Origin of the sequence: Pelagibius sp. (assembly GCF_028281305.1) — a bacterium.
Taxonomy (GTDB): domain Bacteria; phylum Pseudomonadota; class Alphaproteobacteria; order Kiloniellales; family Kiloniellaceae; genus Pelagibius.
Window position 1 is genome coordinate 1 of the sequence record NZ_JANQKD010000086.1, and the last position, 45,449, is coordinate 45,449.

Annotated in this window: 42 protein-coding genes and 2 pseudogenes; 21 read left to right on the forward strand and 23 right to left on the reverse strand. The window is 64.4% G+C overall.

The genetic code is table 11. The annotated features are described in order from the left end of the window. From Q0982_RS16570 to Q0982_RS16600, 7 genes are all read left to right on the forward strand, one after another. A partial coding sequence (locus tag Q0982_RS16570; protein ID WP_299397355.1) for a 4Fe-4S dicluster domain-containing protein occupies positions 1-394 on the forward strand: 394 nt, incomplete at its 5' end. A 209-nt stretch (positions 395-603) separates the two neighbouring features. Next, positions 604-795, forward strand: a complete 192-nt coding sequence (locus Q0982_RS16575; protein ID WP_299397356.1) for a hypothetical protein — start codon at positions 604-606, stop codon at positions 793-795. Between the two features lie 141 nt (positions 796-936). Beyond that, positions 937-2,052: a formate dehydrogenase subunit gamma gene (locus Q0982_RS16580; RefSeq protein WP_299397358.1), complete on the forward strand. Its 1,116-nt coding sequence runs from the start codon at positions 937-939 to the stop codon at positions 2,050-2,052. 50 nt (positions 2,053-2,102) lie between these two features. Next, on the forward strand, positions 2,103-2,462 hold the full coding sequence (locus Q0982_RS16585; RefSeq protein WP_299397359.1) for a hypothetical protein: 360 nt from the start codon (positions 2,103-2,105) through the stop codon (positions 2,460-2,462). Between the two features lie 253 nt (positions 2,463-2,715). Then, complete coding sequence (locus tag Q0982_RS16590; RefSeq protein WP_299397360.1) at positions 2,716-3,411, forward strand: hypothetical protein; 696 nt, start codon at positions 2,716-2,718, stop codon at positions 3,409-3,411. A 79-nt stretch (positions 3,412-3,490) separates the two neighbouring features. After that, entirely contained in the window at positions 3,491-4,852 is a 1,362-nt protein-coding gene (locus tag Q0982_RS16595; RefSeq protein WP_299397362.1) for a c-type cytochrome, read from the forward strand. Between the two features lie 88 nt (positions 4,853-4,940). Continuing rightward, positions 4,941-5,063 carry a hypothetical protein gene (locus Q0982_RS16600; RefSeq protein WP_299397363.1) on the forward strand — a complete coding sequence of 41 codons (123 nt, stop codon included), beginning with the start codon at positions 4,941-4,943 and terminating at the stop codon, positions 5,061-5,063. Between the two features lie 64 nt (positions 5,064-5,127). On the opposite strand, the gene Q0982_RS16605 is transcribed toward Q0982_RS16600, so the two are convergent. Next, on the reverse strand, positions 5,128-5,745 hold the full coding sequence (locus tag Q0982_RS16605) for an RNA polymerase sigma factor (protein ID WP_299397365.1): 618 nt from the start codon (positions 5,743-5,745) through the stop codon (positions 5,128-5,130). Positions 5,746-6,381: 636 nt separating this feature from the next. Here Q0982_RS16605 and Q0982_RS23860 point away from each other — a divergent pair. Further along, positions 6,382-6,642, forward strand: a pseudogene (locus Q0982_RS23860) (Crp/Fnr family transcriptional regulator); the annotation flags it as partial. Between the two features lie 54 nt (positions 6,643-6,696). Continuing rightward, positions 6,697-6,990 (forward strand): Crp/Fnr family transcriptional regulator, encoded by a 294-nt coding sequence (locus Q0982_RS16615; protein ID WP_299397368.1) that lies wholly within the window; start codon positions 6,697-6,699, stop codon positions 6,988-6,990. 45 nt (positions 6,991-7,035) lie between these two features. Here Q0982_RS16615 and Q0982_RS16620 read toward each other — a convergent pair whose 3' ends face one another. Together Q0982_RS16620 and Q0982_RS16625 are read right to left on the reverse strand one after the other, a co-directional pair. Next, the gene (locus Q0982_RS16620; protein ID WP_299397370.1) at positions 7,036-8,256 is read right to left on the reverse strand and encodes an ankyrin repeat domain-containing protein; all 1,221 of its coding nucleotides are present in this window, start codon (positions 8,254-8,256) and stop codon (positions 7,036-7,038) included. After that, positions 8,249-8,428 carry a DUF3553 domain-containing protein gene (locus tag Q0982_RS16625; RefSeq protein WP_299397372.1) on the reverse strand — a complete coding sequence of 60 codons (180 nt, stop codon included), beginning with the start codon at positions 8,426-8,428 and terminating at the stop codon, positions 8,249-8,251. The genes Q0982_RS16620 and Q0982_RS16625 overlap by 8 nt, the downstream gene beginning before the upstream one ends. Before the next feature lie 88 nt (positions 8,429-8,516). Between Q0982_RS16625 and Q0982_RS16630 the strand changes: the two genes are divergently transcribed. Beyond that, complete coding sequence (locus Q0982_RS16630) at positions 8,517-9,149, forward strand: histidine phosphotransferase family protein (protein WP_299397374.1); 633 nt, start codon at positions 8,517-8,519, stop codon at positions 9,147-9,149. A gap of 50 nt (positions 9,150-9,199) precedes the next feature. On the opposite strand, the gene Q0982_RS16635 is transcribed toward Q0982_RS16630, so the two are convergent. The 3 genes from Q0982_RS16635 to Q0982_RS16645 form a co-directional block, all read right to left on the reverse strand. Next, entirely contained in the window at positions 9,200-10,894 is a 1,695-nt protein-coding gene (locus tag Q0982_RS16635) for a methyl-accepting chemotaxis protein (RefSeq protein WP_299397375.1), read from the reverse strand. A gap of 69 nt (positions 10,895-10,963) precedes the next feature. Further along, the gene (locus tag Q0982_RS16640) at positions 10,964-11,551 is read right to left on the reverse strand and encodes a hypothetical protein (RefSeq protein ID WP_299397377.1); all 588 of its coding nucleotides are present in this window, start codon (positions 11,549-11,551) and stop codon (positions 10,964-10,966) included. Positions 11,552-11,622: 71 nt separating this feature from the next. Next, positions 11,623-11,817 carry a hypothetical protein gene (locus Q0982_RS16645; protein WP_299397378.1) on the reverse strand — a complete coding sequence of 65 codons (195 nt, stop codon included), beginning with the start codon at positions 11,815-11,817 and terminating at the stop codon, positions 11,623-11,625. 76 nt (positions 11,818-11,893) lie between these two features. Here Q0982_RS16645 and Q0982_RS16650 point away from each other — a divergent pair, with 76 nt between their 5' ends. Further along, positions 11,894-12,925 (forward strand): Fe(3+) ABC transporter substrate-binding protein, encoded by a 1,032-nt coding sequence (locus tag Q0982_RS16650; RefSeq protein WP_299397379.1) that lies wholly within the window; start codon positions 11,894-11,896, stop codon positions 12,923-12,925. Positions 12,926-13,237: 312 nt separating this feature from the next. Here the strand turns inward: Q0982_RS16650 and Q0982_RS16655 are convergent, their stop codons facing one another. Then, positions 13,238-14,896 carry an iron ABC transporter permease gene (locus Q0982_RS16655; RefSeq protein ID WP_299397380.1) on the reverse strand — a complete coding sequence of 553 codons (1,659 nt, stop codon included), beginning with the start codon at positions 14,894-14,896 and terminating at the stop codon, positions 13,238-13,240. A gap of 611 nt (positions 14,897-15,507) precedes the next feature. Between Q0982_RS16655 and Q0982_RS16660 the strand changes: the two genes are divergently transcribed. From Q0982_RS16660 to Q0982_RS16680, 5 genes are all read left to right on the forward strand, one after another. Beyond that, complete coding sequence (locus Q0982_RS16660) at positions 15,508-18,465, forward strand: chemotaxis protein CheW (RefSeq protein WP_299397381.1); 2,958 nt, start codon at positions 15,508-15,510, stop codon at positions 18,463-18,465. Continuing rightward, positions 18,462-18,959, forward strand: coding sequence for a chemotaxis protein CheW (locus Q0982_RS16665; protein WP_299397382.1), 498 nt, complete (start codon positions 18,462-18,464; stop codon positions 18,957-18,959). Before Q0982_RS16660 ends, Q0982_RS16665 begins: the two co-directional genes overlap by 4 nt. Before the next feature lie 90 nt (positions 18,960-19,049). Further along, positions 19,050-19,415 carry a PleD family two-component system response regulator gene (locus Q0982_RS16670; protein WP_299397383.1) on the forward strand — a complete coding sequence of 122 codons (366 nt, stop codon included), beginning with the start codon at positions 19,050-19,052 and terminating at the stop codon, positions 19,413-19,415. After that, positions 19,415-20,572, forward strand: a complete 1,158-nt coding sequence (locus Q0982_RS16675; protein ID WP_299397384.1) for a chemotaxis response regulator protein-glutamate methylesterase — start codon at positions 19,415-19,417, stop codon at positions 20,570-20,572. Before Q0982_RS16670 ends, Q0982_RS16675 begins: the two co-directional genes overlap by 1 nt. Beyond that, complete coding sequence (locus Q0982_RS16680) at positions 20,569-21,411, forward strand: protein-glutamate O-methyltransferase CheR (RefSeq protein ID WP_299397385.1); 843 nt, start codon at positions 20,569-20,571, stop codon at positions 21,409-21,411. The genes Q0982_RS16675 and Q0982_RS16680 overlap by 4 nt, the downstream gene beginning before the upstream one ends. A gap of 175 nt (positions 21,412-21,586) precedes the next feature. Here the strand turns inward: Q0982_RS16680 and ctrA are convergent, their stop codons facing one another. Further along, positions 21,587-22,306: a response regulator transcription factor CtrA gene (ctrA, locus tag Q0982_RS16685; RefSeq protein ID WP_299397386.1), complete on the reverse strand. Its 720-nt coding sequence runs from the start codon at positions 22,304-22,306 to the stop codon at positions 21,587-21,589. A gap of 239 nt (positions 22,307-22,545) precedes the next feature. Between ctrA and fliI the strand changes: the two are divergent. After that, a pseudogene (gene fliI / locus Q0982_RS16690) lies at positions 22,546-23,859 on the forward strand (flagellar protein export ATPase FliI); the annotation flags it as partial. Positions 23,860-24,268: 409 nt separating this feature from the next. Beyond that, the gene (locus tag Q0982_RS16695) at positions 24,269-24,703 is read left to right on the forward strand and encodes a flagellar FliJ family protein (protein WP_299397387.1); all 435 of its coding nucleotides are present in this window, start codon (positions 24,269-24,271) and stop codon (positions 24,701-24,703) included. A gap of 54 nt (positions 24,704-24,757) precedes the next feature. Here the strand turns inward: Q0982_RS16695 and Q0982_RS16700 are convergent, their stop codons facing one another. The 15 genes from Q0982_RS16700 to fliS form a co-directional block, all read right to left on the reverse strand. Continuing rightward, complete coding sequence (locus Q0982_RS16700) at positions 24,758-26,611, reverse strand: hypothetical protein (protein ID WP_299397389.1); 1,854 nt, start codon at positions 26,609-26,611, stop codon at positions 24,758-24,760. A gap of 13 nt (positions 26,612-26,624) precedes the next feature. Next, positions 26,625-27,413 carry a MinD/ParA family protein gene (locus Q0982_RS16705; protein ID WP_299397391.1) on the reverse strand — a complete coding sequence of 263 codons (789 nt, stop codon included), beginning with the start codon at positions 27,411-27,413 and terminating at the stop codon, positions 26,625-26,627. A gap of 4 nt (positions 27,414-27,417) precedes the next feature. Then, positions 27,418-28,386: a hypothetical protein gene (locus Q0982_RS16710; protein WP_299397392.1), complete on the reverse strand. Its 969-nt coding sequence runs from the start codon at positions 28,384-28,386 to the stop codon at positions 27,418-27,420. Next, positions 28,386-30,428, reverse strand: a complete 2,043-nt coding sequence (flhA, locus tag Q0982_RS16715; protein ID WP_299397414.1) for a flagellar biosynthesis protein FlhA — start codon at positions 30,426-30,428, stop codon at positions 28,386-28,388. Before flhA ends, Q0982_RS16710 begins: the two co-directional genes overlap by 1 nt. 110 nt (positions 30,429-30,538) lie before the next feature. Next, positions 30,539-31,927 (reverse strand): sigma-54-dependent Fis family transcriptional regulator, encoded by a 1,389-nt coding sequence (locus tag Q0982_RS16720; RefSeq protein WP_299397394.1) that lies wholly within the window; start codon positions 31,925-31,927, stop codon positions 30,539-30,541. Between the two features lie 42 nt (positions 31,928-31,969). After that, the gene (locus tag Q0982_RS16725) at positions 31,970-32,812 is read right to left on the reverse strand and encodes a motility protein A (RefSeq protein WP_299397396.1); all 843 of its coding nucleotides are present in this window, start codon (positions 32,810-32,812) and stop codon (positions 31,970-31,972) included. Between the two features lie 28 nt (positions 32,813-32,840). Next, a complete protein-coding gene (gene fliN / locus Q0982_RS16730; protein WP_299397397.1) occupies positions 32,841-33,203 on the reverse strand; it encodes a flagellar motor switch protein FliN in 363 nt (120 codons plus the stop codon). A 27-nt stretch (positions 33,204-33,230) separates the two neighbouring features. Next, complete coding sequence (locus Q0982_RS16735) at positions 33,231-33,974, reverse strand: FliH/SctL family protein (RefSeq protein WP_299397399.1); 744 nt, start codon at positions 33,972-33,974, stop codon at positions 33,231-33,233. Positions 33,975-33,992: 18 nt separating this feature from the next. After that, the gene (fliG, locus tag Q0982_RS16740; RefSeq protein ID WP_299397400.1) at positions 33,993-35,006 is read right to left on the reverse strand and encodes a flagellar motor switch protein FliG; all 1,014 of its coding nucleotides are present in this window, start codon (positions 35,004-35,006) and stop codon (positions 33,993-33,995) included. Between the two features lie 15 nt (positions 35,007-35,021). Continuing rightward, positions 35,022-36,725 (reverse strand): flagellar basal-body MS-ring/collar protein FliF, encoded by a 1,704-nt coding sequence (gene fliF, locus Q0982_RS16745; RefSeq protein WP_299397402.1) that lies wholly within the window; start codon positions 36,723-36,725, stop codon positions 35,022-35,024. Between the two features lie 360 nt (positions 36,726-37,085). Continuing rightward, positions 37,086-37,415, reverse strand: a complete 330-nt coding sequence (locus Q0982_RS16750) for a DUF1153 domain-containing protein (protein ID WP_299397416.1) — start codon at positions 37,413-37,415, stop codon at positions 37,086-37,088. Positions 37,416-37,593: 178 nt separating this feature from the next. Then, on the reverse strand, positions 37,594-38,862 hold the full coding sequence (flgE, locus tag Q0982_RS16755) for a flagellar hook protein FlgE (RefSeq protein WP_299397403.1): 1,269 nt from the start codon (positions 38,860-38,862) through the stop codon (positions 37,594-37,596). A 111-nt stretch (positions 38,863-38,973) separates the two neighbouring features. Continuing rightward, entirely contained in the window at positions 38,974-39,765 is a 792-nt protein-coding gene (locus tag Q0982_RS16760) for a flagellar hook assembly protein FlgD (RefSeq protein ID WP_299397405.1), read from the reverse strand. A gap of 18 nt (positions 39,766-39,783) precedes the next feature. Next, positions 39,784-41,478: a flagellar hook-length control protein FliK gene (locus Q0982_RS16765; protein WP_299397406.1), complete on the reverse strand. Its 1,695-nt coding sequence runs from the start codon at positions 41,476-41,478 to the stop codon at positions 39,784-39,786. 55 nt (positions 41,479-41,533) lie between these two features. After that, positions 41,534-41,989, reverse strand: a complete 456-nt coding sequence (gene fliS / locus Q0982_RS16770; RefSeq protein ID WP_299397408.1) for a flagellar export chaperone FliS — start codon at positions 41,987-41,989, stop codon at positions 41,534-41,536. Between the two features lie 658 nt (positions 41,990-42,647). Here fliS and Q0982_RS16775 point away from each other — a divergent pair. From Q0982_RS16775 to Q0982_RS16785, 3 genes are all read left to right on the forward strand, one after another. Further along, positions 42,648-43,490, forward strand: a complete 843-nt coding sequence (locus Q0982_RS16775) for a flagellin (RefSeq protein WP_299397409.1) — start codon at positions 42,648-42,650, stop codon at positions 43,488-43,490. A 382-nt stretch (positions 43,491-43,872) separates the two neighbouring features. Beyond that, positions 43,873-44,709 carry a flagellin gene (locus Q0982_RS16780; RefSeq protein WP_299397411.1) on the forward strand — a complete coding sequence of 279 codons (837 nt, stop codon included), beginning with the start codon at positions 43,873-43,875 and terminating at the stop codon, positions 44,707-44,709. 461 nt (positions 44,710-45,170) lie between these two features. Beyond that, positions 45,171-45,449 (forward strand): flagellin (locus tag Q0982_RS16785; protein WP_299397412.1); only part of this gene is annotated, 279 nt, incomplete at its 3' end.

The window sequence follows — 45,449 nt, forward strand, 5'->3', positions numbered from 1 at the left end:
GGTGGATTGCTTCTACGAGACCGAGGACGGTGTCGTGCTGCACTCCAAGGACCTCTGCATCGGCTGCGGCTACTGCTTCTATGCCTGCCCCTTCGGGGCACCGCAGTATCCGCAGGCGGGCAACTTCGGCAGCCGCGGCAAGATGGACAAGTGCACCTTCTGTGCCGGCGGGCCGGAAGAGGACATGTCCGCAGCGGAGTTCTCGGCTTACGGGCGCAACCGCCTGGCCGAGGGCAAGCTGCCGCTCTGTGCGGAAATGTGCGCGACCAAGGCCCTGCTCGCCGGCGACGGCGACATGGTGTCGGACATCTACCGCGAGCGCGTCGTCGCCCGCGGCTTCGGGTCCGGCGCCTGGGGCTGGGGTACCGCCTACGACCAGAAGTCCGGATCCTGATCCGGCTTCCGGGAGTCATTCGAAGTGCCTGAACGGGTAACTTCGTGATGAGGGGGGCGGCGTCTCTGCGCCGCCCCTTCCCATCCCGGCGGACCGCGTGGAACGACATGAAGCGGTGGCGAGGGGCGACAGGCCCATCGTCTCCATAAGCAGAGAGTTAACCATAACCGTTTGTGCTGCTTGCCTCGATCGGAGGAGTGAGAGTCGTTATGGCGCTGAAATCCTTGATTCCCTTATCTCTTGGTGCGGTCCTGATGCTTGGCCTTGCGGCCTGCGACGAGGACGAACAGGGGCGCATGCTGTTCTACGAGAAGGGAACCTACCTGGGGCCGGCAGACACAGAGATTTCCGAAGAGACCCGCGAAATCCTGCGGTCCCGCACGTCGCTGCAGGGCGACTAGCCCGGTGCGGCCAAAGGTGCGGACCCCGGCTGTTGCTAAGGGTGGCCCGGCCGATCGCGTGGAACCCTTCACCGAACCCATGGAACAACCCGCTGAACGAAGAGTTTTGTGATGCGAAGCCTTGCTGACAAAAGACATGCAATGCCGGCCGCCGCAGCCCGCGCCGACCGCGTTTTCAGCCTTCTGCCGTTTGCCGTCGTGCTGCTGGCCGCGGTCCTCTTCGCCTTCGGCGGCCTGACCTCCGCGGCCTGGGGGCAGCAGTCGAGCACGCCGGTGGCCGAGGAAAGCCCGACCGGCGGAGAGGTGCCCGGCAACGTGCTGGGCAGCGAGGCCGATAGCGAAATGTGGCGCGCCGTGCGCGGCGGCGTCGCGGGGACGGTCTCGATTCCGGACCCGCAGGCGGCCTTTCTCATCCAGTCGGAAGGCGACAACTGGCGCGCCTGGCGCAACGGGCCGGTCACGGTCTACGGCGCCTGGACCATGCTCGGGATCATCATCGTCGTCGCGCTGTTCTTTGTCTTGCGCGGGCGCATCAAGATCGACGCCGGTCCCAGCGGAACGACGGTGGAGCGCTTCAACCTCATCGAGCGGACGGCTCACTGGCTGACCGCCGTCTCCTTCATCGTTCTGGCCCTGACCGGGCTGAACATGCTCTACGGGCGCCATGTGCTGCTGCCGGTCCTCGGGCCGGAGATCTTCACCGCCATCAGCATCGGCGGGAAGTACGCGCATAACTTCCTCTCCTTCGCCTTCATGGTCGGCGTCGTGATGATGTTCGTGCTCTGGGTGCGCCACAACATTCCCAACAAGATGGACCTGCAATGGCTGGCCAAGGGCGGCGGGCTCTTCTCCAAGGGTGTGCATCCGCCGGCTGCGAAGTTCAATGCCGGGCAGAAGTTCATCTTCTGGGCCGTGATTCTCGGCGGTGGCTCCGTCAGCGTCTCGGGGATCGCCCTGATGTTCCCCTTCGAGTTCGCCTTCTTCGGCAAGACCTTCGAGTTCCTGAACATCTTCGGCCTCAGCCTGCCGACGCAGCTGACGATGCTCCAGGAGATGCAGCTCTCGCAGGTCTGGCACGCCATCGTCTCGCTGGTGCTGATCGCCATTGTGATCGGTCACATCTACATCGGCTCCGTCGGCATGGAAGGCGCCTTCGATGCCATGGGCAGCGGACAGGTGGACTCCAACTGGGCGCGCGAGCACCATTCGGTCTGGGCAGCCCAGGTGACCGGCAACCGCTCGCAACCCGCCGAGTAGGCCGGCCGGAAGGCTTCCGGCAAGAGCCGGCAAGAAAGGAGGTCGACCCGATGGTGTGCCCTAAGCCGCTTCGCAGCCTGTGCCTTGGCATCATCGCCACGGTCGCCGTGATCGCGGTCCCTCTGATGCTGTCCTCGCCGGCAACCGCGGCGGTGACCAAGGAAGCAGCGGCCGAGCGCATCGCCGAAGAGTTCGGCGTCGAGGTGTTGCGCGTGCGCCCTGGCGAACGCGACGGCCGCGCGATCTGGCTGCTGACCGTGATGCAGCCCGAAGGCTCGAGCAACGCAACCTTCCAGGTGCACATTCTGGCGATCGACCAGGAGAGCGGCGATCTGCTGCCGTCGTTCCGCCACCGCAACAGCGGCTACGATCTTCCGCCGCCGGCGGCCGGCGGCGGGCGCCCTTTCTGAGGGCGTCGGAGATGAAAGGCGCTGCGCGGAACCGCCTTGTCGGCATGACCCAAGGAGGTTTCTTGACTTCACCCGGTTGCCAGCGTTTGTCATGAGCGAGCTCTGTCGAACGCCGGCCGACTGCCGTGGAGGCGCTATGCGTGGAGATGCCCTGGGGAGCGCACTGGGCCTGGGGAGCGCACTGGGCCTGAGGAGCGCACTGGGCCTGAGGAGCGCACTGGGCCTGAGGAGCGCACTGGGCCTGGGGAACACATTGGCCAGAACCATGAGGGTCTCGGTCGCGTCGCTTGCCGCGGGGATCGGTATCGTCGTTTCTGCGCTGGTCGCGGGGCCGGACCTCGCCGCTGCGACCGACGTTCAGTTGGCCCAGGCTGACGGGGCCGGCGGACCGCAGGCACCGGGCATGATCACCAGCCAGGCCTTCAAGGACTTCTCCGCGGCCGCACCGATCACCGTCACGCCCTATGACGACAACGATCTCAATCTGCAGCTCAAGGCCGAGTTCGAGACGGAGCTGCAGGCCAATGAACGCAAAGTCGCAGAGGCCGAGACCGGTCTGCTGCTGCTGTTTGAGTCGAAGATCATTCCGGTCGAACAGGCCCCGCGGCGCCCGAGCCTCGGCAGTGTCTCCGCCCGCTCGGGAAGAGGGGACGATCCGTCCCGCCAGGACGGGAGCGACGACGTGGAGGTCGACGTGAACGTGAATGTCTGGTCGAACACGCAAGACAGCGTTCTGGGTGGGCGCCAGGAAGCCCAGAGCGTCGGCACCAGCGTTTTCCACATCAACGCCGTGTTGCGCGATCAGGCCAACGGCGAGGTGCTGTGGCAGGGCGATGCCTACTACGAACTGCAGTCCCCGGATGCGGAGCGGGTGGCGCGCGCCATGGTGCCGCCCTTGGTCGATAACCTCGGCAAATCGACGGCCAATGAACCCTTCGAAGCACGCTGATCCGCTGCGCGCCTTTTCCGTGGCGCTCGCGATGTTGCGCGGCTGCTGCCGCGCCACGCTTCTTAGGCTTCCCCTGATTGTGCTTCCCCTGATTGTGGCGGGCACCGCCGCACAAGCCGAGCTGCGCGGCCACGGCGGGTTCGTCAAGGGCGTCGCGGTGCTGCCCGACGGATCGCGCGCCGTCACGGCCAGCTTCGACTACAGCCTGATCGTCTGGGACCTGGCAAGTCAGCGCGCCCTGCAGGTTCTCAACGATCATGAGGGGGCGGTGAATGCCGTCGCCCTGGCGGGTGAGGGGCGCCAGGCTCTGTCGGCCAGCGACGATGGCACGCTGCGGCTTTGGGACCTCCAGAGCGGCAGGCTGGAGCATGTCTTCGAAGGCCACCAGGGCAAGGTCGCAGCAGTTGCCGTCGCGCCGGACGGGCGCCTCGCCGCCTCGGCCGGCTGGGACCAGACCGTGCGCCTTTGGGACCTGACCCGCCGGCAGGCCACCCATGTCCTCGACGAGCATCGCAGCAACGTCAACTCGGTCGCTTTCTCTCGCGACGGCCGCTATCTCCTGACCGGCAGCTATGATTCGTCGATCCGCCTCTGGTCCCTGTCAGCCGATGGCCAGCGCCCGGAACTGCTGCGGGTCATGGAGGGGCATGACTTCGGGGTCAATGCCCTGTCTTTCCTGCCGGGCGACCAGTACGCGCTTTCCGCTTCGGTGGACGAAACGGTGCGCCTTTGGGATCTGGCGACCGGCGACCAGCTTGCGGTTCTGCGCGGTCATGACGGGCCGGTCTTTGCGGTTTCGGTCTCGCCGGATGGGCGCTTTGCCGCTTCCGCGGGGGTCGATGGCACCGTCAATCTTTGGAACATCGAGGGGCGCCGCATCGTGACCTCGCTCACCGGTCATCGCCAACCGGTCTGGGCCCTGGCCTTTACGCCCGACGGGCGGCAGCTGCTTTCAGCAGGCGCCGACTCGGTCACGCGACTTTGGGACCTGGAGGCGCGCAGCGAAATCGGCCCAAGCGATGCCGGGGAGGGCGCGGCCGAAGGGGAGCCGGCGGTTGCCGCCGCCTCCGGGGCGGTGGAGCACAGCAGCCGCGGTGCCAAGCTGTTCCGGACCTGTGTCGCCTGCCACACCACGACAGCAGACGGCGCCAACCGTGCGGGGCCGACCTTGTTCGGTGTTTTCGGGCGGCGTGCCGGCACGGTGGAGGGCTACAACTATTCCGCAGCGCTGCGCGGAAGCTCGATCATCTGGAGCGCAGAGACCATCGACCGGCTGTTCGACGAGGGGCCCGACCGCTACACGCCCGGCAGCAAGATGCCGCTTCAGCGCATGCCTTCGGCCGAAGACCGTGCGGAACTGATCGCCTATCTCAAGCAGGTGACCGGCCCCGCACAACCAACCACAGGTGCCGAGCCAGTACAGGAAAGGCTCGGCCAATGACCCGACCGCCTCCTGCGTCCTGCACCCACCGCGCCATGCGACGGTGAGGTTCGGACTGGAGCTTTATCTTGCGAGGAATCTAGGACCCATGAAATCAGTTGTCATCGGAAGCGTCGTCGCCATCCTGATTGCGGTTTTGAGCGCCGTCATTCTGAGCTTCTACGGCGTCAGCTCGGCAGACCTCTTCTCGACCTCCAACGTGCGTCTGTAATCCGCTGTCGGGAAAAGCCGTCAAGACCGCTGCATCCGGATGCAGCGGGAGCCTTGATCGCATTTCACGGGTTCGTCTCGCGTAGGGTTGCGAGCGCACCCGACAGGATCGATCTAACCCGGGACATTCGGCTCTTTACCGTACCGACGGGGCAGGCGACGATCTCGGCAATCTCGCCATAGCTCAGGTCCTCGAAGAACGCCAGGTGGACCAGCGCGCGTTGCTCGGGGGACAGATCCCCCATCGCCTTGGCGACGGCCTGCGACACCTCCTCGGAGAACACCGCAGACACGGCGTCCGGTCCGTCGTCTTGGAGACTGTCCGGCACCAACTCGATCGTCTCGACGGTTTTTCGCTTTCTCAGGCGGTCCACCGCCTTGAAGTATGCGATGCCGAAGACCCAGGTAGAAATCCGCGATCGCCCTTCGAAGCTGCCGGCGCTCTTCCAGACTTCCCACATCACATCGTTGACCACTTCTTGGGCTTCGTTGCTGTCCTTCAGACGATTGAGCACGAAGGCGAATACCCTCTTCTGATAGAGAGCATAGAAGCGGTTCATGGCGCGCTGATCACCGGCGGCGATCTGGTTCAGGAGCGCGCGCTCTTCGCATTCCTTCGGCCCTGTACCGGGTCCGGTCACGACCGACTTTCCGCCGCCCTGCACTGGCGGCGGCTCCAGCATTCTCCAACCATTGGGGGTAACGGGCGCAAAAGACCCCCGTACCGAGAATCACGTGACATGACTCCAAGCTTTCTGCGGCGACGGTGAGAGTGATCGAAGGTCCTTGACCGACAGTGCGGTCAGCATCCAGGTGGTCGGACAGGTCTCCTGTTGTTCACGCGAAGGCTCCCGGCAGATCGTTTAAGCGATCCGGTTTCTGGGAATGGCTGCAGCGGTCTGCGGGCGTTGGCGGGTATCGACGCCTGCGCGCTCATGTCTTCCTGCAGGCATTGCCTGCGACCGGCGGTCTGTAACGGTGTTTCATTCACTCAATCCCATACTCAAATCCCCCGGAGGGTGACTCAGCACAAGCGCTCGGGACCGCGAGCACCTGGGCGAACGCTCCCGTTCCGCGGACCGAAAGGATCCGCAGGCAATGCCACTTCATGCAAGCACGCCGCCGCAATCATCCGAGGCCAGCTGCTCGATGATCTTCCTGCTCCTCTTGGCTGCGGCGATCAGCCAAAGGAGTTCAGGTCAACCAATCTCCGCGAAGACATAGGCAGAGAAATCCGGGCGCTCGGATTCAAAAAAGCAATTGGTCTTCACGCGACGAAGATGACAGAGGTGAAAGGAAGCGTGTATGATCGCAATCATATGAGCCAGCCGCCGAAGTTCAGTGATCTTTTGGAGCCTCTTTTTAAGGGGCCGGTGCGCCATCGCGACCTTGAGGTCGGGCAGCATCTCTTCGCTGCCGGGGATCCTGTCGAGAGCCTTTACTTCGTCGATTCCGGCCGCGTCCGCCTTGTCAGATACGGGCCGGAAGGTTCGATCTTGTGCCTGCAGACCGCGCGGGAGGGGCAAACGCTTGCCGAGGCTTCCCTCTTCGAGGACGTCTATCATTGCGATGCGGTTGCGGAGCGGCCTTCGCGGGTGAAGGTGGCGCCGAAGCGGGAGATCCTCCGGAGCCTGATGACGGATTGTGCGGTCAGCATCAGGGCCATGGCCCACTTGACGCGGCAGATCGAGTCTCTGCATGCGCGGCTGGAGATCGTCGCCATGAAGTCGGCGCGCGCGCGGCTGCTGACCTATCTCGACTGGATCCGCGAGCCCGGCGAAGACAGACTGGTCATCAAGGATTCGTGGAAGGAGATCGCAAACGAGATCGGCCTTTCCCACGAGGTCGTCTATCGCACCCTGGCGGTCCTGGAGGACGAGGGGCTGATCAGCCGCAAGGACCGCACGGTCGAACTTCTGAATTCCTGAGAGATCCAGGTCAAGAGCGCGGCGGTCAGACCTCTGCCCGTGGGGCTACTCCCGGGCGCCTGCCTGGCGCAGCAGAGCCGCGATCTCTTCGTCGCCAATCATCGTCGCGGCCTGGAGGGCGGTCCAGCCGTCCTTGGCCTTCAAGGTCACGTCGGCCCCGGCGGCCAGGAGCAGCCGGACCTCCTCCAGGCGTGCCCGGTTGGCGGCCAGCATGAGGGCGGTGTTGCCCGTCTCCGCCTCGCGCGCATCGGTGTCGGCGCCGGCATTGAGCAGCACATAGAGCGCGCCGGCCTGGCCGTTCATGGCGGCAAGCACCACCGGCGGCCGGCCGCTGCGCCCGGGCTGCTCGATGCCCGCTCCGGCTTCCAGCAAGGCGATGACGCTGTCGACATGGCCGGCCTGGATCGCCTGGCCGAGAGCTGTCTCTCCCTCGGCGGCGCGTTGATCGACCGCGGCGCCGGCGGCAACGAGGTCATCGAAGAAAGGGGTGTGGCCGTGGGCGGCGGCGAGGTGGAGCGCGGTCCAGCCGTCGCGCCGTCTGCTGCCGGCTTCCGCGCCGCCGGCCAGCAGCATCTGAAGGCTGCCTTCCGCACCCGCGCGGGCGGCTGCCATCAGTGCCGTCATGCCGTCGTCCGCTGCTGTATTCGGCCGGGCTCCGGCGGCCAGCAGCTCGGCGACGACAGTCGTCGCCAGGGGATCGAAGGCTGCGTTGATGAGGGCCGTGTTGCCGTCACGCAGGTCCCGCGCCTCATGATCCGCTCCCGCGGCCAACAGCACCGAGACCGCCGCGCGCTTGTTGCGCCGCGCCGCCACGTGCAGGGGGGTGTTGCCGTAGTCGCGCTCCCGGGCCTCCAGGGGGGCACCGGCCTCGATCAGGACCTGGACGACCCGGTCGTGACCCTCGTAAGCCGCGTAATGGAGCGCAGTCCAGTCGTCGTCGGGCGTCACCGCGGCAGGGTCCGCGCCGCCGTCCAGCAGCACGGCCGCCACCCCGGCGCTGCCATAGATCGCGGCGACCTGAAGGGCCGTATTGCCCAACTGGTCGCGCGTCTCGGGGTCGCCCCCGCGCTCCAGCGCAAAGGCGGCCAGCGCCGTGTCGTCGCTGCGCGCGGCCTGGTGCAGGGCTTGGTCGGGCACCGACTGGGCGAAGGCGGGGGAGGAGACGAGAGTGGCGGCGGGCGCCGAGATTGCGCCGACGATCACCGAAAGACCGAGGATCCGGGCGAAGCGAAAGAGCCGGCCCTGCACCGCTGCGCGGCTAGGCACGGTCTTCCCCGACGATCTCCAAGTCGACCTCGGTGGCGATGATCAGCAGCTTGCCAGCGTTTTCGAAGTTCACCGTCACCCTTTCAGCGACCACCGACTGGATCTGCCCCACACCCCACTCGGGCCGGCCGGGGTGGCGCACGCGCATGCCGGGGCTGAGATGTAAGGTCATGGTTCGCCTCGCTGTTTTCGCTCAGTAGTTAGTGTATAAGGATGTTTACTTCGGGGCTAGCGAGTGGGACCTGTAAAGCATGCAAACAATGATTGATCTGCGCGTCGCGGAACTCTTGGCGTCGCGCCTCTGCCACGATCTTGTGGGGCCGATCGGGGCCGTCGGCAACGGGCTGGAGCTTCTGGCCGACGATGAGTTCGGCATGGCCGATGACGCAATGCAGCTGACCAGCAATTCCGCCCGCCAGGCCTCGGCGATTCTGCAGTTCTTTCGGCTCGCCTATGGCATGGCCGGCGCCCGGGTCGGAACCGATCTCACACCGCTGCGCGATCTCGCTGCGGGCCTGCTGCAAGCCTCCAAGTCGGAACTCGATTGGGCAACCGTCGCGGCGCCGGAAGGCCTGCCCGATGGCGCCGGCAAGATGGTCATGAACATGGTGGCGCTGGCGCATGAGGCGCTGCCGAGGGGCGGCAAGCTGACCGTTGAGATCGGCGGGGAGGCGGGTCCCCGGGACCTGATCGTCACCGCCAGCGGGCAGGACGCCCATCTGCGCCCGGAGAGCCTGGCCGGGCTCGACGAAAACATCGACATCGGCGAGTTGAGCCCGCGCGGGGCGCACAGCTACTTCACGCGGGTTCTCGCAAAACGGCTGGGCAGCGATCTGGAGATCGACACGCCCGGTGAGGACATGCTGCGGCTCAAGGTGGCGCTGCCCGCCTGACCGCCCACCTGACTGCCCGCCTAACCGCTGGGTGAGCCGCGTGCCGCGGATTAGCTGGCACGCACGCTGGTCAGGAAGCTCTCCACCTGCGTGCGCAGGGTCGACGACTGGCCGGCAAGATCATTGGCCGCGCTCAGCATTGTCTTTGCCGACTCACCGGAGGCCTCCGCGGCGTTGGTCACTTCCCCGATGTTGGAAGAGACCTCGTTGGTGCTGGCGGAGGCCAACTGGACGTTGCGGGAGATCTCCTGCGTGGCTGCGGTCTGTTCGTCCACGGCGGCGGCGATGCCGGCGGCAATCCCGTTGACCTCTTCGATGGTCGAGGTGATCTGCGCGATCGAGTCCACCGCGCCGCCGGTTGCGGACTGGATGTCGTTGATCTGCTGGCGGATCTCTTCGGTCGCCTTCGCGGTCTGGGTGGCCAGCTGCTTGACCTCCGAGGCGACGACGGCAAAGCCCTTGCCGGCCTCGCCGGCCCGCGCGGCTTCGATGGTGGCGTTCAGGGCCAGCAGGTTGGTCTGCTCGGCGATGTCCTGAATCATGGTCACCACGTCGCCGATCTTCTGGGCCGCCTGAGCCAGCATTTCCACTTCACTGTTGGTGTTGCGGGCCTGATCGGCAGCGGCATTGGAAATCTTGGTCGACTGGGCCACCTGCCGGCTGATCTCCTGAATGGAAGCGCTGAGCTCCTCGGCGGCGCTGGCGACGGTCTGGACGTTGTTGGCGGCCTGCTCGGTCGCGGAGGCCACCGCGGCTGTCTGGCGGTTGGCGCGCTCCGCCGTTTCCGACATGTACTGGGCCGTGGACTGGACCTGGTCGGAGGCCGCGCCGACACCCTCGACAACCGCCTTGACGTTCGATTCGAAGTCGTCGGCCAAACTGTTCATGGCCTTGCGCTTCTCTTCCTCAGCCTTGGCCTTCTCCGCTTCCCGGGCTGCCGTCGAACGGTCGAGTTCAATGGCATTGGTTTTGAAGGTCTGCACCATGCGGGCGATGTCGCCGATGTCGTCCTGGCGTTCCATTGCCGGAACCTCGACCCCGGTGTCGCCATCGGCTAGCCGGCCCATGGTGTCGGTCATCATCTTCAGCGGTTTGCCGACCAGGCGCGACGTCATCATGCTCAACAGCGTGACCAGCAGCGCCAGCGCAATCAGCGCAACCGCAGTCTGCTGCACCATGGCGGCAGTAATCTCCGCGTTCAGCTGCTCAATCGACCAGGCAATGATAACCGATCCGATGAAGGATCCGTCCTTGGGCGAGAGGGCAGGGCTGGAGATAAGGATGTGCGTCGGCGTTTCTTCCACCAGGCGCTCTTCCGAGCCCCTGGCTTTCTCCACGAAGGCAGCGATGTCGCCGTGTGGCAGAGAGCTGGAGTCGAAGCGGATCAGTTCCGCTCCTTCCTTATCCAGCGCAACCACGTTGGCGATTGCCGTATCCTCGGCATTGGCGAAATCGATGTAGGCGGCTTCGATGGACTCCGCTTTTTTCCAGCGGATACCGCCGGCCGCGTTGTTGGTGATGAGGCGGGTCATCGTGGTGAACCCGGCCTCGCCGGTCGCTACGAGCACCCGGCTCGTCTGGTTGATCCCGATGGCAACGAGGGTAATGAGCACCAGAGAGGCCATCGCCGCGACGGTCAGAATGACCTTACGGACGACGGAGAGTCTGGAAAATCCGGCCGAGCGGGCGCGCGGGGCCTTTTCGGCACCGGAGGAGGGTGAGGTTGACGTTTTCGCGTCGGTCATAGGGGACTCCTTCGGCCAGCCAACCGCCCGGCCGGATTACTGCTCAAAACCGTTTCGATCCTTCAGAGCCTAGAGAGCGTCGACGTTGACACCGATCGTGATCGCGCCGACAACCTCGCCGCTCGCCGGGTCGATGATGGACATGCTGAGCTGCGACTGGAAGGTCTGCGTCGACTCGTCCATCTCGACTTCATCAATGAAGATCGCATTCGGACCGGCGCTGTAGGTCTTCTGCCACTTGGCTTCGTCACCCTGCCAGTAGTCCGAGGTCACGTCGCTCTGGCCGACATTGAGACCGCGATTGTCCATCACGAAGATCTCGGTCACGAGGCCCTGCATGCTCTCCTTCTGCTTGTTGAGATAGGCAGAGAGAGCGTTGCTCAGGACGGCATCGATCATCGGCCGGCTGCTGGCGTCCGTCTGGGCGCGCCAGTCCTTGTCCATCTTGTCGATGTCCGCCTGGGAGAGGCCGGCATGACGTTCGTTCTGGGCCTTGATGGCATCCACCACCATGCTGTCGGCAATCCAGTTCTTGACCGTGGAGTTCGCAAACTCGGTCATCGGCGCGACGTGCTCGTCGCTGGCAAGAGCGGCAGAGGCGAAGACAGAAACGGCCGCGCCCGCCAGAATCCCCTTCAAGAGGCTGGTCTTAGACATTTTCATTGCTCCAATAGTGTTCCCCAAAGCAGCGGCACGCAGTTGTGCGCCGATTTACTTCAGGGGCACATTCATTCGAATCCATTTAATTTTGCGTTAGCGTCGTTGACGGTTTCTTTGGCTTGTAATTCAATCCTGTCGGGATTTATTACTTGGTTTTGATTATAGTCTGATTGTTTAGATTTTTCCCGCAGCGCAGATTCCCGGACTTCAGCGTGCGCCTTGCGCTCCGCGCAGTCCGCAGCGCGAGTGCGAATGATTTTCATTTACTCATTCATTGAGAATGACTATCATCCGCGTTGAAGCCCGTTCAGGGCATTACGAAACACTCGGAGGATTACAATGATCGTTGGCCGCCGGAGGGCTCTAGCAGCCGCCGTTTGTGCTGCAGTGGTGGCGCTCGGCACGTCCGCCCAGGCACAGGAGGTTTTGAACCTCTACTCGTCGCGTCACTACCAGACCGATGAGGCGCTCTACGAGAACTTCACCAAGCAAACCGGAATCGAGATCAACCGCATCGAGGGTAAGGGCGATGCCTTGATCGAACGCATCAAGAGCGAGGGGGCCAACAGCCCCGCGGATGTGTTTCTGACGGTCGATGCCGGGCGGCTCTGGCGGGCTGACCAGGAGGGGCTTTTCCAGCCCGTGAACAGCGATGCGCTGACCAATGCGATTCCCGAGAACCTGCGTCATCCCGACGGGCATTGGTACGGCTTCTCAACGCGCGCCCGCGTCATCTACTACGACAAAGCCAAGGTGCAGCCGGACGAGATCAAGAGCTACGAGGACCTCGCCGATCCCAAGTGGAAGGGTCGCGTCTGCATCCGCAGCAGCTCCAACATTTACAACCTGTCCCTCATGAGTTCGATCATTGCAGCCCATGGCGAGGGCACGGCCGAGGAATGGGCCAAGGGTATGGTCGCGAACTTCGCCCGCGACCCCGTTGGCGGCGATACCGATCAGATCCGCGCCATCGGCGCCGGTGAGTGCGAAGTGGCTGTCGGCAACACCTATTACTTCGTCCGCCTGATGACCAACCCCGGCGAAAAAGACAAGGGGCTGGCCGAGAAGATCGGCTGGGTGTTCCCGAACCAGGGAGACCGCGGGACCCATGTGAACGTCTCCGGCGCCGGCGTGCTGAAGAACGCCCCGCACAAGGAAGCAGCGGTGAAGTTCCTCGAGTACCTGGCGAGCGCCGAGGCCCAGCGCTACTTCGCCGATGGCAACAACGAGTATCCGGTGGTACCCGGAATCGAGCCGAATGAGGCTTTGAAGTCGCTTGGAAACTTCGAGACCGATGCCTTGAACGTGGCTGTTTACGGCGAGAACCAGCCGGACGCCCAGAAGATCTTCGACCGGGCAGGCTGGAACTGACCAGTCATCCGACTACTTCTTGAAGCTCCAGTACCGAAGGCCCCGCCATTTGGCGGGGCCTTTTTTGCGCCGCCGCCGGCGCAGAGGGCGGGACGACGACTTTCCGGCGCTGGCGCTGCGGCAGGGAACGATCTTGATGTTGGCCTGATGTTGGCCTGATGTTGGCCTGATGTTGGCCTGATGTTGGAGGATCAGCGCCGCTACTGGTCCGAATGCACGAACTTTGCGGTTCTGGCTGCGCGGCCCCGGCGCGCGTTGCCGGACACGCCCGAGGCCCTTCGGTCCGGCTGCTCAGCCAGGGGCTGGGAGGCGCTACGCCGCGCCGCCCGGTTCTCCGGGACGGCCCCGCGCGATGGCGCGGCTCAGCAGAATGACCGGCGGGATACCGACGGCAACAATGGTGAGAGCCGGCGTGGCCGCCTGGCTCAGCCGCTCGTCGGCGGCGAAGTTGTGTGCCTGGACAGCCAGGGTGTCGAAGTTGAAGGGACGCATCACCAGGGTCGCCGGCAGTTCCTTCATCACGTCGACGAAGACCACCAGGCCTGCCGTCAGCATGCTGGGCCACATGATCGGCGCGTGCACCCGGATCAGCGCCGCCATAGGGCGGGCCCCCAGGGTGCGGGCGGCGTCGTCCATCGACGGGCGGATCTTGCCGAGGCCGCTGTCCACCGTGTTGAGTGAGACCGCAAGGAAGCGCACCAGGTAGGCAAAAACCAGGGCTGCGATGCCGCCTGTCAGGAGCAGTCCGCTTGAAATCCCCCAGGTCGCCCGCAGCCAGCCATCCAACGCATTGTCGAAGGCGGCAAAGGGTATGAGGACACCGACGGCGATGATGGTTCCCGGCAAGGCATAGCCCATGGAAGCCAGCCGGTGCGAGGCCGTCACCAGCCAGCCCCCTTGGAGCCGGCGGCCGTAAGCCATCAGGGTGGCAAGGAGGACGGCCAGGACGGCCGTGACCAGAGCCAAGATGAAGCTGTTTCCGACAAGCTCGAAGTAGCGGCGCCCGAACTGTCCGTCGCCGGCTTCGAGGGCCATGGAAAGGAGCACGCCTGCCGGCAGGAGAAAGCCGAGAAGCAGCGGCAGGAGGCAGGCGCTGAAGGCTGCAAAGGCTGCCATGCCGTGGAGGCGATAGCCGGGCAGTTGCTGATACTTGTTCGTGGCCTGGTGGAACTGGGCCTTGCCCCGGCTTTGGGCTTCGAAGAGCAGGACAGCGAAAACGAAGATCAATAGGATCGATGCCAGCTGTGCTGCCGTTGTGCGATCCCCGAACGCAATCCAGGCCCGCACGATTCCAGTCGTGAAGTTCGGAACGCCGAAGAAAGAGACCGTGCCGTAGTCGGCCAGCGTTTCCATCAGCGCGAGGGCCGTTCCGGCTACGATTGCCGGACGGGCCAGGGGAAGGGCGACCCGCCAGAAGCTTCGCCAGGGACCGCAGCCCAGGGTGCGGCTGACATCCAGGGCGCAGACCGATTGATCCAGAAAGGCTGCGCGCGACAGCAGATAGGCATAGGGATAGAGCACCAGGATAAGCATGGTGACCGCGCCGCCCAGCGAGCGGATTTCCGGAAACCAGTACTCGCGAAAGCTCAGGCCCGTAAGATCGCGCAGCAGGGACTGAACCGGGCCCGCAGGCTGCAGGAAGTCCGTATAGGCATAGGCCATGACGTAGGCGGGCATGGCCAGCGGCAGGATCAGGGCCCATTCGAAGACCCGCCGGCCAGGGAAGCGGCACATGGTGATCAGCCAGGCCGTCCCGGTCCCAATGATGGGAACGCCGAGCCCGACGCCGATCACCAGCACTGCCGTGTTGAAGAGGTAGCGCGGCAGCACCGTCTCGGCCAGGTGAGACCATGTCTCGCTGCCGGGCTGGGTGAGGCTGAGCAACACGCCGAAGATCGGGATCAGGAACAGGGCCGCAACCGCCACCGAAATCCAGGTCAGCGGCCCGCCCCGCATCAGTCCGCCCCGCATCAGTCCGCCCCGCATCCGGCTGCCCCGCATCTGGCTGCGCCCTGCCTTCGCCGCCGGTCCAGGGACGGCCCACCCCCCGGCGAGCTCCGAGGGTTTGGCGGCAGGCAGAGGCGAAGGCGAGAGCTTTTCCAAGGATTCCGGCGTTTTCTGAACCGACTCCCCTTCAGAGGGGAGGGCGGCGGGGTTGATACTGTCAGGGCCCTGTAAGCGGCATTCGACAACCGCGGCCAGAAAGCGCAGCAGTTCTCGGCTCTGGGGTTCTGGCGGTGAGACCCGGACGCTCCGCCCAGGCCCTTAGCGGAGCGGTCAGGAGATTAGCCGAGATTTCTGACAATGAGAAGCAATCTCATACATCCGAACGCATAATCATTACGTACAGTTGAATGGCATCAAAAGAAGCGGCCCAAAGCCTCGGCGGACAACCGGCAAATTGGCGCAAAAGCGCTGCAGCGTTAGAAAGCCAAGCGGTTTCCGGTGCTTAGGGAATCGCTTAGGTAAGGGGATCTTAATTTCTCTTTGCCACTGTCACGCGACAGTTTGGGGGCAAAGGTAAACAGGCCTGATCGCCCCTGTTTGGCAGCCCGGATGCGGGCAAGCGTGGGACAGTGGCGATGGATGATCTTCTCAGTGAGTTTCTAACCGAAACCAACGAAAGCCTCGCGGAGTTGGACGTCGAGCTGGTGCAGCTCGAACAGAACCCTAATGATCAGGAGCTGCTGGGGAACATCTTCCGGCTTATGCACACGATCAAGGGGACCTGCGGGTTTCTGGGCCTGCCGCGCCTGGAAAGCGTGGCCCATGCCGGCGAAAACGTGCTTGGCAAGGTCCGCGACGGTGAGATCGAAGTGTCGCCCGAGGCTGTCACGCTGATTCTCGAATCGATCGATCAGATCCGCATCCTTCTCGAACAGCTCGAGGCCACCGAGGCCGAGCCGGAGGGGGATGACTCCGATCTGATTGCGCGCCTGAACGCCTTCGCCGAGGGCGGTGGTGCCGCCCCGGCCGCGGCTGCGCCGGCTGAGGAAGCCGCCCCCGAAGCTGCCGAAGCTGCCCCTGAAGCTGCCCCTGAAGCTGCCCCTGAAGCTGCCAGCACCGCCGAGGCGCCGGCAGAGGCCGGCAGCGGCGAGGTCTCTCTGGACGAACTGGAGGCCGCCTTCAATGCGGCCAAGGGCCCGGAGGAGCTGGCTGCCGAAGCCGCTGCGAAGGAAGCCGAGGAGCCTGCCGCAGAGCAGCCGGCCGAGGCCCCCGCCGAAGCGGCCGCCCCGGCCGAAGAGCAGAAAGCCCCCGAGGAACCGAAGCCCGCGCCGGCGGCCGCCGAGAAGGCCAAGCCGGCGGCGAAGAAGGCTGCCGAGCCCAAGGCCGGCGATGCCAAGAAAGAAGGTTCGGTCGCCAACCAGTCGCTGCGCGTCAACGTCGATGTGCTTGAAAACCTCATGACCATGGTTTCCGAGCTTGTCCTGACGCGCAACCAGTTGTTGCAGATCCTGCGCAGCCAGAGCGAAAGCGAATTCGCCGCGCCGCTCCAGCGTCTGAACCATGTGGTGTCCGAGCTGCAGGAAGGCGTCATGGCGACGCGCATGCAGCCGATCGGCAACGCCTGGGCCAAGCTGCCGCGTATCGTCCGCGATCTGGCCCACGAGCTTGACAAGAAGATCGACCTGGTGATGAAGGGTGCGGAGACCGAGCTGGACCGTCAGGTTCTCGAGCTCATCAAGGATCCGCTCACCCATATGGTGCGGAACTCTGCCGACCACGGTCTTGAAATGCCCGCCGACCGCCTTGCCGCCGGCAAGCCTGAGATCGGTAGCGTCATCCTCAACGCCTTCCATGAGGGCGGCCACATCATCATCGAGATCTCCGACGACGGTAAGGGTCTGTCGAGCGAGAAGATCAAGCAGAAGTGCATCGACAACGGCCTGGCGACCGAAGCCGAGCTCGAGACGATGACCGAACAGCAGATTCAGCAGTTCATCTTCAAGGCTGGCTTCTCGACCGCCGCCGCCGTTACCTCGGTGTCCGGGCGCGGCGTCGGCATGGACGTGGTGCGCACGAACATCGAGAAGATCGGTGGCACCATCGAACTGACATCGGTCGAGGGCCGCGGCACCAAGTTCGTCATCAAGATCCCGCTGACCCTGGCCATCGTTTCGGCCCTGATCGTCGAATGTGCCCGCGAGCGCTTTGCCATTCCGCAGCTTTCCGTGGTCGAGCTGGTCCGCGCTTCGGCGCACACCGAGCACACGATCGAGCGGATCAATGACACGCCGGTCCTGCGCCTTCGCAACCGTCTGCTGCCGCTCGTCAACCTGCGCGACCTCCTGAAACTCGAAGACCCGGCGGTTTTGGTCAAGCCGGAGGAAGTGCCTGACAGCGACATCGAAACGGCAGCTACTGAGGCTCCCGAGGCGGACGATAAGTCTGCTGAAGAGGTCAAGGACTCTGTCGCTGCTTCTGAAGAGGACAAGCCGGACGCGGACAGCGCTGACGAGGAAGTCTTCATCGTGGTAGCGCAGATTGGCACCTACTCCATGGGCATCATCGTCGACCGCGTCTTCGATACCGAAGAAATCGTCGTCAAGCCGGTGGCCCCGATCCTGCGCGATATCCAGCTGTTCTCCGGTAACACGATCCTGGGCGATGGCAGTGTCGTCATGATCCTCGACCCGAACGGCATTGCTGCCACGACCGGTGAAATCTCGGTGGCCGAGGGCGCCGACGACGGCGTCAAGGACCGCCACAGCATCAGCAGCGAAGACAGTGTTGCAATGCTGGTCTTCCGCGCGGTCGACGACACGCCGAAGTCGGTTCCGCTGGCTCTGGTGGCCAGGCTCGAAGAGATCGACCTTACCCAGGTGGAGTTCTCCAACGGCCAGTACGTGGTTCAGTACCGCGGCCAGCTTATGCCTTTGGTGCAGATGCAGCCGGCGCGGGAGCTTGGCAAGGAGGGCCGCCAGCCGGTCCTGGTCTTCGCCGATCGCAACAGGACCATGGGCCTGGTGGTCGAGGAGATCGTCGACATTGTGGAGGACCGTATGAACATCGAGCTGTCTTCCGACCGGCCGGGCTACATCGGCACCGCGGTTATCGACAACAAGGCAACCGACGTTGTCGATGCGGGTTACTACCTGACTCAGGCGTTCCACGACTGGTTTGCCGCCGAGCGACCTTCGACGGATGAAGAGACCTCGGGCCGCCGACTGCTGCTGGTCGACGACAGCCCCTTCTTCCGCAACATGTTGCAGCCCCTGCTTTCGGTCTCCGGCTACGATGTCATCTGCGTGGAATCCGCGGATGCCGCTCTTGAGCTCTGCGAGGCCGGCGAGAACTTCGATGTCATCATCTCCGACATCGAGATGCCGGGGATGAACGGTTTCGAGTTCGCCAAGAAGGTGACCACGGACTCGCGCTGGTCGGATACGCCGATTGTAGCGCTCTCCAGCTTCTCCAACCCCGCCGATCTTGCGCGGGGCAGGGACGCCGGCTTCCGCGACTATGTCGCCAAGACTGATCGCGAAGCCCTTTTGACCACTTTGCACGATACGATTGCTGATCTGAGAGGTGCGGCATGAGCAGCGACAGCCAATCCACGAACGGCGAAGAGCAGGGTGCTCTTGCCACTGTGTTCAGCGACACCGAGGACTTCGTCACCTTCGTGATTGCCGATCAGCTGTTCGGCATTCCGGTTCTCAAGGTGCAGGACGTGCTGAGTACGCACAACATCACGCGCATTCCCTTGGCGCCGCCCGAGATTGCAGGTTCGCTGAATCTGCGTGGCCGCATTGTGACGGCTATGGATGTCCGGTTGCGTCTGGGCCTGCCGCCCAAGGAGCGCGCGAGCTCGATGAGCATCGTCGCGGAACATGACGGCGAGCTGTACAGCCTGATGGTCGACTCCGTCGGCGAGGTCCTGGCCCTTAATGCCAGCGACTACGAGCGCAACCCCCCGACCTTGGACCCGAAGTTCCGGGACTACTCTGCGGGGATCTATCGTCTGGACGAGAAACTGCTTGTCGTCTTGGACGTCAACCGTCTCCTGGACTACGACCGCGTCCAGGCGGCCTAGCTCAGTCTATCGCATAGTGGGGATTCCGGTCGGGCCAAGCCGCATTAGTCCGTCAAGGCCTACAACCGGAGAGGAAGTTGGAGCCGAGAAATGAAGTCTTGCTTGATCGTAGATGACTCCAAGGTCGTGCGTATGGTGGCGCGCAAGATCCTGGAAGGACTTAGCTTCAGCACGGAAGAAGCGGAAGACGGTCAGAAGGCGCTGGAGGCGTGTCAGCGTCAGATGCCGGACGCCGTTCTGCTGGACTGGAACATGCCCGTGAAGAACGGCCTTGAGTTCCTGCAGGAGCTGCGGGCGCTCGGCGGTGACGAGCAGCCGGTGGTCGTGTTCTGCACGACAGAGAACGATATGAGCCACATTCGCCAGGCTCTGGAAGCAGGGGCGAATGAGTACATCATGAAGCCGTTTGACAGCGATATCATTGAATCGAAATTCACTCAGGTAGGCCTTATCTGATGCAGGATGTTGACGCCGCGCGTAGCGGCGGGGATCAATCGGGCGACGACCGCTTTAGGGTGATGGTGGTGGATGACTCCGCCGTCATCCGCGGTCTTTTGACCCGGTCCCTGGAAGCGGACAACAGCATCAAGGTCGTGGCCTCGGTCGGCAACGGTGAGGCGGCTCTCAAGGCGCTGGATCGGCAGACCGTCGATGTCATCATTCTCGACATCGAAATGCCGGTGATGGATGGTCTGACAGCGCTTCCCAAACTGCTTGCCGCGCAGCCGGGCGTTCACGTCGTGATGGCCTCGGCCCTGACGCGCAAGAACGCAGAGGTCAGCCTTCGTGCGCTCCAGGCCGGTGCGGCCGACTATGTGACCAAGCCGAGTTCGCGAAGCGAGCTGACCTCGGCCGACACTTTTCAGCGTGAGCTGACCGCGAAGGTCAAAGCGCTGGCTGGGGCCAACCGCAAGGCACCGGCACCGCGCAGCGAAGCAGCGGCGCCGGCCGTCGAGGCCGCTGCGGCGCCCGGCGCCGGCGGCAACCTCTATGGCGGACGGCAGGTCGTTCTGCGGAAAGGGCCGATGGTCTGCCCGCGCATTATTGCGATCGGAAGCTCAACCGGAGGCCCCCAGGCACTCCTGGAACTTCTCGGCAATATGGCGGCCAGCGTGAAGGTGCCGATTCTCATCACGCAGCACATGCCGGCGACCTTCACCACCCTGCTGGCCGAGCACATTGGCCGGGCCACCGGCGTCCCCACCCAGGAGGGCGTCGATGGGGAGGTCGTTCAGCCGGGCCGAATTTACCTGGCGCCGGGCGACTATCATATGGTTGTCGAGCGCGACGGCACCGTGGACCGTATCAAGTTGAACCAGAACCCGCCCGAGAACTTCTGCCGTCCGGCGGTCGACCCCATGCTCCGATCGATGGCGTCGCTCTACGGCTCCGGCCTGTTGACCATCATCCTGACGGGGATGGGCAGCGACGGGCAGAAAGGTTCGGAGAAGGTTGTCGAGGCGGGTGGTTCTGTTATTGCCCAGGATGAGGCGACGAGCGTTGTTTGGGGCATGCCGGGGGCCGTCGCGACAAGCGGTCTCTGTTCGGAAGTCCTTCCGCTCAAGGAAATCGGACCCCAGGTCCGCAAGTTGATCATGAGGTCGGCGGCATGAACGTAGACGATTTTGAATTCATCGCGCAGTTGCTGTACCAGCGCTCTGGCTTGGTGATAACGCAGGAAAAGGCCTATCTCCTCGAGAGCCGCCTCAATCCGGTCGCGCGAAAGTGGGATCTCGATGGCTTCGAGGCGCTGATCGCCAAGATGCGCAACGAGAAGGATGAGCGCGTCATCGTCGACGTTACCGAAGCGATGACGACCAACGAGTCCTTCTTCTTTCGTGACAACCGGCCCTTCGAGCAGTTCAAGGATGTGGTGCTCCCGCAACTGCTGGAGACGCGGGGCGGGCAGAAGAAGTTCCGCATCTGGAGCGCAGCCTGCTCGAGCGGCCAGGAGCCTTACACGCTGGCGATGATCTTGAAGGAGGAAGCCGCGAAGCTCGCCGGCTGGACCTTCGACATTGTCGCCACGGACCTCTCGACCGAGATCCTCGGCAAGGCCAAGGATGGGCTTTACTCCCAATTCGAGGTCCAGCGCGGCCTGCCCATTACCCTCCTGATGAAGTACTTCACGCAGGAAGGGGACAAGTGGCGGATCAGCGACGAGATCCGTCAGATGGTGAAGTTCCAGCCCTTCAATCTGCTCGACAGCCCCTCCAGCCTGGGGCGCTTCGACGTGATCTTCTGCCGCAACGTTCTGATCTACTTCGACCAGGAGACGAAGGGCCAGGTCCTGGGTCGTCTGGCGCAGATTATGCCCAACGACGGTTTCCTCTATCTTGGCGGCGCCGAGACGGTGCTCGGTATCTCCGATGCCTTCGAGGTGATCCCCGGCCAGCGCGGCATCTACCGCCTGTCGGATACCCCGGCCGAACTCGATCGCAAGGCTGGCTGACGCCAATCAACGGCTCCCGGGCAGAGGCATCCGGGCAGAGGCATCCGGGTAGAGGCATTCCGCCACAGCCATTGCAGTTTTGGGTACGGCAGCTCTGGAAAGAAAACGGGCCGGCCTCCGAGAGGAGCCGGCCCTGTTTCATGGCGCCCGGCTTAGCCGGCGCTGATGTCATGCTTTACGCATTGGCTGCCTGCTTCGTGGGTTCGCTGCCCTCGGCGTTGACCGGGTCGCGCAGCACGTAGCCGCGGCCCCAGACCGTCTCGATGTAGTTATCGCCACCGGTGGCATTGGCCAGTTTCTTGCGCAGCTTGCAGACGAAGACATCGATGATCTTCAGTTCAGGCTCGTCCATGCCGCCGTAGAGATGATTCAGGAACATCTCCTTGGTCAGGGTCGTGCCCTTGCGCAACGAAAGGAGCTCCAGGATCCCGTACTCCTTGCCGGTCAGGTGCAGCGGTTGGCTATCGACCTCGACCGTGCGGGTGTCCAGGTTCACCGTCAGCTTGCCGGTGGAGATCACCGAGTCCGAATGGCCCTTGGAGCGGCGCACGATGGCCTGAATACGCGCAACCAGCTCTCGCTTGTCGAACGGTTTGGTCAGGTAGTCGTCAGCGCCGACGCCCAGCCCCTTGATCTTGTCGTCGAGGCCGGAGAGGCCCGACAGGATCAGGATCGGCGTCTTCACCCGGGCCGCCCGCAGGCGGCGCAGGACCTCGTAGCCGTCCATGTCCGGCAGCATGAGGTCCAGAATGATGATGTCGTAGTCGTAGAGTTTCCCGATTTCCAGGCCGTCTTCGCCCATATCGGTGGTGTCACAAACATAACCTTCCGACCGGAGCATCATTTCAATGCCCTGAGCGGTCGCGGTATCGTCTTCGACAAGCAGAACTCGCATGATGTTTGACCTAAAGCCCGTATAGTTCGCCTGAGACTTGATTATTAACCATTTTGCCGAACCTTTGTTAATAAATTCTTACCGGCGCTGCTTGGGGGAAACTGTTTCGCTGCTTTCGGGCATTTTTGTGCGATCAGATCCCCAGTCCGCGCGCTTTACCCAACCTTAAGTCCGATCGCAGACACTTGCCTGAGAGGTGAGTTCAGTGGGCGTTACGCCCCTCCAGGGTCGATGGACGGATGGTAGTCTCCGCATTTGTTAAGGAAATTGGCCAAGTGGCGGACTACCGTCTTTACGGGCGTGTCGCCGGCATTCTTGGCCTTTTGGTCGAAGTAGCAGGCCTCGACCAGGCCCTTTCCATCGGATCGCGCTGCGCGGTCATCGCCAGAGGCGGGCGCAGGGTCGTCTGCGAGGTGATCGGTTTCCGCAACAAGCGCGCCCTGCTGATGCCCTTTGGTTCTCTGGAAGGCGTCGGGCTCGGCTGCAAGGCCGAGGTCCTGGAGAGCGAACCGGTGGTGCGCCCGTCGTCAGCCTGGCTCGGTCGCGTCGTGAACGCCCTGGGGGAGCCGATTGACGGCAAAGGGCCCCTGCCAAGCGGACCGCTGCCCTATCCCTTGAGAGCCGCACCCCCGCCGGCGCACAGCCGCATGCGGCTCGGCGGCAAGATCGATCTCGGCGTGCGCGCCATCAATACCTTCCTGTCCTGCTGCAAAGGCCAGCGCATGGGCATCTTCGCAGGATCGGGTGTCGGCAAGTCGGTTCTGCTGTCGATGCTGGCCCGCTATGCCAAGGACGACGTGAACGTGATCGGTCTGATCGGCGAGCGTGGCCGCGAAGTTCAGGAATGGCTGGAGGACGACCTGGGTCCGGAAGGGCTCGCCCGCTCCGTCGTGGTGGTCGCAACCTCCGACGAACCGCCGCTGATGCGCCGCCAGGCGGCCCATCTGACGGTGACCCTCGGTGAGTACTTTCGCGACCAGGGTCAGGACGTTCTCTGCCTCATGGACTCCGTCACCCGCTTTGCCATGGCCTTGCGCGAAATCGGACTCTCCGCCGGCGAACCGCCGGCCAGCAAAGGCTACACACCCTCGGTCTTCGCCGAGCTGCCGCGGCTCCTGGAGCGTGCAGGGCCCGGCGTCGACCGCGGCTCCATCACCGGTCTCTTTACGGTTCTGGTGGAAGGCGACGACCATAACGAGCCGATCGCCGATGCCGTGCGCGGAATTCTGGATGGCCATATCGTTCTGGAGCGCGCCGTCGCGGAGCGCCACCGCTTTCCTGCCATCAATCTCTTGCGCAGCGTGTCCCGCACCATGCCGGCCTGCAACAGCGTGAATGAGAACACCCTTGTCGACCGGGCGCGCGGTCTGCTTTCTACATACGAGAACATGGCAGAGCTGATTCGCATCGGCGCTTACAAGCAGGGCAGCGACCCGGCCATCGACGAAGCAATCCACTACTACCAGGCCATCGAAGACTTTCTCGGACAGAGAAAGGAAGAGTGCAGCACCTTGGCCGAGGGCTACACGCAGCTCGCCGCGCTGCTCGGCTTGCCCGATCCGGCCACGGAGGCAGCCGCGGCGCCGGAAGATGAGGGGGCAGGGCCTACGGATGAGGGTGTGGCGATGCACGATGCGTCTCCGGGTCTCGAAGGCGGCGGGACGGCCGGTGCGGCAGCGTTGCGCGTACGCGGCCGCGCCGAAGACCTCGAGAAGCGCCGGCAGCGCATGACCGAAGCGCTGAACCTGCGGCGCAGCAAAAAGTCCTCCGCCCGGGCGGAGGCGGTCCCAGAGGGGTCTCACCCAGCCGGGTCCAGCCCGGATGCCCCCGGTCCAAGCAGTACTGGTCCAAGCAATCCTGGTCCAAGTAACCCTGGTCCGGGCGGTCCGGCCGATGCGCCGGCACCGCTGGAACCGGGCGCCGAAGCAATCAGATGAACGTACCTGCAGGAGATAGAAAACCGTGGCGGCTCTTGATCAATTGATGCGCGTGCATCGTTGGAACCTGGACGAGAAGCGGCAGAAGCTTGCCGAGCTTGAGCGCCTGCGCGAACGGCTGCAGGGCAACATCGAAACGCTGGAAGAGGAGTTGCGGCGCGAGAAGGAGGCGGCGGCCCGGGCCGACGTCACCAGTATCTCATTGCCGGCCTTCATCCGCTCGACTTTGGAGCGCCGCCAGAAAATCGAGGAGTCTGTTGCCGAGGTCGAGCGATCGATCGCCGCGGCTCGGGAAGAGATCGCCGATGCTTTTCAGGAGCTGAAGAAGTACGAGACGGCACACAGCAACCAGCGCCGGCGTGAAGCCGAGAAGCAATCGAAGCGCGAGCAGGTCCTGGCGGACGAGGCCGGGTTGGAAATGCATCGACGCCGTGCCGCCGGGGCCGCCGGCGCCGATTGATCTGGGGCAGCTACGCCAGGTCGCCTGCCACTCCGGTACCGACGAGATCTGACTCTAGACTTCGAGCACCGGCTCCAGAGCGCCTGCACGAGGGGCAGGATGGACCTGCTCCCAGTCCTGGGAGGTCTGGAACACCAGGCGCCCGCGGTAGCCGGCGATCGCATTCGTTTCCTCAAAGAGCGCCAGGAGATCCGCACGCAGCAGGGGCGAAAGGTGACGCCGGCTGCGCAGGATGAGGTCGAACTGTTGCCCGCGGACCAAGCCGTCGAGCTGCAGTTCGCCGTGTCGCTTGAGGTCCAACTCCAGTACGAAACGGGTGGCGGATTCGTCACCGGCTTCGCCGGCCTGGCCGCCGCCGTCATGGTGACGGAAGAACAGACGCAGTTCGCGCAGGCCCTGATCGCTCCACACCGGAATCTGAAACAGCCGCCAGTCGCCGCCGGCCGCCTCTACGTTGCGGCTTAGCCCGGCCAGTTCCCGGCCAAGCCGCTCGATAAAGTCGCCGCGCTCGCCCCGTTCCAGGGCCGCTGCCGGTGCCGCCAGCCAGGCAAGCGGGTTGCCCTGGTTGATGGCGGAAAGAAAGAACAGAAGACCCGAGCCGAGCCGGGGGCCCACCTGGGGCAGGGCCCGCAGCAAGGCCTCGGAATGGGACGGCGGCAGATTTGCGAACAGCATCTCTTCCAGAGCCTCGGCCGTCGGCCAGGCGGCGGAGAGCCCGGGCAGCAGCGGCGGCGGGCGGCTGCCCTCCGGCAGCAGCACCTCCAGAGACAGGCTGCTTCCGGCCGGCAGATCGATGGGCGCTTTCAGGGTGATGCTTCCCAGAGGCGTGTGGAGGATGGTCGGGGCGCCGGCCGCCTTTCCGGTCACCAGACCCGTCAGGCGTAGCGTCCGGCCGTCCGCGGTCTGCGTCTGCGCTCCGGCCTCCGGCGCGCCCGCGTGGGCCGCGTTGGCGGCCCCGCTCGTTGCGCCAGCGGCCGTCGCACCGGGCGCCGTCGCGCCCGCGGCCTGGGCGGCCCCTGATGCGGTTACGCCCTGAAGCACTGCGGCCACGCTGCGGCCCGCGCCGATGGCGGAGGTTTGGGGGGCCAGCTTGAGGCCGGGTTCGCCGGTAGCGGTCCCAAGTCCGGAGGTGTTCGAAGCTTGCTGGGACGGGCCGGCAATGGACCCGCCGCCCGGGCCGCCTCCTCCGCCGGGGGAGGCCGGCGACTGACCTGGGACGGCCGCCTGTTGTCCGGCTCCGGCCGGGCTGGTCGTCGGCCCCGGAGCGCCGGCTTGGAGGCCAACCCCCTGCGGGCCTGTACCCGCCGGACCCTGGACACCGCCCGGGTTTCCAGGTGTGCCCGAGCCGCCCGCCGACAGGGTGGCGCCGGCCTGTGGGGTCGCGATGGCGAGAATGCGCAGCAGCAGCTCGCTTCCTGGTTCGGCGCTCGGCAGGCCCGCAAGCAGCGGGAGCGGCGGTGCCGTCTGCAGGACCGCACGCAGCAGGGAGGCGTTGGAGATGAGATCCGCGGTCAGCGCGGCGGCGACCCCCGGTCTGGGGGCCGGGCCGGCCGGGCCGCTGACCACGGCAGGCCGTGCGATGTCGTCTCCTGCCGTCGGGGCCGGACCTGCGCCTTCGACGGGAATCACGCTGAGCCCCGCCTGTGTGCCGCCGGCGCGCACCTGCAGGATTACCTCACTGCCGACTGCTAGGCTGCGGGCAGCGGCAAGCTTTACGATGGCGAGCTTTGTCTGGATGAGCAAAAGTCCGGCGTCATCCTGGCCAACGACCTGACCGCGCAGAAACTGGCCGGCGCTCAGGCGGGCGACCTCCGGAGCAGGGTCGACAAGCCGCGCGGCGATCTCAGGAAGGGCGGGGGAGACCGAGCGGGCGGCGCCTGGGCTGACCCCGGACGTGAAGCTGCGCATCGCTCCGCTCCGCCTATCCCCGCCGCCGCAGGTGCTGTGCCAGCTTCTCGACGTCTTTGGCGGCGTCGCTGACCGGGTGACGGGTGAGGGTGGGGATCTGGTGGCGGATGGCGTCCTTCACCCGCGGATCGCGGCGGATGACGCCGGCCAGCGGCGGCGAGATCTTGAGGAAGGACTCGCAGGCCTTCAGCAGGGTTGCATAGGTGCGCTCTCCCTCTGCGGGGGAGCCTGCCATGTTGATGACGATGCGGATGTCGGCCTTGGGGTCCTGGCGGTGGGCGAGCTTGATGAAGGCATAGGCATCGGTCAGCGAGGTCGGCTCGTCGGTTGCGACGATCAGGCTGGTCGCGGCCAGGGCGGCGAGCTGGCGCACGCTGCGCTCCAAGCCGGCTCCCAGGTCCAGGATCGTGCTGTCATAGCGGGGCGAGAGTGCCGCCAGATCCTGCAGCAGGGACGAAAAGCGCGGTGCGGCGAGGCCCGCCAGGCCGCCGCTGCCGGAACGCCCGGCAATGACGTCGAAGCCGGCCTCGGGATGAGTGGCGGCGGCCTCTGCGAGGCTGTACTGGCCGGCGAGTGCGCCGGTGAGGTCGCGGCCCGGCTGCAGACCGAGCTGAATATCGACGTTGGCCAGGCCCAGATCACCGTCGAAGAGAAGCACGCGGCGGCCATCCTTCGCCAGAGCCTGGGACAGCGTGACGGAGAGCCAGGTCTTGCCGACACCCCCCTTGCCCGAGGCGACGGCGACCATGTTGGCGCAGCGCTGGGGCCTCTTCGCAGTCTCGATCACGGGTGCTTCACTCATCGTTTCATTCCGCCGCCAAGAGGGAGGTGGGCTCGAAGGGTTCGCAGGTGCCGAGCAGCCGTGCGAGGGATACCGGGTTCGCCGGCACCAGGCCGGCGCCGATGTGCCGGGAAACGCCGGCGGCCAGGAAGGACAACCCGCCGGCATGGGCAGCGGCAATGACGCCGCCGAACCGGCGCGCGGCATCCAGGCGCGTGGGTATCAGGGCGGTGGCTCCAAGCTCGCCATAGGCAAGCCCTGCGTCTGCGGCTTCCGCCGGGTCCCCGCCGGCGGAGAGCACCACGGCAAGCCGTGCCCCCGCCGCCTCGGCCGTATCGCCCAGCATGCGCAGTTCGACCTCGTCGAAGGGATTGCTGCCGACCGTGTCGATAACCGCCATCTCGCCGTCGCCGCGCTCGCGAACGGCGGCGGCCACCGCTTCCGGCCCAGCGGCGCAGACCAGCCGGGCGCCGAGCGCCTCGGCGAAGGCCTCCGCCTGGGCCCGGCCGCCGGCCTTGTCGGCGTCCATGGTGACCAGGAGGCTGCTTGCACCCGCGAGGCGGGCACAGGCGCAGAGCTTGGCTGCGGTCACCGACTTGCCGGCGCCGGAAGGGCCGACCAGCATAAGCGGCTGTTCGGGACCAACCTCAGACAACGGCTGGAAGCCCAGCTCGTGATCCAGTGCGGCCGCCAGGGCCATGACCCAGTCGTCGATCAACAGGCCGCCGGCCGCGTTCAGCAGACGGTCGGCCAGGCCACGCGGCACGCGGTGGTGGTCCAGGACGGTCGCGATCCGGTCGGCCTGCTCCAGTTCGCCGTAGAGCGCTTCGGGTGCGGTGTCGTCACCGGCCTCGCTCTCGATGGCGGCGGTGATCTTGACGCCCTCGGCGCCGTCATCCTGGGTGGAAAGGATGATCGCCTCGTCGCCCAGGGCGGCGCGCACCTTGTCCATGGCCTCCGGCAGGGTCCGGCCGGTGAAGCTGCGCAGCAGCATCAGATCTGCCCCAGAGTCTTGATCTTCGCCTTCGCGTGCACTTCATTCTGGGACAGCACGACGGTCGAGGGGCGGAAGCGTTCGACGATGGAGCGGACAAAGGGCCGGACCGGCGGGCTGGTCAGCAGGATCGGGCTCTCACCCAGCATTGCGTGGCGCTCGAAAGTCTGGCGCACTGCCGTGATGAACTCCTGCAGGCGTGTCGGCGCCATGGAGAGCTGGCGGTCTTCGCCCTCACCGACGATCGCCTCGGCGAAGGACTGCTCCCACTCGGGCGAGAGCGTCACCATGGGGATGAAGCCTTCGGCGTTGGCCTGCTCGTTGGAGATCTGCCGGGCGAGGCGGGCGCGCACGTGTTCGGTGATCGCCGTCACATTGCGGGTGTAGCCGCAGGCCTCGGAGACACCTTCGAGGATGGTCGGCAGATCGCGGACCGACACCCGTTCCGACAACAGGTTCTGCAACACCCGCTGCAGGCCGCCGACGGTGATCTGGCTGGGAATCAGGTCGCCGATCAGCTTCTGCTGTTCGCTATCCTGCTCGTCCAGCAGCTTCTGGGTCTCCGCATAGGACAGCAGCTCGGCCATGTTCTCCTTGATCGTTTCGGTCAAGTGGGTTGTCACCACCGTCGGCGGATCGACCACGGTATAGCCACGGAAGAGGGCTTCCTCGCGGCTGGACTCGTCGCACCACAGGGCCGGCAGGCCGAAGGTGGGCTCCACCGTGTCTTCGCCGGGCAGGGGGATCTTCTCCCCGCGCGGGTCCATGACGAGAAGCATGTTGGGACGCAACTCGCCCCGGCCGGCCTCGATCTCCTTCACCCGGATGATGTAGGTGTTTGCAGGGAGCTGCAGGTTGTCCTGGATCCGTACCGAGGGCATCACGAAACCGATTTCCTGCGCCAGCTGGCGGCGCAGGGACTTGATCTGGTCCGTCAGCCGCTGGCCGCCCTGTCCGTTGATCATCGGCAGCAGGCCGTAGCCGAGCTCCAGGCGCACGTGGTCGATCTGCAGGGCCTGGGCAATCGGCTCCTCGGCCACCGGCGCCTGGGCCTCGGCGGCGGCGACCTGGGCCTGCTCGGCCGCGGCGCTGGCGTTGCGGCGGCTGGCGAGCCAGGCGAAACCGCCGGCGATAGCCGCCAGGGCCAGAAAGGGGACGGCGGGGATGCCCGGCAGCAGCGCCAGCGCCAGCATAAGAAAAGACGAAAGCCCGAGAGCGAGAGGATAGCCGCTGAGCTGGCCGACGACCGCCTTGTCCATGGAGCCGGCTGCGGCGGACTTGGTGATCAGGAGACCGGCGGCCGTGGAGACGATCAGCGCCGGGATCTGGCTGACCAGGCCGTCGCCGACGGTCAGCAGGGTATAGGTTTCGGCGGCCTCGCCGAAGGTCAGGTCCTTCTGGGCGACACCGATGATCATGCCGCCGATCACGTTGATGAAGGTGATCATGAGGCCGGCGATGGCGTCGCCGCGGACGAACTTGGCGGCGCCGTCCATGGACCCGAAGAAGGTGCTTTCGTCTTCCAGTTCCTTGCGCCGGGCGCGGGCGCTGGCTTCATCGATCAGGCCGGCCGAGAGGTCGGCGTCGATGGCCATCTGCTTGCCCGGCATGGCATCCAGGCTGAAGCGCGCGGAGACCTCCGCAATGCGCCCGGAACCCTTTGTAATCACGATGAAATTCACGATCACCAGGATTCCGAAGATGATGATCCCGATGACGAAGCTGCCGCTCATGACGAAGAAGCCAAAGGCTTCGATCACCTTTCCGGCGGCATCGGTGCCGCTGTGACCCTCGGACAAGATGAGGCGCGTCGAGGCCAGGTTCAGCGCCAGGCGCATCATCGTCGCGATGAGCAGGACCGTCGGAAACGAGCTGAACTCGAGCGGTTTGCCGATAAAGAGGACGGTCATCAGGATCAACACGGAGAAGGCCATGGAGACCGCCAGCGAGAGATCCAGCATCCAGCTCGGCATCGGCAGGATGAGGACGACGAGAATGGTCGTCACGCCAAGCGCCAGCGCGACATCGCCACGCTTGAGCATGTTGAACGCGTTGGCTAGCTGGCTGCCGCCCGCCGAGGAGTCGTCTGCGTTGGACTCGGCCATCTTGGCTCTCGTGCTGCCTTACCCGCTTCGGTTCATGTCCTTCTCGCTCAAGCCGGTGTCGTCCGTTCGTTGTCGCCCGGCATCGGCACGGCGACGCCATCCTGGCTGTAGAGCTTCAGCTTGTTACGCAGCGTGCGGATGGAGATTCCAAGGATGTTGGCCGCATGGGTTCGGTTCCCCAGGCAGTGCTGCAGGGTGTCCAGGATCAGATCTTTCTCCACGTCGGCCACGGTGCGGCCCACCAGGGCCTTCACGTCGCCGGCAGCCTGGCCATCCTGGCCATCGGGCTCCGCTCCGGCGCCGCTCTCGGCGGCCTTGCCTTCGGAGGGCCGCAGACTCTGGCCGGTCAGAATGATCGCGCTCGCATCGATAACACCGTCGCGCGAAAGCAGGACCGCCCGGTGCATGGTGTTTTCCAGTTCGCGCACATTGCCGCGCCAGTGGTGCCCGGCCAGCACGCCCTGCGCTTCCGGGGTCAGCTTGAGCGGCGTCATCCCGTTGGCTTCCGCATACTTCGCGGTGAAGTGCTGGGCCAGTATGGGAATGTCCTGAGGCCGCTCGCGCAGCGAAGGCAGCGGAATGTTCACGACGTTCAGGCGGTAGTAGAGGTCTTCCCGGAAGTTGCCCTTGGCAACCTCTTCCTCAAGGTTTCGGTTGGAGGTCGCAAGCAGGCGGATATCGACCTTGATCGGCTGTCCGCCGCCGACGCGATCGATCTCGCGTTCCTGGATCGCCCGCAGCAGCTTGGCCTGAAGACGCGGATGCATCTCAGAGATCTCGTCGAGCAGCAGGGTTCCGCCGCTGGCTTCCTCGAACTTGCCGACGCGCCGGGTCACGGCGCCGGTGAAGGCACCCTTCTCATGCCCGAACAGCTCGGACTCAAGCAGATTCTCGGGGATGGCCGCGCAGTTCACCGAGATGAAATGCTGGGCGGCTCGCTTCGACTTGCTGTGGAGGAAGCGGGCCATGACCTCTTTACCGGTGCCGGATTCACCGGTGATAAGGACGCTGGCATCGGACGGCGCCACCTGTTCGGCCAGGCGCAGTACGTCGCTCATAATGGGGTCGCGGAAGACGACGGTGCTCGTCTCCTCGGCAACGGCGGAGAGCACGGCAGCGATCAGTTCCGCATCGGGGGGCAGGGGGATGTACTCCTGCGCACCTGCGCGGATGGCATCGGCGGCAGCCGAAGGCTCCGGGCCGATTCCGCAGGCGACCACCGGGACGGCAATGCGCTCGGACTCAAGGCTGGAGCACAGGTTGCCGATGTCGAGGCTGACCTCCACCATTACCAGATCGGCGCCCTGGCCCGACCGCAGGGCGTTCATGGCCCCCGAGACATCGTCGACATGGGCGACCTTTGCGCCGCTTTGCAGGGCGAGCTTTCCCGCCGTTGCAATATGTCCGTCCAGTGTTCCTACAATGAGAAGCCGCATGCCTTCTCTCCACGTCCTAACTGTTGAATCCGGTAATCACTGTCAGTTGAAGTAATCGACCCTCTCGCGAGGGGACAAAACGGTGTTAAGCAGAAGCTCGAGCCGCCGCGGGTTTTCCTGCCGGCTGATCGAAGCCGCGCCGATGGTGTAGATCTGCTGCACGACGGACTCGATCCGGGCGTTGCGCTCCAGCTTGGTCGCCAGCGGCGTGAAGACCATGTTCGCCAGGACGGCGCCATAGAAGGTCGTGAGCAGCGCGACGGCCATCGCCGGGCCGATGCTGGAAGGGTCGTCCAGGTTGCCCAGCATCTGCACGAGGCCGATCAGGGTCCCGATGAGGCCCATGGCCGGCGCGACCTCGCCGGCACGGCGCAGCACGCCGGCGGAACGCAGATGGCGCTCGTAGGTGGCCTGGCTTTCCTGGGCCAGAATCCGCTCCACCTCTTCGGCCGGCAGGCCGTCGACCACCAGGGTGATGGCGCGATGCAGGAAGGGAGCCTCGATCAGGTTGTCGGTCACGTTCTGCAGCGCGAGGCGCCCGCGCTTGCGGGCCAGATCGGCCAGATAGAGGGCCTGCAGCACGGCGTTGTCGGGGGACTCGGAATTGTAGACGGCAGCCCGGAACATCAGGCCCTGGGCCTGGCCGATTTCGGTCAGGCTGAAGGACACGGTGGTAACCAGAAAGGTGCCGCCGATTACGATCAGGATCGCGGGGACGTCCAGAAAAGCGGAAGGCTGCCCGCCGAGCACCATGGCGCCGATGATCATCGCAAAGGCGCCGCTGACACCCAGCAGGGTGGCGAAGTCAACAGTCGGTCCGATCCGCGGCGCCTGGGGCGCTGCGGCGGGCTGACCGCTGTTGCTCGTGGTGTCCACGTTCGCCATTGCTGCGTTGCTTCCCGACGTTTTCCGCTTAGTTGCGGTCGACCTTGATAATCTCGGTCATGGTCACGCCGAGGTGCTCCTCGACCACCACGACCTCGCCGCGGGCGACCAGACGGTTGTTTACATAGATGTCGATCGCCTCGCCGACCTTGCGGTCGAGCTCGACAACCGCGCCGCGGCCCAGTTTCAGAAGCTGACTGACCTGCATGTTCGCCTTGCCGAGCACGGCGGAAACCTGGACCGGGATGTCGTAGACCGCTTCCAGTTCCTTGGCGTTGGTCGGCGGCCGGCCACCGTCGGGCAACTGGCCGCTGTCTTCATCATCATCGGGGGCCAGATCGCCGGTCCCGACATCGAGGTCGGCCAGATCCAGGGTATCTTCTTCGGTCATTTAAGACCTCCTCTCAACATGCCGCCGTCAGGCGGTTTTCGCCCGCCGCAGCGGTTCCATGGCGGTTGGTGGGGCCGGCTGCGCTTCTTTCACGGCCTGAGGTGCGGCGGCTCCGGCTTCCGGGGAGTTGCCACTCAGGGTTCGTTCGATGATGCCGTCGATCTCGGTCCAGAGCGCCGCAAGATCGCGTTCCGCGCCGCCGTCGGCCCACTCCACCCGGATGTCGCCCGGATCCAGACGCTCGTCGGCGAGAAAGACCAGCGCGCCGTCGAAGCCGCTGCGCTTGACACAGCCGTCGAGGTGCAGCCTGAGAGCGTCGAGATCCTGGTCGGCCGCCCGGACCACCAGGCGCGGTTCGTCGCGCAGGCGCTCCAGGCAGTCTTCGACGACCGCCTGGATCTCCGCCTGTGCCTGGCTTTCGCTGAGGCGGGGAAACAGCTTGCGCACTACGGTCATCGCCGCCATCAGCGTTTCGCGATGCGCCGTGTCCACTTTGTCACCCAGCTCCGTGGACAGCGTTTCGAACTTCGCCGAAAGCTCGGCCAGCTGTTCGGCGGTGCGCTGCGCGATACCGCGTCCGGCCTCCGCCTCGCCGATGGCCTTTCCCTCCGCGAAAGACGCCTGCTTTGCCGCCGCCAGCTCTTCCTCGCTGAAGGTCGGGGCAGGAGGCTCCTCCGGTTCTGCTTCCTCGGCGGCTTTCGCCTGGGCCGCGCCGGACAGGACGTTGGGCTCGAAGGAGGTTTCGAACAGGAACTTTTCGTGAGTGTCCATGGCTGATTAGAGAGCCGCCTAGTAGACGAGCTCGTCCTCTCCCTTGCTTTCGCTGATCACGATGTCCCCCTTTTCGGCGAGATCCTTGGCCGTGGTGACCATGTACATCTGCGCCTCGTCGACGTCCTTGAGGCGTACCGGCCCCATGGACTGCATGTCCTCCTTCATGATTTTCGCCGCGCGCTCGGACATGTTCGAGAAGAAGAAGTCACGCAGCGATTCCGAACAGCCCTTCAGGGCGATAGCCAGCTTGTCCTTGTCGGCGGCGCCGAGCAGGGTCTGGATGCCGCCCGGGTCCAGGTTTCCAAGATCCTCAAAGGTGAACATCAGGGCCTTGATGCGCTCAGCGGAATCGCGGTTGCGTTCCTCAAGGGCCGTCAGGAAGCGCGATTCCAGGGTGCGGTCCAGGAAGTTGAAGATGTCCGCCATAAGCTCGTGGGAATCGCGGCGGTTGGTCTTTGCCAGGTTCGACATGAATTCGTTGCGCAGCGTGCGCTCGACGTCGTCCAGAACCTCTTTCTGCACCGCTTCCATACGCAGCATACGCATCACCACTTCCATGGCGAAGGGTTCCGGCAGCACGCCCAGGACCTTCGCGGCATGCTCCGGCTTGATCTTGGAGAGCACGACGGCGACCGTCTGCGGGTACTCGTTCTTCAGATAGTTGGCCAGCACCATCTCGTTGACGTTGGCCAGCTTGTCCCACATGGTGCGTCCGGCAGGGCCGCGGATCTCCTCCATGATGCCCTCGACCTTGTCTTTGTCGAGAACCTTGCTCAGCAGCCGTTCCGTGCTGTCGTAGTTGCCGATCACCGAGCCGGTGGTGGATATGCGGTCGGCGAACTCCACCAGCATCTGCTCGATGAGCTCGGAAGTGACGGTGCCGAGATTCGCCATAGCCTGTGACAGCTCGCGGATCTCGTCGTCCTCCATCATGCTGAAGAGGCGCGCTGCATTGTCCTCGCCGACCGCAAGCATCAGCAGCGCGGCCTTGTCCGGTCCGCTCATACTCTGGATGTCTTCGCGCGCCATCGCAGCTCCTCCGGGCTAGGCGTCGGCGTAGAGCCAGCCGCGGATGATCCCGACTGCCTCTTCCGGATGTTTCTCGATGATCTCGCCGATCTTCCTGATGGAAGAGGCGCGGACCCGGCCCGAAACCTGATTCAGATCGATCATCTGGTCGATTTCATTGGCGACGTTGCTGTCGGCGCCTTCGCCGCCGCCCTCCACCATCGTCGCCACGGTGGTTGCGGGATCGCCCGGCAGGCGCGGTACGGGCTGTCCGTCCGGTCCGGTGAGGACCGGCTGAGGGCTGCCGTCAGGCAGCAACGCGGGGCCGGCCTCTGCGCCTTCCACCTCGTCAACCTCCAGCAGGCGACCGAGCAGCGGCCGGACCACGAGCAGCAGCACAAGGACGGCGACGACGCCCAGCACCAGCAGCTCGGCAGCGCGCATCAGGTCGGCTTTGGAGAGCCCGAGGAAGCTTGATTCCACAATCCCCTCGGATCCCTCGATCTCGACGAAGGGCATCTCGACGACTTCAATAGTGTCGCCACGGGCTTCGTCGTAGCCGACGGCCGAGCGCACGAGCGAGGCGATTTTCTCCATCTCTTCGGCCGTGCGGGCCTCGTAGGTCGCCTGTCCTTCGTCGCCGGTGACGGACTTGCCGTTGACCATCACCGCAACAGAAAGGCGCCGGACCAGGCCGGCTTCGCGAATGTGGGTCTTGACGGTTTTGGTAATCTCGTAGTTGACGGTTTCTTCCGTGCGTGAGGTCTGGCTCTGGCTGCCGCCGCCCTCGTCGAGGTCGGGCAGGGCGTCAGGCAGGTTGTTGCCGACGGTCACGCCCGCCGGCGCGCCATCCTGACTGTTTGCCTGCTCTTCGACCACCTGCGTGGAGCGGACGACCTGACCGTCCGGATCGAAGATCTCGGCGTTCTCGGTGACGCGGTCGAAGTCCATCTCAGCAGAGACCTGGGCACGGACATTGCCGGCGCCCAGAGAACGTGACAGCAGTTCCTCGATGGTGCGGACCATGCGGGCCTCGAAGCCCACCCGCATCTCCTCGGCGCGCGAGGCGGACTGCTCCAGTTCACCTTCGGCAGCGCCTCTTGCCAGCAGGCTTCCGCTGTCGTCGACGATCGAAACCATATTCGGTTTCAAGCCCGGCACCGCAGCGGCAACGAGATGCTGGATCGCGGAGACCTGCTGCCGGTCGATGCCGCGTGCACCGCCCAGCATGAGCACGATCGACGCGCTCGGGTCCTGGCGCTCGCGGCTGAACAGCTCGCGGCGCGGCAGGACCAGATGGACGCGGGCCTGCTTTACGTTCGAGACCGACCGGATGGTGCGCGCCAGCTCACCTTCCAGCGCGCGCACGTGATTGATGTTCTGAACGAAGTTCGTGGTGCCGAGACCTTCCGAACGATCGAAGATCTCATAGCCGATCGAGCCGCCGCTTGGCAGCCCTTCCTCGGCGATTACCAGTCGCGTCCGGCCGACCTGATCATGAGGCACCAGAATCCGTCCGCCATCTTCGGAGATGCGGTAGGGAACATTCATCTGTTCCAGGCGTGCCGCGATCTGTCCGCTGTCCTGTGCGTCGAGCTCGGCATAGAGCAGAGCCATCTCCGGCGATGCCAGGCGACTTGTCAGATAGATAAAGAAGGCGATGATGCCCGCGGCAACCGCCGCCATTGTCCCCAGGCGCGCGGGCCCCAGGTTCTTCAGCGTCTCAAAAAGAGAGTTCACAGTTTTCCGTCCTGAAACTCTAACGACTGCATTCAGAGCCTTCGACCAGAGGCTCCATCGAACCAGCGTTTATCGGTTCATCGCTTTGGCTGGCTTATGTTTTTTAGGCTAGGGGCTTCCGGTAAAGGCGCCGTTAACAGCGGGCAATTATTGCCTAGCCGCTGGGAAGTTTTTTCCGCCCTGGGCGCTGGCGGGAAGAGGCGCGGGCGAGAACAGCAAAACCCCGCCGAGTACCTGCGGCGGGGTTGTAGAAAGGTCCTGTTAAGGAGTCCGGATCCGGCGGATCTTTGGCTGGACCGTTCTCCGGCTGTCTAGGAGAGAGGCGAGGGCGGAGGGGCCCCGTCGGTTGGCTGGCCGGGCTTATGAGCCCGAGTGGCTGTCGTCCGACTTCTCGGGCGGGCTGCTCCGTCCGGCAACGCGGCGGTACTGCTGCAGACGGGTGGTGCGCAGGCCGCGCATGCCGTGCTTGTCGATGAGGCTCTGCCAGGACAGGAACTCTTCGACCGAGAGGTTATAGCGCTCGCAGGCCTCTTCCAGGGTCAGAAGGCCGGCGCGCACAGCAGTCACCACCTCTGCCTTGCGACGGATCACCCAGCGCCGTGTGGACGGCGGGGGCAGGTCGTCAAGGGTCAGCGGCTTGCCTGCCGGACCGATGATGTTGCTCGGCCTACCTGAGCTGTCGGAATACATCAACAAGTTCCCGTGGTTCATCACACTCTCTCTGTGCCGGTCAGGATAGGCTTGGCCTGTTTAAAATTCGCTAAATCAGGTAGTTAAGGGTTGCTTTAGAGTTCTTGAAGGGTTCCTTAAGGACCCGAACCGCCGCTGGCCTCAGGGCTTGCGGGGGTTCGGGTCAGGTGGCGTTAACCTATCGCTTCACGCGGATCAGCTCTTCCAGCATGTCATCTGCCGTTGTGATGACCTTGGTGTTTGCGGAGTAGGCACGCTGGGTAATGATCATCTTGGTGAACTCCTCGGCCAGATCCACGGTCGAGGATTCCAGCGCCGCCGGGGCGATGTTGCCGGCACCGCCGTTGCCCGCCAGGTTCAGCTGGAAGTTACCGGAGCGGTTGGTCTCCAGGTAGACGTTGCCGGTGCGGGCCTCCAGGCCATTGGGGTTGCGGAACATGCCGAGCGGGAGCTGGTATATGTCCAGTCTCTGCCCGTTGTCGAATAGGGCTGTCACTATCCCTTGTTCACTGATTGTTATGCCTGTGTAGTTGCCGAAGCGCACACCATCCTGATCGATGTTGGAGATGGTGAAGTCGCCGGCGAACTGGGTCAGGCCGTCGGTCGCGCCCACGGTGCCCAGATCGAGGGTGATCGTGGCGTTGCCCGCGCCGGTGGTGAGGCCGGTCAGGGTGATACTGGGAGCAGCCGGAGAGAAGGCTGAGGGCGTGCCATCGGTGCCGAAGGTAATGGTGCCCGTGCCCGTTGCCGTACCGGAGGCCGTCGCGCCGCCGTCCAGGGTCGGGTTGCCTGCCGCCCAGCTCCAGGTGTTGGCTGCAGTCTTGGTGAAGGTGATGTCCATATCATGGGCATTACCCAGGGAGTCGAAGACCTGGGCCGTCACCGAGAAGGAGTTGCCCGGCGCAACCGTGGGAGCCGTGGAGGGCAGGTTGACGCCCAGAGCGATGTTGGTCGTCGCCGCCGCGCTGCCGGAGAGGTTGGAGATGTTCACGGTCTGCAGGCCGGTAAAGGTGCTGGCGCTGGGCGGCGCGGCAGTGGTGCGGATGTCGTAGCCCTGCAGGAAGTAGCCGGCGGCGTTCACCAGGTTGCCGTTCTGGTCCGGATTGAAGGAGCCTGCCCGGGTAAAGTAGAAGTCGTCACCGAAGCCCGGGGTCGCCGACTCGTTGACCACGAAGAAGCCCTGGCCGGCCACCGCAAGGTCGGTGCCGGAGGCCGAACCTTGCAGCAGGCCCTGCCGGTCGACGAAGGAGTAGGGCGACGAGGACACGCCGCCCGGCGTGTGAGTCGTTTCGGTCGCCGCCTGGGTAACCAGGGTCGAGAAGCGCGCGCTCACGCCCTTGTACCCAATGGTGTTCACGTTTGCGATGTTGTCGGAGATCATGCCCAGAGCGTTGCTCTGAGCGGCTAGACCCGACACGCCGGCAAACATTGCGCCGTAAATACTCATAACATCGTCTCCTTGGTTACAACCGGGGTGGCGCTGTAAGCTTCTGCGCCCCGGATCCGATTTCCGTTCTCTAAGTCTCGTTGCATCTCGTCTCGTTCTACGGCCCGCTCACTAGCTGTCAGCAGGCGGATCGTTGTCCCCATCACCGGAAGAGTCGCCATCTCCGTCGCCGGAGGAACCGTCACCTCCGTCCGGCGGGGTGTCAGAACCTCCATCGCTGGCGGTCTGCTTGATCGTCAGGACCTTCCTCAGTTCGATTTCCAGCTCCCCGATCTCCAGAACGACCTCGCCATCGACAACCTTCACGCCGGTCACCTCGCCGGCCGTACCCTGAACAAGGGGTACCGGATTGTCATCCGCGTCGACCGCCGTGACCAGGAAACCGTAAAGACCATCCTCCAAGGGGTCGCCGTCGTCATCGAGGCCGTCCCACACGATGTCGTGCTCGCCGACCTCGGTCTTGCCCTCCAGAGTGCGGACGGTTTCACCCTGCTCATCGATGATCAGGATGTTGACCTCCGACGCGTTGCCGCCGAGCGCATAGTTGATCGTCGAACTGCCGTCATTGAGCATGAGGACGATGCCGTCCGCCGAGACGGTCTTGCCGATGTAGGACACCGCGTCATTGAGCTGGCTGGTGTTCTGCAGCGCGATCAGCGCGTCCAGCTTGTCGTTGGTGGCAATCGCCTGTTCGACGCCGGTGAACTCGACGAGCTGTGAGGTGAACTCGTTGGTATCCATCGGATCCAGCGGGTCCTGATACTGCAGCTGGGTGGTCAGCAGCGTCAGAAAGGTGTCAAAGGTCTCAGCCAGGGACGTACCGTTTGTCAGGCCGCCGCCGTTGCTGCTGGTGTCAACAAAGGGGACGCCGTTGACCGGACTGCGTGTTTCCGTGATGTCCATATCGCGGTCCCTTCCGTTTTAGACCCGGATGTCCAGGGCGCCGTCATGACTGCCCAGAGTCGGTGGCGGTGGTGGCGCTGGCGAGTCTTCCGGTTCAGCGTCGGCGGTCGGCTGCCCCTCGCCGGAGCTGCCGTTCGAGGACTCACGCTCGGCGTGTTGCTGGCCCTTGAGGTTGAAACTCAGGCTGCCGGAGTCGGTCTTTACGCCGGCATCCTGGAGAGCTCGCTCCAAGCCGCGGGCATCGCGCTGCAGCAGATCGAGGGTTTCCGAGCGCTCGGCGGAGATAACGGCGCGCAGGACGCCGTCGTCACCGCGTTCGAGCTTGACGTCGATCCGGCCCAGTTCAGCCGGATTGAGTTTGATGTTGACCTGGTCCTTGCCCGCAAGGTGAGCCTTCTGAACCTGAACGGCTACTTGCTCGGCGGTGGTGGAGGGCAGGTTGCCCCGTGTCGAGGCCAGGGTCTCGGCAAAGCTGGTCGACTGGCTCGATGTCCCAGCCATTGCCCCTGGTGCCGTGCCGCCTGGCATCTGGTTGGTGCCACCGGCATTGCCGGCCGTGTCAGCGGCGGGCATGGGTCCGGCCTTCGTGTTGGCAGCACCGGCAGCGGTTTGGGCGTTCTGCGCGGCGGCATTGCCGGTCGCGGGGTTGCCCGCACCCTGCGTCATGGTGTTCTGGGCGGCTTTGTCATTGCCGGTCAGGCCGGCCGGGTTGGTGGAACCTTTCTTGGGGGCGTTGCGCTCAGCGGCCCCGGAGGTCCCCTCCTTGGGCCTTGCCTGCTCGGCCATCGCGGCAGTCGCTGCCGCACCGCCGAGGGCGGCTGCCGGGCGTGACGTCACCGCGGCGCGTTCTGTGGTCACGACAGCTTCATCGGTCGGGAGCGGGGCGTCGCCGCTGCCTGTGGTCTCGCTGCGAGAAGACGCGGTAGATGCGGTCGACTGGGCCCCTGCTGTCTGCTTGGCTGAGTCAGCACGGCCGGCCGTATCGGCGGCCTTGCTCTTCGCTGCCTCGGTGCCGGCAGCCTGCTGTCCGCTCGCCGAGGCCGCCGGCGATGTGCCGGCCGCGACGCCGGCCTGGCCGGACGCTGCCGGAGCGCCGCCCGGAACCGCGGCGGTTTCGCCGGTGCCGGTGTTGTTGGCCGAGGCGGCCGGGTCCGTCGCGGCTTGCGTTGCCGCAGCAGCGGCGCCTGGGGCCGCCGCGGCACCATCATCCTGAGTCTGAGGTGACACGGCAGCAGCAGCATCTTCCGTCGTTGCCGTCTGCGCGGTGCCTTGGGTCTGATCGGGTTTTGCGGTCGCCTGAGCCGGAGAAGCGGTGTCGTCGGCTGCGGGCCGGCCCGCGGTCTCATCGGGCGCAGGTTGGGCGCTCTCGACCGCCTCCTCCGTTTCTTCGACAGCGTCGCCGGAGTCGGTGCTCAGGTCTTCATCGCGTTCGTCAGTTGCCTGATCGAACGACTCATCACTGTCGCGATCTTCCGGTTCGCCACGGTCAGACGCAGCTTCAGGTTCCCTGCGGTCATCGTCGCGGTAGTCGTCCCTGCGTTCGCTGGGAGCTCGGTCGTAGTCATTGTGATCCGACTGCCAGGTGTCGGACTCCTCGTAGCGTGCTTCTTCTTGCCGCAAGAGTTCGTCGAACATTCCGTCGCCGGAACGCTGCTCGGTCTTGCTCTGCGTGCCGCCTACGATGGCGGGGAACTCGCTGTTGGTGACTTGCATCGCCTGATCTACACGTCTTTCTTGGGTCGCGGAGGTAAAGACTGGGGGTGAGGGCTTAGGCCGCGTGAATGGTAAGCCGGTTGCCGGCAGCCTCAACGCGCCGCAGCATGGCGGCTTCCATAGCGGCGAGATCCTCGCCTTCGGCCATCCGCCGATCGACTTCTTCCCAGGCATCCCGCAGGGGCTTCAGTACATCAATAATCTGAGCCGCCATTTCCGCATCGCTGTGAATGTTGATGCGGATCAGCCGCGCCAGGATGTAGCGGTAGAGGCCGCCCAGCTGCTCGGCAACGTCCCCGCCTTTTTCCAGATCCAGGCTCATGTGGAGGGTGGCCACGATCTCGGTCACCACGTTGATGCGATTGCAGCGCTCTTCGATCTCGTTGTCGCCGATCGCCTTGATCGCCGCGGCCAGGCCATTGATCGCTTCGTTGTAGAGCATCACAAGAACCCGCGTGGGGCGGGCGCATGCGACCTCGCTACGGAAGGCTTCAGTTGCGGTAAGCGGCATTGTTCTTCTCCGTGTTGCGTTCCGGAGCAGCGGACCAGCGGCCGGATCTCGGGCTGCCTATCCACCAAACCGGTTGGCGACATCTGTCTGGTCAATCCATGTCACGGGATGAGTAAGCAAGCCTCGGGCCAATTGCTCGATATTCTTTAAAGTATTGATTTTATGATACAAAACGTGATGTCGAGCGCGCGCGGCTGGCCAGGCTGTCGCTTCTTGCCCTGCAGTTCTTGCTTGCCTGAGGATAAGCTTGCCGGGTGGTGGCCCCGGGGTCAGACAGTCTCATCGGGTCTGCGGACGGCGCGCCAAGGACGGCCCGCGCCGTCTTCGGGGGAGCTGCCTGGGGATTCATAAGGTCGCACAGTCCGCCGAACCGTCGCGGCAAGGTCCGCCGGATTGCCGCCGCTGTTCGCTCGAGAGGGGAAATCTTTACCCGGATCGCGCTGCAGGAATTTCCACAATCCTGCCGGTGAAGCTCGGCCGCCGGCTGCGATGCAAACCGATAACCTTCTGAAATGTATCCACTATTTGTATGGCCTGAGAGTTGGCACGCTCTGTGCTGAGGAAGGCCTACCCGGTTGCAGCTCGCCTTTGCCGGCCTTGCCGATGGAAGGCGCCGCCCAGCCGGGACTCTGCCCTAGCAGGTACTTGGAGTGGACCTATGCCTACAGTAACAACGAACACCGCCGCGAATTCGGCACTCAGGTTCCTGAATTTCAACTCGATGCAGTCGGGATCCTCGGTCTCGAAGCTGGCCTCCGGCTCGCGCATCGTGAAGGCCTCTGACGATGCCGCCGGTCTTGCCGTCGGTACGCGACTTCTGGCTGACGTCACGGTGTTGCGGCAGTCCGCCGTCAACGCCTCTCAGGGCGCCTCGGTGCTGCAGGTTGCCGATGGCGGCCTGGCGCGCATCGCAGACGTGCTGCAGCGTATGAAGGCCCTGGCGGCGCAGTCGCTGTCGGGCGTGCCCTCGGACACGGAGCGCGGCTTCATCGACGCGGAATTCCAGGAGCTGCGGTCGGAGATCACGGCGATCGCCCAGACTACACGCTTCAACGGTGCCTCCCTTCTCGATGGAACCGGGGCCACGACGCAGAGCTTCTTTGTTGGCAGCGAGGCGGGAGACAACATCACGGTCACTTACTCCGCCTTGGCCGCCAGCGCCGATGCTTACTCGGCAGCGGCGATCGGCATTACGGCGACGACCAACGTGGCCAGCGCCGGCGCCGCCTCCGGAGCCATGTCGGTTGTCGACCGGGCGATCGATCTGATCTCCGAATCCCGTGCGACGGCTGGTGCTTTGATCTCGCGTTTCGAATTCCGCGGCCAGCAGATTGCGACCTCTCTGGAGAATATCGAGGCGGCCAAGTCCTCGATCATGGATGTCGATTTGGCGGCGGAGCAAAGCAGATTGGTTTCCTCACAGGTCCTTGTGCAGGCCTCGGTCTCGGCGCTATCCCAGGCCAATGAGCTGCCGCAGGCTCTCCTGAGACTGCTTCAGTAAACACCTCGTTGGGCAGAGGTGAGCGGGGCGGGGGGCCGGCAGTGGCTCCTCGCCCCGGTCTTTTTTGGCCTGCGGCATAGTCGTTCAGAGTGTCCTCCCTTCTCTTCTTCCAGGCAGCTTCTGCCCTCAAGGCCCCGGGGGTAGGGGGAAAAGCTTACCGGGTGTGGCAGAAGAATTTTCCACAATCGTAGGAGGATCGCTCGAACTGGGATTGCGAGCGGTGGATAAGTATATGATTTTAATAGAGAAAAATTGTACGCGAATTTGGCACGCTTTGTGCTGATCACTGGGTATCCCACGCGTGCCGTGACATTGCGGCGCGGCAGCCGGTCAGGACGGCGGGCTGTGGAGTGTTACCCGAGCAGGTATTTGGAGCAGACACATGCCTACGGTTACGACGAACACAGCCGCCAACTCGGCGCTCAGGTTTCTGAACTTCAACTCGATGCAGTCGGGATCCTCGGTCTCGAAGCTGGCCTCCGGCTCGCGCATCGTGAAGGCCTCGGACGATGCCGCCGGTCTTGCCGTCGGCACGCGGCTGTTGGCTGACGTGACGGTGCTGCGCCAGTCGGCGGTGAACGCTGCGCAGGGTGCGTCGGTGCTTCAGGTGGCGGATGGCGGCTTGGCGCGCATCGCCGATGTGCTCCAGCGTATGAAGGCTCTAGCCGCCCAGTCGCTGTCGGGCGTGCCATCCAACACCGAGCGTGGCTTCATTGACGCCGAGTTTCAGCAGCTTCGTGAGGAAGTGACGGCGATCGCTCAGACCACGCGCTTCAACGGCGACTCCCTTCTGGATGGCTCGGGGGCATCGCCACAGAACTTTTTCGTGGGCAGCGAGGCCGGAGACAACATCTCGGTGTCATACTCTACACTGGCGGCGGCGGCCTCCGCATTCCATGCGACGGCCATGGGTCTGGCTGCCAGTGTTGTCACGCCGACGGCTGCGACCGACGCTATGAGTGTTGTCGACTCGGCCATTGATATTATTTCGGAGGCACGGGCCACGTCCGGTGCGTTGATCTCCCGTTTCGAGTTCCGCGGTCAGCAGATCGCCACCTCGCTGGAGAACATTGAGGCAGCCAGGTCCTCGATCATGGATGTCGATCTGGCGGCGGAGCAAAGTAGATTGGTGTCGTCACAGGTCCTTGTGCAGGCCTCGGTCTCGGCGCTGTCCCAGGCCAATGAACTGCCGCAGGCCCTTCTGAGACTGCTGCAGTAGAGCCTGGGTCTGCAGTAGAGCCTGAGCCGCGCGGCAATTGGGGGAGGGGGACTGTTTCGTGGGCACTGCCGCCTTTTGTTGCCGCTTTCTCGTGATCAAGGCCCGTTCCGCAGCGCCTTTGTCATCTCAGCGAAACGAGTAAGCTCTCGTCATAGTCGATTTTCATCGGCAAGTTGCGCCGGAATTCCGCCGCAAGCGGCAGATCTTGCCTAGTGAACTGGGCAAATCTTGCCGCTTTTCTGCGTCTCCTCTTCGCATCCTTCCTCAGCAAGACCGGCCAAATGGTTGTCCTGTATGAATAGCAACCTTTGGGTGAGCGTTCTGGCATCTGTTTTGCGGTATAAGTGTCCGATGCCCGGTGCCCGCAAGGCGCGGTGCTGGGGATATCCGTCCAAGTAGGATGGGTTCTAAACTCCACGGCTATATGCGGTGGGGTCACTTCAAGTAGAAGGAATTGAACTATGCCTGTTGTTGCTACGAATACGGCGGCCAACTCGGCTCTCCGTTTTCTCAACTACAACTCGTCCCAGGCGTCGAGCTCTGTCAGCAAGCTGGCCTCCGGCTCGCGCATCGTGAAGGCTTCCGACGACGCCGCCGGTCTTGCCATCGGCACGCGTCTGAAGGCTGACGTCACCTCTCTGACCCAGGCGGGGATCAACGCCTCCCAGGGTGCCTCGGTCGTGCAGGTTGCCGACGGTGGTCTCGGCCGTATCTCCGACGTGCTGCAGCGTATGAAGGCC

Excerpts from the sequence above, each read along its gene's own strand:
- Q0982_RS16675 (WP_299397384.1), top strand. The coding sequence starts at position 19,415 with ATGCAGGATGTTGACGCCGCGCGTAGCGGCGGGGATCAATCGGGCGAC.
- Q0982_RS16600 (WP_299397363.1), top strand. The coding sequence starts at position 4,941 with ATGAAATCAGTTGTCATCGGAAGCGTCGTCGCCATCCTGATTGCGGTT.
- Q0982_RS16705 (WP_299397391.1), bottom strand. The coding sequence starts at position 27,413 with ATGAGTGAAGCACCCGTGATCGAGACTGCGAAGAGGCCCCAGCGCTGC.
- Q0982_RS16700 (WP_299397389.1), bottom strand. The coding sequence starts at position 26,611 with ATGCGCAGCTTCACGTCCGGGGTCAGCCCAGGCGCCGCCCGCTCGGTC.
- Q0982_RS16765 (WP_299397406.1), bottom strand. The coding sequence starts at position 41,478 with ATGCAAGTCACCAACAGCGAGTTCCCCGCCATCGTAGGCGGCACGCAG.
- Q0982_RS16640 (WP_299397377.1), bottom strand. The coding sequence starts at position 11,551 with ATGTCTAAGACCAGCCTCTTGAAGGGGATTCTGGCGGGCGCGGCCGTT.
- Q0982_RS16760 (WP_299397405.1), bottom strand. The coding sequence starts at position 39,765 with ATGGACATCACGGAAACACGCAGTCCGGTCAACGGCGTCCCCTTTGTT.
- ctrA (WP_299397386.1), bottom strand. The coding sequence starts at position 22,306 with ATGCGAGTTCTGCTTGTCGAAGACGATACCGCGACCGCTCAGGGCATT.
- Q0982_RS16580 (WP_299397358.1), top strand. The coding sequence starts at position 937 with ATGCCGGCCGCCGCAGCCCGCGCCGACCGCGTTTTCAGCCTTCTGCCG.
- Q0982_RS16680 (WP_299397385.1), top strand. The coding sequence starts at position 20,569 with ATGAACGTAGACGATTTTGAATTCATCGCGCAGTTGCTGTACCAGCGC.
- Q0982_RS16670 (WP_299397383.1), top strand. The coding sequence starts at position 19,050 with ATGAAGTCTTGCTTGATCGTAGATGACTCCAAGGTCGTGCGTATGGTG.
- Q0982_RS16735 (WP_299397399.1), bottom strand. The coding sequence starts at position 33,974 with ATGGACACTCACGAAAAGTTCCTGTTCGAAACCTCCTTCGAGCCCAAC.
- Q0982_RS16635 (WP_299397375.1), bottom strand. The coding sequence starts at position 10,894 with ATGACCGACGCGAAAACGTCAACCTCACCCTCCTCCGGTGCCGAAAAG.
- Q0982_RS16665 (WP_299397382.1), top strand. The coding sequence starts at position 18,462 with ATGAGCAGCGACAGCCAATCCACGAACGGCGAAGAGCAGGGTGCTCTT.
- Q0982_RS16585 (WP_299397359.1), top strand. The coding sequence starts at position 2,103 with ATGGTGTGCCCTAAGCCGCTTCGCAGCCTGTGCCTTGGCATCATCGCC.
- fliS (WP_299397408.1), bottom strand. The coding sequence starts at position 41,989 with ATGCCGCTTACCGCAACTGAAGCCTTCCGTAGCGAGGTCGCATGCGCC.
- Q0982_RS16615 (WP_299397368.1), top strand. The coding sequence starts at position 6,697 with ATGACGGATTGTGCGGTCAGCATCAGGGCCATGGCCCACTTGACGCGG.
- Q0982_RS16605 (WP_299397365.1), bottom strand. The coding sequence starts at position 5,745 with ATGCTGGAGCCGCCGCCAGTGCAGGGCGGCGGAAAGTCGGTCGTGACC.
- Q0982_RS16655 (WP_299397380.1), bottom strand. The coding sequence starts at position 14,896 with ATGCGGGGCGGACTGATGCGGGGCGGGCCGCTGACCTGGATTTCGGTG.
- flhA (WP_299397414.1), bottom strand. The coding sequence starts at position 30,428 with ATGCTCAAGCGTGGCGATGTCGCGCTGGCGCTTGGCGTGACGACCATT.
- Q0982_RS16625 (WP_299397372.1), bottom strand. The coding sequence starts at position 8,428 with ATGACCTTACATCTCAGCCCCGGCATGCGCGTGCGCCACCCCGGCCGG.
- Q0982_RS16780 (WP_299397411.1), top strand. The coding sequence starts at position 43,873 with ATGCCTACGGTTACGACGAACACAGCCGCCAACTCGGCGCTCAGGTTT.
- Q0982_RS16630 (WP_299397374.1), top strand. The coding sequence starts at position 8,517 with ATGATTGATCTGCGCGTCGCGGAACTCTTGGCGTCGCGCCTCTGCCAC.
- Q0982_RS16725 (WP_299397396.1), bottom strand. The coding sequence starts at position 32,812 with ATGGCGAACGTGGACACCACGAGCAACAGCGGTCAGCCCGCCGCAGCG.
- flgE (WP_299397403.1), bottom strand. The coding sequence starts at position 38,862 with ATGAGTATTTACGGCGCAATGTTTGCCGGCGTGTCGGGTCTAGCCGCT.
- Q0982_RS16750 (WP_299397416.1), bottom strand. The coding sequence starts at position 37,415 with ATGTATTCCGACAGCTCAGGTAGGCCGAGCAACATCATCGGTCCGGCA.
- Q0982_RS16710 (WP_299397392.1), bottom strand. The coding sequence starts at position 28,386 with ATGCTGCTGCGCAGCTTCACCGGCCGGACCCTGCCGGAGGCCATGGAC.
- Q0982_RS16650 (WP_299397379.1), top strand. The coding sequence starts at position 11,894 with ATGATCGTTGGCCGCCGGAGGGCTCTAGCAGCCGCCGTTTGTGCTGCA.
- fliG (WP_299397400.1), bottom strand. The coding sequence starts at position 35,006 with ATGGCGCGCGAAGACATCCAGAGTATGAGCGGACCGGACAAGGCCGCG.
- Q0982_RS16720 (WP_299397394.1), bottom strand. The coding sequence starts at position 31,927 with ATGCGGCTTCTCATTGTAGGAACACTGGACGGACATATTGCAACGGCG.
- Q0982_RS16575 (WP_299397356.1), top strand. The coding sequence starts at position 604 with ATGGCGCTGAAATCCTTGATTCCCTTATCTCTTGGTGCGGTCCTGATG.
- Q0982_RS16660 (WP_299397381.1), top strand. The coding sequence starts at position 15,508 with ATGGATGATCTTCTCAGTGAGTTTCTAACCGAAACCAACGAAAGCCTC.
- Q0982_RS16775 (WP_299397409.1), top strand. The coding sequence starts at position 42,648 with ATGCCTACAGTAACAACGAACACCGCCGCGAATTCGGCACTCAGGTTC.
- Q0982_RS16645 (WP_299397378.1), bottom strand. The coding sequence starts at position 11,817 with ATGAAAATCATTCGCACTCGCGCTGCGGACTGCGCGGAGCGCAAGGCG.
- fliN (WP_299397397.1), bottom strand. The coding sequence starts at position 33,203 with ATGACCGAAGAAGATACCCTGGATCTGGCCGACCTCGATGTCGGGACC.